This is a genomic window from Pseudofulvimonas gallinarii, from assembly GCF_004343305.1.
Classification (GTDB): domain Bacteria; phylum Pseudomonadota; class Gammaproteobacteria; order Xanthomonadales; family UBA2363; genus Pseudofulvimonas; species Pseudofulvimonas gallinarii.
Genome location: NZ_SMAF01000017.1, coordinates 1 through 57671, shown reverse-complemented (window position 1 = coordinate 57671; position 57671 = coordinate 1). Strand labels below are relative to the sequence as shown.

The window sequence follows — 57671 nt, the reverse complement described above, 5'->3', positions numbered from 1 at the left end:
ATGCCCGAGAGGGCCACGCCTGCCGGCACAACCTCACCTACTGGCGCTTCGGCGACTATCTGGGCATCGGCGCTGGCGCGCACGGCAAGCTGACCATTGACGGCGTCGCACGACGGCGCTGGAAACACCGCCATCCTCGGCACTGGCTGCAGCACGCTGGCAGTGCGGCCGGGATCGGTGGCGACGATGCGGTCGCGGCGGTCGACCTGCCCTTCGAGTTCGCGATGAATGCGCTGCGGCTGCATGAGGGTTTCACGCTGGCGCAGTTCACGGCCACCACGGGCCTCCCGGCGGCTGCCATCGGGGAAACGCTGCGGCGCGCGGATGCACGCGGGCTGCTAGAGCGCGAGGGCGAACGCATCTTCGCCAGCGAGCGCGGCCGCCGGTTCCTCAACGACCTGCTGACGCTGTTCCTGCCCTGAACCGGCTGTGTGCCCCACGCAGCGGTTGCCGGCGACTGCAACGGCCTGCCGATGCTGCCGATCCGGCACTGCCGGATTCCGCCGCCCGACCCGACCGATCTGCCACGGTGGCCGACACCCGGTTAGGCAATCGCCCATCACAGCACGTTCGCGGCGGTGGCGCCCATGCCATCAGTCCGGCTTGCCTGCAGGGCATTCCGGCTCTACAGTGCCGCCCGACGTCCACAGCCCGGCCCAGACAGCTCGCCATCCGGACGTCAGTCCCCGCGCTGTTGCGCCCGGCCCATTACGAGACCGACAACGCCCGTGCCGATCACGGGGACGCCCACCTTGCCCAACTTCCGACTGGAGAACGCCATGTCCCGCCTCAACCTCGTTCCGCGCCTTGCCCTGTTCGGCGCCGTTGCACTGCTGGCCGCCTGTGGCGGCGACAATGGCGGCGCATCGTCTTCTGCTGCAGCCACGTCGGGTGACACGCCGCACGGCGCGGTGCTCGGCTCCGCCGAACTGCTGCGCAAGGGCGATTTCGTGGCGCTCGTCAACGCCTCGGTGCCGCCGGCCCGCCTGGAGCAGGCCAAGCAGCGCTTCATGGCCGACCTGAAGTCGGAAGAGATCACCGAAGAGCGCCGCGCCGAATTCGCACAGACCATGCAGCGCCTGACCGGCCCGAACGCCGAGGCCGAGATGATGGCCGAGATCCGTCCGCAGCTGGAACAGTTGCAGGCGCCGGAAATGAAGGCGCAGCTGCCGGCCATGATCGCGATGGGCAAGGGCTTCGCGCTGCAGGCGATCAATGAAGACCAGGACATGACGGCGACGCAGAAGGCCCAGGCCTCCGGCATCCTCAATGCCATCGCCAGCTGGGCCGAAACCGGGCAGTTCGCCGAGATCAACCGCGCCGAACGCGCCGTTGCCGCCATCGTCAGCACCGCCCGCTCGCTGCCGGTGAAGACCCTGGACGAGGTCTATGCCCTCGACTTCAACGGCATGATGGGCCTGTTCTCCACCGCCTTCACCGGTGTCAAGGACATCTTCAAGGCCTATGACATCGACCTCGACCGCACGCTGTCCACCGTCCGCGCCGAAACCGTCAGCCAGGACGGCGACAACGCCAATGTCCGTGTGAAGATGGAGCTCCTGGGTGCGCCGCTGGAGTTCGACACCCAGATGGTCCGTGTCGATGGCCGCTGGTATGGCAAGGACACCCTGGACAAGCTCAACGAAAGCGGCGCAGCTGCCGCCAACTGACCGGACGAGGCACAATCCGGCCATGACTTCGTCTGGCCTGTCTTCGCTCGAACATCCCCGCGCCCACCGCCCACCGCTGTGGGCGCGGTTGCTTTCGGCCCTGCAGAAGCCCTGGCTCAAGCTGCGCATCGAGCAGCCCGAGGCCGACGGGGGCTTCGATCCGTCGCGCCCGTGGTGCTACGTGCTCGAACGCGAGGGCACCAGCTACCAGCTGATCCTCGACCGCGCCTGCCGCGAAAGCGGGCTGCCCGGTCCGTTCGAGCCGCAGCCGGCGCTGGAACGCACGCGCTCGACGCTGTACGTCTCGCGTCGACGCAGCATGCCCTTCGTGCGCCGCGACCGCGCGGTGGCCGACACGGCCGAGCTCGACACCCTGGTCCTGCGTGCCGCCGCCGATCCGGACTTCGACTGCCAGCTGGTGCCGGTGTCGATCTTCGTCGGCCGCGCCCCCGACCGCAGCACCGGCTGGTTCCGCGTGCTGTTTTCCGAACACTGGGCGGTGACCGGCTGGTTCCACCGCTTGCTCGCGCTGCTGCTCAACGGTCGCAATACCTGGGTCCGCTTCGCGCGCCCGGTGTCCGTGCGCGAACTGCTCGACGACGGCACCGTGCCGGCGAAGGCGACCCGCAAGCTGGCGCGCGTGTTGCGCATGCACTTCCGCCGCGTGCGCACCGCCATGATCGGGCCGGACCTGTCGCACCGGCGCATGCTGATCGACACGGTGCTGGCATCGCCTGCCGTGCGCGACGCCATCGTGGCCCAGGCCGCACGCGACAACACCAGCATCGAGGCGGCACAGAAACAGGCGCGAAAGTTCGCACGCGAAATCGCCGCCGACTACTCGCATCCGTTCGTGCGCTCGCTGTCGTTCATCCTGAACCGCTTCTGGAACCGCACCTACGACGGCGTGCGCATGCACCACCTGGACACGGTGAAACAGGCCGCGCATGGCGCCTCGGTGATCTACGTGCCGTGCCACCGCAGCCACATCGACTACCTGATCCTGTCGTACCTGCTCTACCACAACGGCCTGGTGCCGCCGCACATCGCCGCCGGCGTGAACCTCAACCTGCCGGTGATCGGCGGCATCCTCCGTCGCGGCGGCGCCTTCTTCCTGCGTCGCAGCTTCAAGGGCAATGCGTTGTATCCGGCAGTCTTCGCCGAATACGTGGACACGCTCTACGCGAACGGCACCGCCATCGAATATTTCATCGAAGGCGGCCGCAGCCGCACCGGCCGGCTGCTGGCGCCGAAGGCCGGCATGCTGGCGATGACGGTGAAGAGTTTCCTGCGCACGCCGCAGCAGCCGGCCGTGTTCCTGCCGGTCTATATCGGCTACGAAAAGCTGATGGAGGGTAATTCCTATCTTGGCGAACTGGCCGGACAGGCCAAGCGCAAGGAAAGCATCGGCGGCCTGCTGCGTTCCTGGCGCGTGCTGCGCAACAAGTACGGCCAGGCCGCTGTCAGCTTCGGCGAGCCGATCGAGCTGCGCGCGCACATGGACGCGCACGCGCCACAGTGGCAGGCCGAACGCCTGTCGCCGCGCGCGGAATGGCTCAACCCCGCCGTCGACAGCCTGGCGACGCGGATTCAGACCGAGGTCAACCGCACCGCCGAGGTCAACGCCGTCAACCTCATCGCGCTGTCGATCCTGGCGGCACCAAAGCACGCCCTCGGCGAAAGCGACCTGCTGGCGCAGATCCGGCTCTACCAGACCCTGTTCACGCGCGTTCCGTATTCCTCGCGTGTCCGCGTCTGCCAGGACAGCGCCGAGGACATCGTCGCCCATGGCGAGAAACTCGGCTGGCTGGTCCGGACCAGCCATCCGCTCGGCGACGTGCTCAGTGCGCAAGGCGACCAGGGCATCCTGCTCAGCTATTTCCGCAACAACGTCCTGCACCTGGCGGTCTGCGCCGGCTGGATCGGCTGCTGCCTGCTCAACAACCGCGAGATGAGCCGCGCCAGCGTCGCGCGTGCCGGCCGCATCGTCTATCCGTTCCTGAAGGCCGAGCTGTTCCTGCCCTGGAGCGCCGACGAATTCGCGCAGGAACTGGAACGCACCATCGACGTGCTGATCGCCGAAGGCACGCTGGACGCCCGCGAGGACGACCGCATCGTGCGCCGTCCCGGTGGTGGCACGCTGGGCCAGTACCAGCTGCGCCTACTCGGGCACACGCTGCTGCAGACCATCGAGCGCTACTACATCTGCGCCGCCGTGCTGGCGCGCTCCGGTTCCGGCACGCTTACCGCCGGCGAACTGGAAAACGTCTGCCACCTCACCGCACAGCGGCTGAGCCTGCTGCAGGAACTGTCGGGTCCGGAGTTCTTCGACAAGGCGCTGTTCCGCGGCTTCATCCAGCAGTTGCGCGCGCTCGGCGTGGTGACCACGAACGAACAGTCGCGGCTGGTATTCGGCGAACAGCTCACCGACGCGCTCGAGGATGCCCGCCTGATCCTGTCGCGGGAAATCCGCCATGGCATCCTCAAGCTCACGCCGGAAGCCCGCGAAGCCGCCGCCAGCGAAGACTGAGTCACGGCGCCCGAACACCGGTTCACCGGCATCCCCGCATCGGCGACGAAGCCGGCGTCGGCAATGCAACCGGCACCGTGCGTGTTCAAGCCGCCAGGGCACACGACTCAACGTCTGGACCTGCGCCGGCGCGGGGTCCTCATCCACGTCCTCGGAGTGTCGAGCCGCCGCTGCCGACGACGTGGCGGGCGGCGAATTGCGCCCGTCATCCGCCAGCCGGCGGGCGCCCGTCGCAGCGCTGCACTAAGACACTGGATGCCCGCCTTCGCGGGCATGACGGAGCAGAGACTTCGCCGTCACTGGCGCGACCGCGAGGCGCAACGTCTTCGTCGCGCCCAGGCACGACTGCGGGTAGCAGGCGCTTCGCCGCCACCTGGCGCGACTGCGAGGAGCAGACACCTTGCCGCCATTGGGCGCGACTGCATGGGGTGCAGGCACGGGCGTTGGACGCCCGCGGTTTACGCGCCGAGGTCGGGGATCAGCAGGCTTTCAAGGCGGCTGATCTCGTCCTTGAGCCGGAGCTTGCGCTTCTTCATGCGCGTCAGTGCGACCTGGTCGACGCCCGGTTCGTCATTGAGGCGGTCGATCAGCAGGTTGAGGTCGCGATGCTCGGTACGCAGCTCGATGAGCCTGCGCGCGATCGTCGCGGGATCGAACTGGTCCATGGACGCGCTCCGTCGATGGCCGCAGGATAGCGCAGCGTCGCCGCGCCCGGCGCCCCGGGGAAGCGGCGATCGCCTACAATGGGCACCTCACCATGTACTCGCGCAACGCCACCCCGTCCTGGCACCTGTACCTGCCCAAGCTGGTTACGGTGCTGCGCCATGGCTACAGCGTGCAGGACCTGCGCCGTGACCTGCTCGCCGGACTGACCGTCGCGGTGGTCGCCCTGCCACTGGCGATGGCACTGGCCATCGCGTCCGGCACCACGCCCGAGAAAGGCCTGCATACGGCGATCATCGCCGGCTTTCTCATTTCGGCATTTGGCGGTTCGCGCGTCCAGATCGGTGGTCCGACGGCGGCATTCATCCCGGTCGTCTTCAACGTCATCGAGCGTTTCGGCTACGGCGGACTGCTGCTGTGCACGCTGATCGCCGGCCTGGTCCTGATCGCCGCCGGCCTGATGCGCGTCGGCGCGCTGATGCGCTACATGCCGCAACCGGTGATCACCGGATTCACCGCCGGAATCGCCGTGACGATCTTCCTGAGCCAGGTGAAGGACGCACTGGGCCTGGAGATCGAACGCCTGCCGGGCGAGTTCTTCGAGCGCCTGCAGACCTACGGCCAACACCTGGGCACCTTCAATCCCTGGAGCATCGCGCTGACGGTCGGCTGCCTGGCGCTGATCATCGGACTGCGGCGCTGGCGCCCGGCCTGGCCGGGCTTCCTGATCGCCGTCATCGCCGGCTCACTGTTCGCCCTGGGCCTGACGCTGCCGGTGGCAACCATCGGCTCGGCCTATGGCGACATCCCCTCGACACTGCCGGCGTTCGCCCTGCCGGAGCTGCCGTTCTCGCGCATCGGCGAACTGCTGCCGAGCGCCCTCACCATCGCCTTCCTTGCCGGCGTCGAATCGCTGCTGTCGGCGGTCGTCGCCGACGGCATGATCGGCGGCCGCCACCGCAGCAACTGCGAGCTGGTCGCGCAGGGCATCGCCAACGTCGGATCGGCGTTGTTCGGTGGCCTGCCCGCGACCGGCGCGATCGCGCGCACGGCGACCAACGTGCGGGCCGGGGCGCGTTCGCCCGTGGCCGGCATGATGCATGCAGTCTTCCTGCTCGTCTTCATGCTGGTCCTCGCGCCGCTGATGCGCTGGGTGCCGCTGCCGGCGCTTGCGGCGGTGCTACTCGTCGTCGCCTGGAACATGAGCGAGATCGAGCGCTTCCGGCACCTGATGAAGGCGCCAGTCGGCGACCGCGTCGTACTGCTTGCCACCTTCGGCCTGACGGTGATGTTCGACCTGACGGTCGCGATCCAGGTCGGCGTGCTGCTGGCGGCCTTCCAGTTCATGCACCGCATGAGCGAAGTGGTGGCGCTGGACCGGGACGTGTCACTGGTCGACGAGGACCAGGACGATCTCGCCGGTGATCGCCAGCCGGACATGCGTGACGTGCTGCCCGGTGGCGTGGCGGCATTCCGGATCAGCGGGCCGCTCTTCTTCGCCGTCGCCAACCGCCTCGACAACGTGCTCGACCAGTTCGCCGATCCGCCCCGTGCCTTCATCCTGCGCCTGCGACTGGTGCCGCTGATCGATGCCTCCGGTGCGCAGGCGCTGGAGAGCTTCCTCGACCGCTGCCACCGCCTGAAGATCCGCGTGCTGCTGTCGGGCATCCAGCCGCAGCCGTCGCGGGTGCTGCGCGACATGGGCATCAGCGCGCACCCGGCGGTCGCCGGCATGGCGCGTGATTTCGAAGCGGCGCTGATCCTTGCCCGCCAGCTTGTGGCCTGACCCGAAAAATACTTCGAAACATGAGCCAGCCGTCCAGCATCGCCCGATCGCAGCCGCGCCAGGACCACAAGGTCGCCAAGCGGCTGCGTCGCCAGGTCGGCCAGGCGATCGCCGACTTCGCGATGATCGAGGAAGGCGACCGGGTCATGGTCTGCCTTTCCGGCGGCAAGGACAGCCACGCCCTGCTCGACATCCTCCTGCGCCTGCAGGCCAAGGCACCCGTGTGCTTCGAACTGCATGCCGTGCACCTTGACCAGAAGCAGCCGGGCTACGACGCCGACCTGCTGCCCACCTACCTGCGCGACAACGGCATCCCGTTCACGATCGTCGAACAGGACACCTACAGCGTCGTGCAGCGCGTGGTGCCGGAAGGCAAGACGATGTGCGGCCTGTGCTCGCGCCTGCGCCGCGGCGCGCTCTACCACCACGCGACCGCGCAGGGATTCACCAAGATCGCGCTCGGCCACCATCGTGACGACATGGTCGAGACGCTGTTCCTGAACCTGTTCTTCCACGCCCGCCTGGGCGCGATGGCGCCGAAGCTGCTGAGCGACGACGGACAGCACGTGGTGATCCGGCCACTGGCCTACTGCAACGAAACCGACCTGGCGAACTATGCCGCCATGCGCGGTTTCCCGATCCTGCCCTGCAACCTCTGCGGCAGCCAGGACCATCTGCAGCGGCAGGCAGTGAAATCCATGCTGCAGGAATGGCAGCGCCGCTTTCCCGGTCGCGTCGAGAACATCGCGCGCGCGCTCACCGACGTGCGGCCGGCGCAACTGGCCGATCGCAACCTGTTCGATTTCGTCGGACTCGGACGCGAAGCCGCCGGCCCAACGTTGACGGCCCATGACTGGCTCGCCGATCGCGGCGACGACGCGCCCGGCGACGCAGCGTAGAATCGCATCGCAAGCACACTCGCAGCGGCTCGCGCAACGCGACGCTATGGCGCTACAGTCACGCGCCATCACGATGGACAACCACGCAACGCATGTTCCGAAACCTGACCCTGTTCCAGATCCCCGCCGATGCATTGCCCGGCCACAGCGAACTGGTCGCCGCGCTTGAAGGCGCGCGCCTGCGCCCGCCCGGACCGCTGGAATTGAGCACGCAGGGCTTCGTTTCACCCTACGGACGCAACCACGAAGTCCTCGGCCACGGCCTCGGGCAGCATTCGCTGGTCACCTTCGGCAGCGAAAGCCGGATCCTGCCGGCGCAGGTGGTGAACGACGCCGTCGCAGAAAAGCTCGACCGCATCGAAGCCGAACGCGGACGTCGTCCGGGTGGCAAGGAGCGCGCGCGCATCAAGGACGAAGTCCTCACCGAACTGATGCCGCGCGCGTTCATCAAGCCGTCGCGCACCGATGCCTGGCTCGACCACGGCACCGGCTGGCTGACCATCGACAGCGCCAGCAAGAAGGTCTGCGAATCCTTCGTCCAGGGATTGCGCGAAGCGCTCGGCAGTTTCCCGGCCACGCCGGTGTCGGCACAGACCTCGGCGCGCCTGGTGCTCACCGCGTGGCTGACCGGCGACGCGCTGCCGGAGGACTTCGCGCTCGGCGACGAATGCGAACTGCGCGACCCGGCCGACGATGGCGCAATCGTGCGCTGCCGCCGCCAGGACCTGGAAGCCGAGGAAGTGCGCGAGCACATCAACGCCGGCAAGCAGGTCGCACAGCTGGCGGTGAGCTACGACGAGCGCATGCAGTTCGTCATCGGCGAAGACCTCTGCCTGCGCAAACTGCGCTTCAGCGACGTCGTCAACGAACAGCTCGGCGATATCGGCGGCGATGACGCCATCGCCGAGCTGGACGCCCGCTTCGCGCTGCTTACCGGCGAGATCACGCGCCTGCAGGCGCGTCTCGGAGAACTGTTCGACCTGTCATGAGCCGCCTGGTCAAGGAACGCTGGCTGGAGCTGGCCGGCAGCAACGGACAGCCGCTGTTGATCCGCATCATCGATGTCGCGCGCACGCGCCACCTGCGCCTGAGCCTTGGACGCGACGGACCGCGCCTCACCAAGCCGCGCTGGGTGCCGCTGTACGAAGCGGCCGCGTTCGCCGAGCACAAGCGCGAATGGCTGGAGGCGGTGATCTCCGAGCAGGCGCAGCGGCGCCCGCCCATCGACTGGCCGCAGGGCCTGCCCGCAGGCGCGCCCGCGAACCTGCCGCTGCGCGGTGAACTGATCCCCTTGCACCTGGCCGATGCGCCACGGCCGTCGGTCGTGCTGCGCGGCGACGGCCTGCACCTGGCCTTGCCACCGCGCCTGCCGGCGCAGCGCCAGCGCATCGCGGCTGGCCAGCTGCGCACGTTCCTGGAAGCGCAGATGCGCGCCGATGTCGCCGCGATGATGCCGGCCTATGTCGAACGGCTCGGCCGGGCACCGACGCACCTGCGCATCCGGCCACTGCGTTCGTTGTGGGGTTCGCTGTCGGCGCGAGACCATCTGTCGCTGGATCTCGCGCTGGTCATGGCGGCGCCGGCGGCGCTGGAATACGTGCTCGTGCACGAACTGGCGCACCTGTTCGAACGCAACCACGGCCCCGATTTCTGGGCACTGGTGGCCCGGCTGCTGCCCGATTTCCGCGACCGCCAGCAGCTGCTGCGCAGCGAAGGCGAGCGCGTGAAGTCGGCGCTCGCGCTGGCGCTGGCACGCTGACTACGCCTTCCCTTTGTTGCGTGCGCGGTCGGCTATCACCACCGCGATTCGCCGCCCCAGGCGGATTCGCACGGCTGGCTGAAGCGGTGCAATCCGCCGGTTGCCGACGGTCGAGCGCACGCGGACAAGGCGGTTCGCTGTTCCGGGTTGAGTGGCGCGGCGCCTGTTCAAGACCGTCGCGGCGGATCGGACGCGTGGCGGTCAGACCATTGACACCGCCACCTCCGGCTACCCGAGGAACGCGCGGATCGCTTCCGCCAGCGGCGCCGGCGTTTCCATGTGCAGGTGATGGTGGCCGGGGAAATCGCGGCGTTCCGCCTTCGCCAGCGCGGCCAGCCGCGCCGCCCGCTGCGCGGCGTCCATGAACGGCAGCGGTGGATCGGCGAGCAGCATCAGCGTCGGGCATTCGATCTGGCGAAGGATGGCATCCACATGCGCCGCGTCGACGCGGAACGGGCTGGCCAGGCGCAGCCGTGGATCGCTGGACCAGCGCCAGCCGCCGGCGACAGCTTCGACGCCCCGGTCGACCAGGGAGCGCGACGCCCGTTCCGACAGCCCGCCGGCCTGCCGGCGCGCCTGTACGGCGGCGTCGAGATCTTCGAATACGCGCAGGCGTTTGCCCGCGGCGAAGGCCATGCGCTCGTCCAGTGCATCGCGCAGGCGTCCGGGCGCGTCTGTCGCTTCGCCCGACAACGGACCCGCCGACTCGATCAACAGCAGGTGTTCGACGCGCGCCGGACATGCCGACGCCAGCAGCGACAGCAGCGCGCCGCCCAGCGAGTGGCCGAGCCAGGTACTCCGGGTCCACTGCAACTGGTCCAGCACCTGAAGCAGTTCGTCGAGGTAATCGACATAGTGGTACCAGGCGCCGGGCGGTCGATGATCGGAGCGACCATGCCCGGCCAGGTCCAGCGCGACGATCTCGCAATCCGGCAGCAGCGACGCGATGGCGTCGAAGCTCGCGGCATTGTCGAGCCAGCCGTGCACCGCCAGCACGCGGCGAGGCGCCCCGGGATGGTGGACGCGCGCCGCCAGCGCCAGGCCGGAGGCCAGCGTGAAGCGGCGTTCCTCGACCGGCGTCACGCCGTGCGATCCGCGAACGGCGGCCAGTCGGCACATTGCGCGCGCACCAGTTCCGCCAGCGCATCGGCGTGTCCGGCATCGTCATTGAGGGCCGGCACGTAGTCGAAGCGCTCGCCGCCGGAGCCGAGGAACAGGTCGCGATACTGCATGGCGACTTCTTCCAGCGTTTCCAGGCAGTCGGCCGCGAATCCGGGACAGGCGACGTCGAGGCGGCGCACGCCGGCGGCGGCCAGTTCGGGAATGCGCGCGTCGGTGTAGGGCTGCAACCAGGGCTCGCGGCCGACCCGCGACTGGAACGATATCGACCACTGGTCCGCGGCCAGCCCGAGCCGCGCCGCGATGGCGGCGGCGCTGGCCCGGCACTGCCCGTAATACGGATCACCGGCGTCGACGTAGCGTTGCGGGATGCCGTGGAAGGAGAACAGCAGGTGGTCACCCCGCCCCTGCGCCTGCCAGTGGCGTTGCAGGCTGCCGGCCACGGCGGCCTGCCAGTCCGGCAGCGAGCAGTACTCGTCGACGAAACGCACCGCAGGAATCCGCCGCCATGTCGCCAGCTCGGCCATAACGGCATCGAAGACGCTGGCGGTGGTGGTCGCCGAATACTGCGGATACAGCGGCAGTACGAGCAGGCGCTGCAGACAGCCGTCATGGTCCAGCCGGCGCAACACGTCCGCGATGGACGGCTGACCGTAACGCATCGCCATCTCCACTTCCACGCTGGCGGGCAAGCGATCGCGCACCGCATCGGTGAGCGCGCGGGTGTGGAAGGCCAGCGGCGAGCCCCTGTCGCTCCACACCGTCGAATAGGCATGGGCGCTGCGGCGCGAACGCAGCGGCAGGATGATGCCGTGCAGGATCGGCAGCCAGAGCCAGCGCGGCTGCTCGACCACCCGCGGATCAGACAGGAACTGCCGCAGGTAACGGCGCACATCGGCGGTCTTCGGCGCATCCGGCGTGCCCAGGTTGACCAGCACCACGGCACTGCGGCCGGCGCCGGCGGGGTCTGCAACCGGGATGGATCGGTACATCGGATACTCCTGAGCGGGCGTGATGCGCCCCGGGTGCCTGGAACAGCCCGGCCAGCCACCCCGGATGGTCGCCGTCCCGACTGCGCTGGACCGGGCAGTTTACGGGCCGCTCCCGACCAATTACAGCCGGACCGGGCGCCGCCACGGCCCGGCGGGCCTGGGCGTTCATGCGGCGCTTGATTTTCGTTTGCGCCCTGTTAGGCTGTCAGCACTACTAAAAGCAATGCCTTGCGATGTATTGGGTGACAGTTAAACGCCGGCTGGTGGCCGGTTGTCTTGCCTGCGCGTTCCTCGGAGCGGTCGCAGCGCCTGCTGTCGCCCAGAGCGGCTACATCGTCAATGCCGCCGATCCCACCAGCGATGGCACGCACGACAACCTCTGGCGGGTCAACCTGTCGGACGGCAGCGCGACCCGGATCGGGCCCCTGGACATCCGCGTCAACAGTTCCGTCATCAATTCCGACGTCGAAGGGCTGGCGCTGGAATCCGCCAATGCGCTGTATGGCATCGACGACGCCATCGACGCGCTGCTGTCGATCAGTCCGCACAACGGCCTTGCGGTTCCCTTCGACCGGGGCAGCGACAACCTGCGCCTCGGCCTGTCCGGCTCTCCGCTGGACCCGGGGCTGACCTTCGACTGCGACGGCAACCTGCTGATGTCCTCGGCCACCCGGCGCACCCTGTACCGGCTTTCCAGGACAACCGGCCAGGCCACCGTGATCGGTCGCGAAGGCGGTCTCAATGCGAAGATCGCCGACATCGCCGTGCGTGGCGGCGATGTCTATGGCATCGGCATCGACGGCGACGAAGGCCTGTACCGCATCGATGCGCAGGCCGGCACGGCGCAGCGCATCAGCAGCTTCGGCAGCACCATCCGGCTGGCCAATGCCGGCATGGACTTCGACAGTTCCGGGCGGCTGTGGGCGATCGGCCACGTCATCGACAACAGCGGCCAGCCGCAGCCCAGCCGGATTCTCCGCATCGACCGCGATACCGGTGCCGTGGAACTGGGCGCGACCACGAAAACCGGCGTGAAGAGCCTGGCGATCACGCCGCCGCGCTGCAACGTGCCCAACCCCGGCAGTCCGGGCGGCACGCCCGACCCGGCAGGGGTGCCCTTCGCATCGACCTGGATGCTGCTGTTGCTGGCGCTTGGCCTGGGCGGCCTGGCCTCGCGGCGACTGCCACCGGTCCGCACGGACTGAGCCCGTTCCGCTTCCCTGCATCCACCCGCCGTCGTCACGAGGCAATCCGCTTGCAGGCGCGTGCCGCCGTTCCGCCATTAACCCTGCATCCACGCTGTCCCAGCGATAGTGTCGTTCATCTGCCACGGAGTGCCTCCATGTTCCGACACACCCTGCTCGCCCTCTGCCTGACCCTGCTTGCCGCGACCACCGCGCAGGCCAATCCCAAGCTGCACGAACGCAGCCAGGATGCCGTGCGGGTCCTCAACGAGGTGATGCAGATGCCGGAAAGCGCACTGCCCTCGCACATGCTCCGCGACGCCCATGCGATCGCGGTGATTCCCGACGTCGTGAAGGCCGGCCTGGTCATCGGCGGCCGCCATGGCAAGGGCCTGATCTCGGTGAAGACGCCCGAAGGCGTGTGGAGCAATCCGGTGTTCATCAAGATCACCGGCGGCAGCGTCGGCTGGCAGGCGGGCGTGCAGGCCACCGACGTGATCCTGGTGTTCCGCACCGAACGCGGCCTGGACACGCTGGTCAACGGCAAGTTCACCATGGGCGCCGACGCCTCCGTCGCCGCCGGTCCGGTGGGCCGCAACGCCTCCGCCGCCACTGACGGCAACCTCAAGGCGGAAATCTATTCCTATTCGCGCAGCCGCGGCCTTTTCGCCGGTGTTGCCCTCGACGGCAGCGTGATCCGCATCGACCACCGCGCCAACGAGGCGATCTACGGACGCGGCATCACGCCGAGGCGCGTGTTCGCCGGCGGCGTCAGCAATGTCCCGGCGCCTGTCGTTGATTTCCGCGACGCGCTCGAGGAATACACGCAGCGCTGACCGGCCGCGCATGCCGGACGCCGCCTCCGCGCGGCATGCGTTACCATCCCGCATCCACCCGCACTGGAGAACATCATGGGTACATTCAGCATCTGGCACTGGCTGATCGTGCTGCTGGTGGTCGTCCTGCTTTTCGGCACCAAGAAGCTGCGCAACCTCGGTGGCGACCTGGGTGAGGCCGTCCGTGGCTTCCGCAAGGGCCTGGCGGGTGACGAGACGGAAAAGCTCGAAGCCGACAGGACCGCTGCCGAAGCGGAGAAGCAGCAGGAACCCAGCAGCAAGCGGCAGGACTGACCGCCGCCTTCGCGTGCCGGTGACATGGTCGACCTGAGCCTGCCCGAACTGGCGGTCATCGCCGTGGTCGCGCTGCTGGTGCTCGGCCCCAACCGCCTGCCTGGCGCCGCGCGAACCGCCGGCGCCCTCGTGCGCCGCATGCAGCGCAGCTGGGCCGGACTGCGCGCGGACATCGAGCGCGAACTCGCCGCGGATGAACTCAAGCGCGAGCTGCGGCAGAGCGCGCAGGAACTGGATGTCGACGCCCTGCGCGACGACCTCGCCAGGACCCGGCGCCGCATCGAAAACGACCTTTCCCTGAGCAGGGACGACAGCGCGCCGCCCGCGGGCGACGCCGCGCCTTCGGACACGACAACCGACCCGGCAAGCGATGGCCGCTCCTGAGACCGATCCGGACCCGGCGCCGGAACAGACCTTCATCGAACACCTGACGGAGTTGCGCAACCGTCTTCTGCGGGCGGTGGCGGCGATCCTGATCGTCTTCCTTGCGCTGATCCCGTTCGCCACCGATCTGTACGCCTGGCTGGCCGAACCCTTGCTCAGCCGCCTGCCCGCCGGTGGCCAGCTGGTCGCGATCGAAGTGGCCGGCCCGTTCCTGACGCCACTGAAGCTGGCGTTCTTCACCGCGCTGATGGTGACGATGCCGTTTTCGCTCTACCAGGCATGGGCTTTCGTGGCCCCGGCGCTGTACCGCAACGAGAAGCAGCTGGCGATCCCGCTGCTGGTGTCGAGCACGCTGCTGTTCTACCTGGGCTGCGCCTTCGCCTATTACCTGGTGATGCCGGTGGTGTTCGGCTTCCTCGCCAGCATCACGCCCGATGGCGTGGCGATGATGACCGACATCGGCCGCTACCTGGATTTCGTGCTGATGCTGTTCTTCGCCTTCGGCATGTGCTTCGAGGTACCGGTGGCGACGGTGATCGTCGTCGCCACCGGCTGGCTCGATGTCGGCGCGCTCAAGCGCAGCCGACCCTATGTGATCGTCGGCGCCTTCGTCGTCGGCGCCATCGTCACGCCGCCCGACGTGCTCTCACAGGTGATGCTGGCGGTGCCGATGTGCCTGCTCTACGAACTGGGCATCGTCGCGGCGACGGCGCTGGTCCGCCGCCGCGAGGCCCAGGCCGGGCACTGACGGCAGCGAGGCTCAGTCGTCGCGGCGCCGGTCGCGATCGGCCGCCCACATCGACGCCGCCAGCCACGGATGGACCAGGACGGCGACCAGCGCACCGGTCAGCAGTCCGGCGCCCAGGCTCACCAGCAGCATCGAAAACAGCAGCATCACGAGGATCAGCGCGCCCGCCAGAACCAGCAGCGCCGGCAGGTTCTGCATGCTGGTCCGCCAACCATCGCGAATCGCCTTGACCGGCTCGACATCCCGCAGCGCGACGTCCGGCACGCTGAAGAACAAGGCCATCAGCACCCCGACCAGCACCGCGACCATGAGCACCGGCAGCAGCAGCGTCCCGATGCCCAGGCGCGCCAGGGCGAGGTTGCTGCCGGCGACCGCGCTGGTCTGGCCATCGCCCGCGAACAGGGCACCGACCATCAGGCTGAACAGCCAGAGCACCAGCAGCGGCGCGGACAGGACGAGCGCCCGCTGCCAGCGTCCAGATCCGATCGCAGCATCGACCGGACCGCGGATCGAATCCTGCCGCGTCTGTTCAAGCCAGTGGATCAGTCCACCATAGGACACCGGCGCCACCAATGCCGAAAGCAGGCCACCGATCCAGGGCACGAGCGCCGCCACCGCACAGGCGATCGCCACCGCCGCCATGGATTTCGGACGCGATGTCCACACCTGCGCGCCCGACCACAACCACTCCAGACCGGCCTGCGCCGGCGTCGTCCTGTCGCTCATGATTCCCCCCGGAATTTCGCTTCGTCGATGGTTAATTTCGGCCTGTCCCGCCTTGGTCGCCATGGTGACATGAACCGCGTCAACAGGCCAAACGCACAAGTCGTCAAGCTTGTCAAACTGGGCATAACATGTGCTATAAATTCACCGCACGCCGGGTCCTGAACAGTGGTGACAAGGCTGCAATGGGTAGACGAAATTTCTTAGCCAGTACACAAAAATAGAGAGTATTGAAATGAGCAATCAACCCGCCGACGACATCCGCGACGCCAGCCTGCGCGTCGCCAAGAGCTACCGCGACGCACTGAAGGCCTACGCCGCCATCCACAGCCGCCCGCTGTACGACGTGACCAACGAAGCCATCGAGGCCTACCTGAAGATGCAGGGCTACGGCGACCTCAGCAAGGCGATCCGTTCCCGCTCCGGCGGTTCCGGCACCGCCGCCCCGAAGAAGCGCGCCGCCAAGAAGGCCACGCGCCGCAGCTGAGCAGCGAATCCGGGCCGGGCGCACCTGCGTCCGGCCTGCGCCTCAAGTCGGGGCGCGCGTGGCTATATAATTGCCGGCCCTTTCCACCTGGCCTGCAGCGCGCGTGAACGCCCCCACCTTCCAGGACATCATCCAGACACTCAACGCCTACTGGGCGAAGCAGGGCTGCGTCCTGCTGCAGCCGCTGGACACCGAGGTCGGCGCCGGCACCTTCCATCCCGCCACTTTCCTGCGTGCCCTCGGCCCCGAGCCCTGGAACGCCGCCTACGTCCAGCCCTCGCGCCGCCCCACCGACGGCCGCTACGGCGAGAATCCGAACCGCCTGCAGCATTACTACCAGTACCAGGTGGTGATGAAGCCGAACCCGGACAACATCGTCGAGCTGTATTTCGATTCCCTGCGCGCCCTCGGCGTCGATCCTTTGGTGCATGACCTGCGCCTGGTCGAGGACAACTGGGAGTCTCCGACCCTGGGCGCCTGGGGCCTGGGCTGGGAAGTCTGGCTCAACGGCATGGAAGTCACGCAGTTCACCTATTTCCAGCAGGCTGGCGGCATCGAATGCCGGCCGGTGACGGGCGAGATCACCTACGGCCTGGAACGCCTGGCCATGTACCTGCAGAACGTCGAGAACGTCTATGACCTGGTGTGGACCGTCGGTCCGCAGGGTCCGGTGACCTACGGCGACGTCTTCCACCAGAACGAAGTCGAGCAGAGCACCTACAACTTCGAGCACGCCAACGTCCCCGAGCTGCTGCACTGGTTCGACGTCTGCGAGGCCGAGGCGCTGAAGCTGGTCGAAGCCGGCCTGCCGCTGCCGGCCTACGACCAGGTCTGCAAGGCCAGCCACAGCTTCAACCTGCTTGATGCCCGCCGTGCCATTTCGGTGACCGAGCGCCAGCGCTACATCCTGCGCGTACGCACGATCGCCAAGGCGGTGGCCGAAGCCTATTACGCACAGCGTGAAAAGCTCGGCTTCCCCGGCGTGAAGCGCCAGGCCGCCTGATCCCGAATTTCCGGTCCACCCTGCGCCCCCGCGAACTGCGGGACGCCCCAAGCGAATCCGCCCATGAGCCAGCATCTGCCCCTGTTGATCGAACTCGGCTGTGAGGAACTGCCGGTCAAGGCCCTGCCCGGCCTGGCCCAGGCCCTGTTCGACGGTGTCCGCGACGGGCTCGACAGGCGCGGCGTGTCCTTCGACCGCGAACAGGCACGCCTGCTGTATACGCCGCGCCGCCTTGCCGTCCAGATCGACGCCGTCGCCATCCGCCAACCCGACCAGGCCAGCGAAGTGCTCGGCCCGTACCTCAACATCGCCCTCGACGCCGACGGCCAACCGACCAAGGCACTGCAAGGCTTCGCCGCCAAGGCCGGCATCGACTGGCAGACACTGGAACGCACCACCGACGGCAAGGGCGAGCGTTTCGTCCATCGCAGCGTGAAGCCGGGTGCCGCCACCTCCGAACTGCTGCCACAGCTCGTCGAGGAAGCGATCAACGGCCTGCCGATTCCGAAACCGATGCGCTGGGGCGATCACGACTACGCCTTCGTGCGACCCGTGCACTGGCTGGTGCTGCTGTTCGGCAACGAGGTCATCGACTGCGACGTGCTGGGCGTGCGCAGCGGACGCCTCAGCCGCGGCCACCGTTTCCATGCGCCGGCCGCCATCGAGCTGGCCGCACCGTCCGACTACGAGGCCCGCCTGCACCAGGCGCGCGTCATCGTCGATCCGGTCGTGCGCCGCAGCGCCATTGCCGCCATGGTCGAACAGGCCGCGTCGGAAGCCGGTGGCACCGCCCGCATCGACGAAGGCATCCTCGACGAGGTGAACTGCCTGGTCGAATGGCCGGTGCCCATCCTCTGCTCCTTCGAGAGCGACTTCCTGCGCGTGCCGCAGGAGGCGCTGATCCTCACCATGGAAACGAACCAGAAGTTCTTCCCGGTGCTGGATGACGAAGGCCGGCTGACCGAACGGTTCATCGGCATCGCCAACATCGAGTCCCGGGACCCGGCGGAAATCCGCAAGGGCTACGAGCGCGTCATCCGGCCACGCTTTGCCGACGCGCGCTTCTTCTACGACGAGGACCGCAAGCAGGGCCTGGCGTCGATGAATGCCGGCCTGGCCCAGGTCACCTACCATGCGAAGCTCGGCAGCATCGCCGACAAGATCGAACGCGTCGCCAAGCTGGCGTACGCCATCGCGTCCCAGGGTGCTGATGTCGACCCGGCATTGGCGGAGCGCGCGGCCAGGCTGTCGAAGGCCGACCTGCAGTCGCGCATGGTCAACGAGTTCCCGGAACTGCAGGGCATCGCCGGCCGCTACTACGCCTACGAAGATACCGCGTTGAACGACCTCGACGACACCAGCCGCGCGAAACTCGCGCTGGCCCTGGACGAGGTCTACATGCCGCGCAATGCCGGCGACGACATCGCCACCTCGAAGCTGGGCCAGGTCCTGGCGATCGCCGAGCGCCTGGACACGCTGGCCGGCGGTTTCGCGGCCGGCCTCAAGCCGACCGGCAACAAGGATCCCTTCGCCCTGCGCCGCAATGCGCTCGGACTGGCCCGCACAATTATTGAAAGCGGATTCGAGCTGGACGAACGCGCATTGCTTGCCATGGCAACGCTCAAGCCACTGGCAGCTGTCGAGCGCCAACGCATCGCGAGCGAAGCCGGCCATGCTGATGGTCCATCCGTCTTGGTCGTCATAGAGAACAATCTGATTCCAGCAGCGGAACGGATAGCCGATGACCTTTTCAACTTCATCACTGAACGCCTGCGCGGCTATTACGAGCAGCGCGGTGACTACGACGCCAACCGTTTCGAGGCGGTGGCCGCCGTCAAACCCGTCTCGCTGGTCGATTTCGACAGGCGCCTGCGCGACCTGAAGGCGTTCGCAGGCAGCGAGGACGGCCAGGCGCTGGCCGCCGCCAACAAACGCTGTGGCAACCTGCTGCGCAAGGCCGGCGAATCGGGGGAAACCATTCCCGCCACCGTCGACAGCAGCCTGTTCGAAGGCGATGCCGAGCGCGCGCTGGGCGACGCGCTCGCCGCTGCCGAAGCCGCGACCGCCCCGTTGTTCGAAGGTCGCGACTACGTCGCCGCGCTGGCCCGGCTGGCGCAGCTGCGTCCGGCCGTCGACGCCTTCTTCGATGGCGTGATGGTGATGGCCGACGATCCCGCCGTGCGCGGCAACCGCCTCGCACTGCTGGCCCGATTGCAGCAGCAGTTCCTGCGCATCGCCGACATCGGACGCCTCGCGACGGGCTGAGTCCGGCCCGGCGCCCCCGGATCGGGCGCCACGGCCAGCATGCGCGCGCCTGCAGCGGCGTCGCGCACCTGCGGGTGCGTCCGCGGCCCGCATGCCGGCCGGAGGTGTTCTCCTGCCGATCCGGATGCCGGGGACCATCAGGCCGGCGCAATCGCCGACGATCCTCATGGCCTTTGCAGAGCTGGCGGGAATGCGCCCGCTTTTGCGCTCTGGAGATTATTGCCAACCCGGGGAGGGCCACCTATGCCTGCGAGCCACACCTTGCTGCGCCTGTCTGCCGCGCTCGGCGCGACATTCGCTTTTTCCGCCGACGCCGCGGTCTTCACGGTCACGAATACGGATGACAGCGGCCTGGGCTCCTTGCGGCAGGCGATCCTCAACGCCAATGCATTGACTGGCATGGACACGATCCGGTTCAACATCCCCGGGACCGGCCCCCACACGATCCGCGTCGACACGCCCCTGCCTGGCATCTCCAGCCCGGTGTACATCGATGGCTACTCCCAACCCGGCAGTGGCATGAACACCGCCGCACTGGGCACCAATGCCGACCTGATGATCGAGCTGCGTCCCAGCCCGACCTATTCCGGAACCGGATCCGGCCTGATGCTGCTGGTCGGCAGCAATGGCAGCACCATCCGCGGGCTGGTGGTGAACCGCTTCAACGGCGTGCAGATTTCCGCCACTGCCGGCCACGATTGCCTCATCACCGGCAACTTCATCGGCACCGATCCCACTGGAACCATCGGCTATCCGGGCAGTCCCGGCACCCGCATCGGCATCACGGCCGCCAGCAACGGCTGCCGCATCGGTGGCCCGACGCGCGCTGAGCGCAACCTCGTCTCCGGGCTCAGCCATACCGGCATTGCGGTGACCGGCAGCAATGTGACGGTCCAGGGCAACCTGGTCGGCACGAATGCGAATGGCACGGCAGCGCTGGGAAACCGGAGGGGAATCGTCGTCGGCGCCTCGAACACGATGGTGGTCACACAGAACGCCCTGATCGGCGGCGAGAATGTCGGCGTGCAGACGCCGCGCAATGTCGTCTCCGGCAACACCGTGCTCGGTATCGAGGTGATCTCCGGCAACGGCCACCGCATCGAAGGCAACATCATCGGCCTGGCCTCGCTGCCGTTGGCCGCCGTCCCCAACGAGGGCCCTGGAATCCATGTCAGCCGCGGCAGCGACACGGTGATCGGCTCCGTGCAGGCCGGACAAATCAGCAACATCATCGCCGGAAACAGCGGCGCGGGCGTGCTGATCTCCGGGCCTGCAGACAATGCGACGGCGCCCCAGGGTGTCATGGTGGTCGGCAACGGGATCTTCGGCAACGGCGGCCTGGCGATAGACCTGGCGGTCAGCGCTGAAGGCGTGACACCGAACGATCCACTCGATGCCGATGAAGGGCCGAACCAGCTGACCAATTTTCCGGTGCTGACCGGCCTGACGTATACGGCAACGCAGACCCGGCTTGCCGGCAGGCTGTCCGCCGAGCCAAGCCGCCTGTACTACGTCGACATCTATCGCGCCGCCAGCTGTCACGACAGCGGTCATGGCGGCTCATCGAGCTACCTGGGTTTCGTTTCGCTGAGCACGGACGGCAGCGGCGAAGGCCAGTTCGAGTTCGTGATCGATGAGATTGTCGACACCGGTTTCGCCACGGCGACCGCCACGGCCGGACCGGCGATCATCGGCCCCACATCGGAGTTCTCGCCCTGCTTCCCGCTGGGCGACCTGCTGTTCGCGGACGGCTTCGAGCCCTGAGGCCCACCCGCGCAGCAGCGGCGTGCCTCATCGGCGGCGCGCCGCCGCGGCGTTTCAGCGCAATGCGGTATTGATCTTCGCCAGCGCTGTCGTGCCCGGGCACAGTTCACGTTCGGACAGTGTGTTGAGCGGCTGTTGCACGGTGCCCAGGTGGCCGTGCAGGTCGCGCGCCTGCGGATCGACGAAGAGCAGGCCGGTCACCAGTTCGCCACGCGCCTGGCGCTGCTGCACCAGGTTCAATGCAGCGATGCGGTCGCGCGGATCCCAGGCCGCGTCCAGCTTGTGCAGGCGCAGGACGCCGCCGTCGTGCTGCTCCACGTCGATGGTGTCGCCCGGCGCGTAGTCGGCGACGATCTGCGCGCGTGCCGGCATGACGTCCAGACGATTGACCGCGGCGTTGTGTTCACGCACCCAGTCGTAGCTGCGCGTACTGCCGGCGTGGTTGTTGAAGGCGACACAGGGACTGATGACGTCGAGGAACGCGGCACCGCGATGGTTCAGTGCACCCTTGATCAACGGAACGAGTTGCTTCTTGTCGCCGGAGAATCCCCGGCCGACATAGGTGGCGCCGAGCTGCAGCGCCATGGTCACCATGTCCAGCGGACTGTCGGCATTGACCACGCCCTTCTTCGACACCGAACCCTGGTCAGCGGTGGCGGAGAACTGGCCCTTGGTCAGTCCGTAGACGCCATTGTTCTCGACGATGTAGGTCATGTTCACGCCGCGACGGATCGCGTGCACGAACTGGCCGATGCCGATCGATGCGGAATCGCCATCGCCGGAGACGCCCAGATAGATCAGCTCGCGGTTGGCGAGATTGGCGCCGGTGAGCACGCTGGGCATGCGCCCATGCACGGTATTGAATCCATGCGCCTGGCCGAGGAAATAGTCCGGCGTCTTCGAGCTGCAGCCGATGCCGGAGAGCTTGGCCACGCGATGCGGCTCGATGTCCAGTTCCCAGCACGCCTGGATGATGGCGGCCGAGATCGAATCGTGGCCGCAGCCGGCGCAGAGCGTGCTGATCTTGCCTTCGTAGTCGCGACGCGTGAAACCGATGGCGTTGCAGGCCAACGTCGGGTGGTGCAGGCGCGGCTTGGCAAGGTAGGTCATGGTCGAACCTCCACGAAGGACGGATGCGGGAAGGCGTTCAATCGCCGCGCCCGCGTCACGCCACGTTCTCCATCTGCGCCGTCTTCGCTGCCGCTGCCGACTGCGCCAACGCATCGGCAATGGCGCCGGCGATGAATCGTGCGGTGATCGGCGTGCCGTCGTAGTGCAGCACCGCCACCAGGCGCGCCGGGTCCATATCGAACTCGTTGACCAGCAGCGTGCGCAGCTGGCCGTCGCGGTTCTGCTCGACGACGAAGACGCGCGCGTGCGCCTCGATGAAGTCGCGCACCGTGTCCGGGAACGGATAGGCACGCACGCGCAACGTATCCAGCGCGATGCCCTGTCCGGCCAGCAGTTCGATGGCCTCGGCCATGGCCGGACTGGTCGAACCGTAGAAGATCACGCCATGGCGCGCAGGCGGACCGGATTGCACGATCACCGGCTGCGGGACCAGCGACTTCGCGTTGTCGAACTTCTTCAGCAGCCGCTCCATGTTGTAGACGTAGTCAGGGCCGCGCTCGGAATACTGCGCCTGCGGGTTGCGCGACGTGCCGCGCGTGAAATACGCGCCCTTGTCGGGATGCGTGCCCGGCCAGGTGCGCCAGGGAATGCCGTCGCCATCGACGTCCTTGTAGCGCGCGAACTCGCGTCCGGATTCCAGGTCACCTGCCGTCATGACCTTGCCGCGGTCGTATCGCCGCGACTCGCCCCACTCGAACGGCGCGCACAGGCGCTGGTTCATGCCGATGTCCAGGTCGGTCATCACGAACACCGGCGTCTGCAGGCGATCCGCCAGGTCCAGTGCCGCCGCCGAGAAGGCGAAGCACTCGTGCGGATCCTCCGGGAACAGCAGCACGTGGCGGGTGTCGCCGTGCGAGGCATAGGCGCAGGCCAGCACGTCAGACTGCTGCGTGCGCGTCGGCATGCCGGTCGACGGCCCACCCCGCTGCACGTTGATGATGGTGGCCGGAATCTCGGCGAAATAGGCCAGGCCGATGAATTCGTTCATCAGCGAGATGCCCGGACCCGAGGTCGCCGTAAAGGCACGCGCGCCGTTCCAGCCGGCGCCGACGACCATGCCGATGGAGGCGATCTCGTCCTCGGCCTGCAGGATCGCGAAGCGTGCGTTCCCCGCCTCGTCGACGCGGTATTTCTGGCAATACTTCTGGAACGCTTCCGCCAGCGACGAAGACGGCGTGATGGGATACCAGGCGCAGACGGTCGCGCCGCCATAGACGCAGCCCAGCGCGGCGGCGGCGTTGCCCTCGACGAAGATGCGATCGCCGACCGCATCGGCCCGTCGCACGGTCAGGCCAATGGGGCAGGCCAGGTTCTGCAAGGCCCAGTCGCGGCCGAGATGCAGCGCCTTGAGGTTGGGCGGCAGCAGCTTTTCCTTGCCACGGTACTGCTCGGCGACCAGCGCCTCGAGGGTCGCGACATCCATGTCGAGCAGTGCGCTCAACGCACCGACATACATGATGTTCTTGAACAGCTGGCGTTGCCGCGGATCTTCCCAGGCGGCGTTGCACAGCTCCGTCAACGGCACCGCGATCACGGTGATGTCGTCACGGAACTTCGATTTCGGCAGCGGCTTGCTGCCGTCATGGAACAGATAGCCGCCCGGCTCGATCTCGGCGATGTCGGCGTCCCACGTCTGCGGATTCATCGCCACCATCAGGTCGACGCCACCGCGACGGCCGAGCCAGCCGCGTTCGGTCACGCGCACCTCGTACCAGGTCGGCAGCCCCTGGATGTTCGACGGGAAGATGTTGCGCGGGCTGACCGGCACGCCCATGCGCAGGATCGCCTTCGCGAACAGCTCGTTCGCCGATGCCGAACCGGAGCCGTTGACGTTGGCGAACTTGACGACGAAATCGTTGACGGCCCGCAGGGGCGATACGGCCGGGGTCATGCCGCCTCCTTGCGTTTCGATCGGCAACCGCCTGCATGGGCTTCCTGGAGCAGGAACTTCTGCATGTCCCAGGCCCCGGTCGGGCAGCGTTCCGCGCACAGGCCGCAATGCAGGCAGACGTCCTCGTCCTTGACCATCACGCGCTGCGTCTTCAGCGGGCCGGAGACATAAAGCGGCTGCGCGGTGTTCAGCGCCGGCGCGGTGAGGCGCTGCCGCACATCCTCTTCCTCGCCATTCGCGGTGAAAGTGATGCAGTCGGTGGGACAGATGTCGACGCAGGCATCGCATTCGATACACTTGCTGTCGGTGAACACGGTCTGCACGTCGCAGTTCAGGCAGCGCTGCGTCTCCGCCCAGGCGGTCGCCGGATCGAAACCCAGCTCGACCTCGACATGCATGCTGTCGAGCTTCCTGGCCGCTTCCGACCAGGGCACGGCGTAACGCTCGTCCGGCGACACCGCGTTGTCGTAGCGCCACTCGTGGATGCCCATTTTCTGCGAGGCCAGCAGCGTCTCCGGCGGCGGCCGCTGCGCCGGATCCCGGCCCTGCAGCAGCAGGTCGATGCTGATGGCGGCGGCGTGGCCGTGCGCGACGGCCCAGATGATGTTCTTCGGCCCGAACGCGGCGTCGCCACCGAACAGCACATGCGGCAGCGTGGACTGGTGGGTGACGGCATCGACGACGGGAAGACCCCACGGGTCGAACTCGATGCCGATGTCGCGCTCGATCCAGGGGAAGGCGTTTTCCTGGCCCACCGCGATCAGCACTTCGTCGCAGGCATGGAACTCGTCCGGCTCGCCGGTCGGCACCAGCTGGCGGCGCCCGTTGTCGTCGTACTCCACGCGCACCTTCCCGAAGGTCATGCCGGTGAGCCGTCCGCTGGCGTGGACGAAGCTCTTCGGCACGCGGCAGTCGAGGATGGGAATGCCTTCGTGCATGGCATCCTCCTTTTCCCACGGGCTGGCCTTCATCTCATCGAAACCCGAACGCACCAGCACCTTGACGTCGCTGCCACCGAGGCGACGCGCGCTGCGGCAGCAGTCCATGGCGGTATTGCCGCCGCCGAGGACGAGCACGCGCTTGCCGACCTGCGTGACGTGTCCGAAGTAAACGTTCGCCAGCCAGTCCAGGCCGACGTGGATCTGGCCAGCGGCCTCCTGGCGTCCCGGCAGGTCGAGGTCGCGACCGCGCGGCGCCCCGCTGCCGACGAAGATGGCGTCGTAGCCTTCCGCCAGCAGCGCGCGCATCGACCCGATGCGCCGGCCGGCGACGAAATCGACACCGAGATCGAGGATGTATCCGGTTTCCTCGTCGATGACTTCCTCGGGCAGCCGGAAGCGTGGCACCTGCGTGCGCATGAAACCGCCCGCCTTGGCTTCCGCCTCGAAGATCGTGACGCGGTAGCCCAGCGGCGCCAGGTCGCGCGCGACGGTCAGTGCCGAAGGCCCAGCGCCGACGCAGGCAATGCGTCGGCCGTTCCACTGCGCCGCCGGTCGTGGCATGCGCGAACGCACCTCGCCCTTGTTGTCGGCGGCGACGCGCTTGAGCCGGCAGATCGCCACCGGTTCCGGATGCCCGCCGTTGTTTTCCTCGACGCGACCGCGCCGGCAGGCCGGTTCGCAGGGACGGTCGCAGGTGCGCCCGAGAATGCCCGGGAACACATTCGACCACCAGTTCAGCATATAGGCGTCGTCGTAGCGGCCGGCGGCGATCAGGCGGATGTATTCGGGAACCGGCGTATGCGCCGGACAGGCCCACTGGCAATCGACGACACGATGGAACGTGTCCGGATGACGGATGTCGGTCGGCTGCACTGCGACCCTCCCGTTGCTGGCTGGCCGGTCGCGCCGGCCGCGCTTGCCGGGTCGAGTCTAGACCGACAACGGTGGATCCGGTTGTTGCGCTGCAATGCCGCCCTCAGGCGGCCGGACACCCGCTGTGCCCGCGGCCGCGCAGCAGTTGCGCCGCACCCAGCAGGCCCGGATGCGCATGCGTCACCACATGCACCGACACCTCACGCAGGTAGTCCCGCATGCGCCCCTTGTCGATCATGCGCGCCGGGAAATCGCTGGCGCGCAGGACCTCGACGAAACGCGGCACGATGCCACCGGCGATCACCAGCGTGCGTGCGCCATGGGTCAGTGCGATGTCGCCGGCGACGCTGCCGAGGATGGCGCAGAATCGCGCCAGTGCGGCGCCCGCCCATGCATCGCCACCGGCAACAGCGGCGCGCGTGACCTCGGCCGGCTGCCGGCGTTCGACGTCCGCCGCTTCGCCGCCGGCCGCGCGCGCACGCAGCATCTGGTCGATATGCGCCAGCCCGTCGCCACACAGCACGCGTTCGATGGAGACGCGTCCGTGGCGCTCGCGCAGTGAACGTTCGATGTCGCGCTCGATTTCATCGAGCGGCGCGAAGCTGGCATGTCCGCCTTCGGTTTCCACCACCTGCCAGCCCTGGCGATGGCCACCGGCGAGCAGCGCCACGCCCAGCCCGGTGCCCGGACCGATCACGCTGACCGGCCCCGACAATCCGTCGCGCTCCGGCCCGGCGATGTGCCTGCGATCGGCAGCAGCGAGCACCGGAACCGCATGCGCGACGGCGCCGAAGTCGTTCAGCAGCCGCACTTCGTCCAGGCCGGTGTGCTGCGCCAGCGTGCTGCGGCGGAACGACCAGTGCAGGTTCGTCAGCCGGATGTGATCGCGATCGACCGGGCTGGCCACCGCGATGGCGGCACGCGACGGCCGTCGCGGCAGGTCCTGGAGATAGGACGCCAGCGCCGACTCCAGGCTGTCGAAGCCGGCATTGCGCAGCGAGCGCGGTGCCAGCAGCGCCAGCGTGTCGGCATCCGGATCGCTGAGCGCGAAGCGCGAATTGGTGCCGCCGATGTCGGCAACCAGGTCCAGGCGCGACGCCCGCCGCAGCCGATCCAGATCGGCCGCAGGAAGGTCGTCGCGATGATCGTCCCGGTCCATGCCGTCTCCGCGCCCGCATGGTCGCGGAGGCGACCACTACCGTGCCACTTTAGCGGGCCGGGTCGCCGAATGCGCCCGGCCCGCCTGCTCACCCGGCGTGGAAATGCACGACCGAACGGATCGACTTGCCCTCGTGCATCAGGTCGAAGGCATCGTTGATGCGCTCCAGCGGCATGGTGTGGGTGACGAAAGGCGCCAGCTCGATCTTGCCGGCCATCGCGTCCTCGACCATGCCCGGCAGTTGCGAGCGGCCTTTCACGCCACCGAAGGCCGTGCCCTTCCAGGTGCGGCCGGTAACGAGCTGGAACGGTCGCGTCGAGATTTCCTGGCCAGCGCCGGCGACGCCGATGATCACGCTCTGGCCCCAGCCGCGGTGCGCGCATTCCAGCGCCGCGCGCATCACGTTGACGTTGCCGATGCATTCGAAGCTGTGGTCGACGCCCCAACCGGTCATCTCGACGATGACCTGCTGGATGGGCTTGTCGTGGTCGCGCGGATTCACGCAGTCGGTGGCGCCGAACTGGCGCGCCAGTTCGAACTTGGCCGGATTGGTGTCGATGGCGATGATGCGGCCGGCCTTCGCCTGGCGCGCCCCCTGGATCACCGCCAGGCCGATGCCACCGAGGCCGAACACCGCGACCGTGTCGCCTTCCTGCACCTTGGCCGTGTTGTGCACCGCGCCGATGCCGGTGGTGACGCCGCAGCCGAGCAGGCAGACGTGTTCGGGATTCGCTTGCGGATTCACCTTCGCCAGCGATACCTCCGCGACCACGGTGTATTCGCTGAAGGTCGAGCAGCCCATGTAGTGGTAGACCGGCTCGCCGTTGTAGGAGAAACGCGTGGTCCCGTCCGGCATCACGCCCTTGCCCTGGGTGGCACGCACGGCGACGCAGAGATTGGTCTTGCCACTCTTGCAGAACAGGCACTCGCCGCACTCGGCGGTGTAGAGCGGGATCACGTGGTCGCCCGGCTTGACGCTGGTGACGCCCTCGCCGACCTCGACGACGACGCCGGCGCCTTCATGGCCGAGCACGCAGGGGAACAGGCCTTCGGGATCGTCACCGGAGAGCGTGAAGGCGTCGGTGTGGCAGACACCGGTATGGGTGACGCGGATCAGCACCTCGCCCTTGCGCGGCGGCTCGACGTCGATCTCGACGATCTGCAGCGGCTGGCCGGGACCGAAGGCGACGGCGGCGCGTGATTTCATGGGACTCTCCTGCTTACCTGAGATAGGAACGGACCAGCGCGATGGCATCGTCGATGCTCGCCTGGCGATCGGCGGCGGACGCGCGCGGCGCGCCCAGTTCTTCACGGAGATGGCTTTCCAGCACGCCCGACATCAGGCCGTTGACGGCGCCGCGCAACGCGGCGATCTGCTGCAGCACCGGCGCGCAGTCGGCGCCGGCCAGCAGCGCGCGCTCGAGCGCGTCGACCTGGCCGCGGATGCGCCTGACGCGGGCAAGGACCTTGCGTTTCTCTTCCGGCGAATGCGGCACGCGCCACCCCGTTTATGATACTGGGGTGGAGTATACGCCAAGACGCAGGCGGGTGGCCCCACGGCCGGCGTCAGTGGGCTGTGCAATGGCGCCGGCGCGCCCTCAGTCCAGGCCGTCGAGCCAGGCGGCCGCGATGCGGGCGATCGGCGGGAAGATGCTTTCCTCGTCGCGCCAGGTGCCGGGGCTGTGCCCGCGTGATTCGTAGTAGGCGGCGACGACCAGCGGCGCGCGCCCCGGCGGCCAGGCCACGGCGACGTCGTTGAGCTTGTTCGCCATCGTCGGCGCAATGCCGGTGCCGGTCTTGTCGCCCGCCGGCCAGTGGGGTGGCAGGCCGGCGCGCAGGCGCCGCAGGCCGGTGTCCGTGGCGACCAGCCATTGCCGCAGCAGGTCGCGCGAGTCGGCGGACAGCAGATCGCCGGTCACCAGCGCGGCGACATGGCGCGCCATCGCGCAGGGCGTGGTGGTGTCGTGTTCCTCGCCGGGCAGGACGTGGTTCATTGCTGGCTCGAAACGGTCCAGCCGGGTGACGTCGTCGCCACGCGCGCGCCAGCTTTCCGTGACGCCAGCCGGTCCCCCGAGCTGGCGCAGCAGCAGGTTGGCGGCGACGTTGTCGCTGGTGAGCTGCGCCGCTTCAGCCAGCTCCAGCGCGGTCATCGACGTGACCCCGGCGTCGAGGCGCGCCTGGACGACTGGCGCATGTGGCACCAGATCCGCCGGCCCGAACGGAACAGGCGCGTTGCCATCCAGTTCGCCGAGCTCGACCGCGCGCAGCACCGTCGCCGCCAGCGGCAGCTTGAAGGTCGAACACAGGGCGAAGCGTTCGTCGCCGCGCCAGCGCAGTTCGGCGCCGGTCGCCGTGTCGAGGATGCAGACGCCGAGGCGGCCGCCGTGCTGCCGCTCCAGCTTGGCAAGCGCGTCGCCATGATCGCGTTGCGGACTCGTGCGTCCCGTTGCACAGGCCGGCAAAACGATGACCGGCACGGCCAGCAGCATTTTCAGGACATCTCGGCGGCTCAGGCTTCTCATGGCGGGACTCAGGCTATGGCGCCGACATCATCGCCGGCACTTGTGGCAATTCGCGGGCAGGCCACGCCCGCCGCCTAAAGGTGCCGAAACGCTCAGAGCTTGCGCAGGCGCACGCGCAGGTCGAACCACGCCGCCTGGCCGGTGACCGGATCGGCATGGGCGTAGCCGTCGGCGCGTCGTTCCGGGATCAGGTGGTTGAGCAGGAAACCGCGACGGAACTCCGGCGCGTTGCCGGCGAGTTTCCACGCACCCTTCTGCTTGCCGATGGCGTTCCAGGTCCAGACGGTGCCCGGCTCGACGCCTTCGTGCAGGCCGACCTCGGCCTCGATGGCCGCATGCGCGCTCTCGACGCGCACGCGCTCGCCGGGCTGCACGCCGTGTTCGGCCGCCGTGTCCGGATGCACGTACAAGACGTTGCGCGCGGCGATCTGGCGCAGCCAGCGGTTCTGCGAACCCCAGGCGTGGTACATGAACATCGGTCGTTGCGTAAGCGCCGACAGCGGATAGTCGTCGGCCGTGGCATCGACGTGTTCGAACGGCGCGTACCAGAACGGCAGCGGATCGAAGAAGCGTTCGACGCGTGCGCGTTCGGCGTCGGGCGGCTGCACCTCGCCGTGGCCACGCGCCGCAAGGCGGAAGCGCTGCAGGGTTTCGCCGTAGAGCTGGAACACCAGTTCCTCGCGCGATCCCCGGCCCTTGGCCGGCGGCAGGAAACCCAGTTGCTGCGCCCAGTCCAGGTAATCCCGGTTCGCCATCTTGTAGTAGAGGCCGGCCTCGGGAACGGGCGCCGAGAAGAAACAGTCGTCGGCCGCATAGGCCTCCAGCTGCGCCGGATTCGGCGCGCCCTTGCCGACCGTGTCGCCCTGCTCGCCACGATGGCCGATCAGCAGGCCGACGCCCGGCGCGCGCTCGTGGTTGGCGATGTAGTCGGCATAGCCGCCCGGATAACGCGCGCTGCCATCCTCGCGCACCATGCCCGGCAGGCCGAGGCGGGCACCGAGATCCAGCAGCACGTCCTGGAACGGCCGCACGTCGCGGTCCGGCGCGACCACGGGCTGGCGGATCGCATCGATGGCGGCGTCGGCTTCCGAGATCGGACGGTCCAGCACCGAGATGCAGTCGTAACGCTCCAGGTACGTGGTGTCGGGCAGGACCAGGTCGGCCCAGGCCACCATCTCCGAATCGTAGGCATCGACGTAGATGATGCGCGGGATGCGGTACTCGCCGGTGGCGGGATCGCGGTCGGCGAGCATCTTCTGCGTCTGCCGCGTGTTCATCGCCGAGTTCCAGCTCATGTTCGCCATGAACATGAAAAGCGTATCGACGGGATACGGATCGCCGGCCCAGGCGTTGCGGATCACGCTGTGCATCATCCCGTGCACGGCCAGCGGATGCTGCCAGGAAAACGCCTTGTCGAGGCGTCGCGGCTGGCCGTCGGCGTCGACCAGCAGGTCCTGCGGCGACTGCGGGTATCCCAATGGCGCCGCATCCAGGGTGCCGTCGGGGCGTCGCGTCTTGCCCGGGCGGTTGCCCGGCGGCGTGCCCTTCGGGTACGGCGGCTGGAAACGGTGGCCGCCGGGCGCATCGATGCTGCCCAGGAGCATCTGCAGCACATGCAGCGCGCGACAGGTGTGGAAGCCGTTGGCGTGCGCGGCGATGCCACGCATCGCGTGCATGCTCACCGGACGCGCGACGAAGCCTTCATGGCGGCGGCCATGCACATCGGTCCACGACTGCGGCAGCACGAAACTCTGCTCGAATGCGGCGTGTGCCAGTTCGGCGGCGATGCGGCGGATGGTGTCGGCCGGGATGCCGCAGCGTTCGGCGACCGCATCCGGCCCGTACTGCGGATCCAGGTAGCGCTGCGCAAGCAGCTGGAATGACGGTCGTGCGCGCCGTCCATCCGCCAGCGTGAAGTCGCCGACCACCGCCGGCTGGATGCCACAGCCCAGCGCATCGGCGAGCGTGCCGCTGCCGCGGTCGAAGCACAGCGGCCGGCCCTCGCTGTCGCGCGCGATCATGCCGTCGTCCGGCGCACCGCGATCGTCGATCACCAGCCAGTGCGCGTTGGTGTGGCGCACCAGGTAATCCAGGTCGATGCGGTCGGCACGCAGCAGCTCGTGGATCAGCGCCATCGCGAACAGGCCGTCGGTGCCGGGCCGGATGCCGATCCATTCATCGGCGACGGCGCCATAACCGCTGCGCACCGGATTGACGACGACGATCTTGGCGCCGCGCGCCTTCAGCTGTCCCAGGCCGAGCTTGATCGGATTGGAATCGTGGTCCTCGGCCACGCCCCACATCATCAGGTAGCGCGTGTGCGCCCAGTCCGGCTCGCCGAACTCCCAGAACGAACCGCCGTAGGTGTACATGCCGGCGGCGGCCATGTTCACCGAGCAGAAGCCGCCATGCGCCGCGTAGTTCACGGTACCGAACTGCTGCGCCCACCAGCCGGTCAGCGCCTGGCTCTGGTCGCGGCCGGTGAAGAAGGCCAACCGGTCCGGGTCCTCGGCACGCACGCGCGACAGCCAGCCGCTGGCGATGGCCAGCGCCTCGTCCCATTCGATTTCGCGGAAGGCACGTTCGCCGCGCTCGCCGACGCGAAGCAGCGGCTTGCGCAGCCGCGCCGGCGAATTGTGCTGCATGATGCCGGCGTTGCCTTTGGCGCAGAGCACGCCGCGGTTCACCGGATGGCGCGGATTGCCCTGGATGTAGCGGACCTTGCCGTCGCGCAGGTGGACGTCGATGCCGCATCGGCAGGCGCACATGTAGCAGGTCGTGGTCCTGACCTGGTCGCCGGTCGCGGAAGCTGGGGGAACGCGCGCCATCCAGTGTGATTCCTGCCTAAACGGCGGCAGTGTAACGCCGCCCAAGCGAAGTCTGGCGCCGCCATAACGAATACGCCTGGACGCGGCTGGCGCTATCGTTGGCAGTTCCAATCCCATCCGGAAGCCTGTTGTGAGCCGAATCCGTCCCATCGTCCTGGCCGTGGCCGTTGCCCTGGCCGCCTGTTCAAGCCCCGACTCCGCACCGACCATGACCGAGACCACGCCGACCGCGACCGGCACCGAAGCCGTCCAGGCCAACCCGCTGCTGACCGCTTCGACCCTGCCGTTCCAGGCGCCGCCGTTCAACCTGCTGCGCGACGAGCATTTCAAGCCCGCCATCGAGCAGGGCATGCGCGAGCACCTGCAGGAAGTCGCCGCGATCGCCGGCAACAGCGAAGCGCCGACCTTCGCCAACACGATCGAGGCACTGGAGCGCAGCGGCGAGACCCTGACCCGGGCCTACACCGTATTCGCCTCCCTGGTCGGCGCCGACACCAACGAGACGCGCCAGGCCATCGACGCCGAGATGTCGCCGAAACTGGCCAGCCACCAGGACGAGATCTTCCTCGACAAGGCGCTGTTCGAGCGCGTGAAGACGCTGTACGCGCAGCGCAACGAGCTCGGCCTCGACGCCGAGCAGGTCGCGCTGATCGAACACTACCAGCGCCGCTTCGAGCGCGCCGGCGCGCTGCTCGACGACGCCAGCCAGGCCCGCCTGCGCGAGATCAACCAGCGCGAATCGGCGCTGTCCACGCAGTTCAGCCAGCGCCTGCTGGCCGCCAGCAATGCCGGCGGCGTCCTGGTCGATGACGTCACCCAGCTCGACGGCCTCGACGAAGGCGACATCGCCGCGGCTGCCGAAGCCGCGAAGGCCGCCGGCCATGAAGGCAAGTGGCTGCTGCCGCTGCTCAACACCACGCAGCAGCCGGTGCTGGTGTCGCTGAAGAACCGGGAGCTGCGTGCCCGCGTGCTGGCGGCGTCGGAGCAGCGTGCCAGCCGCGGCGACGGCAACGACACCCGCGAGCTGGTGCGCGAGCTGGCCTCGCTGCGCGCCGAACGCGCCCGGCTGCTGGGCTTCGACAATTACGCCGCCTATGGCCTCGCCGACCAGATGGCCGGCACGCCGGAAGCCGCGATCCGCCTGCTCACCGACACCGTGCCGGCGGCGACCGCCAAGGCGCGCGCCGAGGCTGCGCGCATCCAGGCGCTGATCGACCAGCAGGGCGGCGGCTTCAAGCTGGCCGCGTCCGACTGGGACTTCTACGCCCAGCAGGTCCGCCAGGCCGAGTTCCAGATCGACGAGAACCAGGTCAAGCCGTATTTCGAGCTGGATCGCGTGCTGAATGACGGCGTCTTCTTCGCCGCCACGCAGCTTTACGGCATCACCTTCCGCGAGCGCAGCGACATTCCCGTCTATCATCCCGACGTGCGCGTGTTCGACGTGCTTGACGAGGACGGCAAGCAGCTGGCGCTGTTCTACGCCGACTTCTTCGCCCGCCCGAGCAAGAGCGGCGGCGCCTGGATGGGCAACTTCGTCGAGCAGAACGGCCTGACCGGCGCCATCCCGGTCGTGTACAACGTCTGCAACTACACCAAGCCGGCTGCCGGCCAGCCGGCCCTGCTGTCCTTCGACGACGTCATCACGACGTTCCACGAGTTCGGCCACGCCCTGCACGGCATGTTCTCGAACACGCGCTATCCGTCGCTGGCCGGTACCAACGTGCCGCGCGATTTCGTCGAGTTCCCGTCGCAGATCAACGAGCAGTGGGCGACGCACCCGACCGTGCTGGCGAACTACGCGCGCCACCACCAGACCGGCGAACCGCTGCCGGCCGACCTGCTCGGGAAGCTGATGGCTTCGCGCAGCTTCAACCAGGGCTACGCGACCACCGAGTACCTGGCCGCTGCGCTGCTCGACCAGGCCTGGCATGCGCTGCCGGCCGACGCCGCCGACATCGCCGATGTCGAGGCCTTCGAGGCCGATGCGCTGAAGCGTTACAACATCGACCTGGCCGAAGTCCCGCCGCGCTACCGCACGCCGTACTTCGCGCACATCTGGGGCGGCGGCTACTCGGCCGGTTACTACGCCTACTTCCAGGCCGAAGTACTGGCGCGCGACGGCTTCGCCTGGTTCACCGAGAACGGCGGCCTGTCGCGCAAGGCCGGCCAGGCCTTCCGTGACGGCATCCTGTCACGCGGCCACACCAGCGACCTGACCGAGCTGTACCGCGCTTTCCGTGGCGGCGACGCCAAGGTCGATGCGCTGCTGGAGTATCGCGGCCTCAGGGACTGAGCCCTGATGATGCGCCGTCGGGACGGCCATGCCGTCCCGACGTTCGCGTTCAGCGCACCGTTCCCGGTGGCTGCGCGAAGGTGCCGTCGAAGTCGTCCGCATCGCGATCTTCGCTGCAGCCGTAATGCTTGTTCCAGGCTGGCGAGAACGCGCGCCCGACGTTTTCACCGCCATTCAAGCGCCCACCGCAGGGCGCTTCCACCGGGGCATCCGGTCCGCCGCCGATCAGGCTGCCAAGGACCTGCACCACCTCGCCGGGCCCCATCCGCCGACGCATCCGCTGCTGCGGAATCACCGGATTGGGTGGCGCTTCGCCGGCGATTCGCGGACGCGTCACCGACGGCAACGCGGGCTGCCCGCGTCGACCGAAACCCCGTTCCACCGGATCGGATGGCCGCGCGAACGGATCCTCCGACGGCGCCACGCGCCATTGCGCCGGCGCCGGTTCTTCCGGACCGGCGATCACCGCCTCCATGCCTGCCGACGCTGGTGCGCGCTGCGCACGCGCCGGCGCAGGCACCGCCGGCGCGGCGAGAGGCTCAGGTCCAGTCGACGTATCGGTGGCCGAGGGCGACGCCTCTTCCGGCGCCGCAACGACTGCCGGTTCGGGTTCGGGCTCTGGCTGCGGCCACAGCGACAGATCGATCACCACCATCGCCTCGCCATCCGACACCGGCCGCGGCGCCGGGCGCATCGCATGCGCGAACAGCATGGCCATGAGCACATGGCCCGCCACCACCGTCGATGCGATCAGCAGACGCCCGCGATCCACCACCCCGCTCCGCTCCACTCGAAAAGGTGGCGAAGCCTAGCCGGCCCACCGTTAACGATTCGTCACGCCGGAAACCCGCGACCCCGCCCTGTCCACAATCAGCAAACGGCACACAAAGCAACGGCCGCTGCGATGATGCAGCCGCCGTCGTCGACCCGCGCCATCAGGCGACGGATGCGGTCGGACGGCGACCGCGGCGCGAACCGCGCAGCAGCCACCAGCCACCGAAGAGGATGAGCAGCAGCGGCAGCAGCGACGAGACGATGCCGACCACCACCGACAGGACCGCGCCGGCAACGGCACCGACGACACGGAACAGCAGTCCGACGACACCGAGCGCACCCGCCACGAAGGCGGCCGGGACCAGGGCGGCGGTGCGTCCGCCGAACAGGCCGGCCACGCCGACACCGATGCCGGCGAGGACGAGCAGCGGCCAGGCCAGCGCCGACAGCACGATGCCGCCCAGAATCAGGCCGATCACGATCGCCACGTCTCTCATCGCTCGTTCTCCTGTGCAGTCACGGCACCAGCCTGCAGGGCCGGGTCCGGGCGCGCACGTGCCGAAGGTCACCGCCCCGGGCTGCCGCTCGCGACCATTCAGTCCCCACGCTGCCCCTGGATGCAGGAAGCGTCACCGAAGGTCTGGACGACACGCGCGCACCCGGGATGAAACTGAATGGACAATGCGGAATTGCTGGCGCCAGGCGGGCGGCTGCCCTATGCTGCGTCGCGTCAGTAGCGTCGTCTTCCGACTTTCCTTGTCGACGCGGTCCTTCGACCGCCGTCCCGCCGATCGGTTACCGCCGCCACGCCAGCCCGGACAATACGTGTCCCGGCTGCTACCGATCATTGCGTCCGCAGCGCGGCTTCATCCAGGAACGCTCCGGACCGACACGCCAGCAGCCACTGCCGGTGTGCACTGGAGTTACCGACATGACATTCGATTCCCTCGGGCTCGCGCCCGAACTTTCGCGCGCGCTCAACGAACTGGGCTACGCGACGCCGACGCCGATCCAGTCCGAAGCCATCCCGCTGGTGCTGGAAGGCCGCGACCTGATGGCCGGCGCCCAGACCGGCACCGGCAAGACGGCCGCGTTCTCGCTGCCGGTGCTGCAGCGCCTGCTCACGGGCAGCGGCCGCCCGGCCGTCGCCGGCAAGAAGCCGCGTGCGCTGGTGCTGACGCCGACGCGCGAGCTGGCTGCCCAGGTCAATGAAAGCCTGCGCGCCTACGGCCGCCACCTGCGCGTGCGCACCGGCGTGATCTTCGGCGGCGTCGGCATGCAGCCGCAGATCGACACGCTGCGTCGCGGCGTCGACATCCTCGTCGCCACGCCGGGTCGCCTCATCGACCACATGGAACGTCGCACGGTGGACCTGTCCGGCATCGAGATCCTCGTGCTCGACGAAGCCGACCGCATGCTCGACATGGGCTTCCTGCCGGCGATGAAGCGCATCCTCGGCGTGCTGCCGCGCCAGAACCGCCAGACGCTGCTTTTCTCGGCGACCTTCGCCGACGAGATCAAGGCGCTGGCGCAGCAGTTCATGCGCAACCCGGCGCAGGTGCAGATCGCCGCGCGCAACAGCGTCGCCGCGACCGTCACCCACCGCGTCCATCCGGTCGATGCCGCGCGCAAGCGCGACGTGCTGCTGGAGCTGCTCAGCCGCGACAGCCGCCGGCAGACGCTGGTGTTCGCACGCACGAAGCACGGCTCCGACAAGCTGGCGCGGCACCTTGAAGCGCATGGCGTGCGCTGCGCGGTGATCCACGGCAACAAGAGCCAGGGTGCGCGCACGCGCGCGCTGAAGGACTTCAAGGACGGCCGCGCCACGGTCATGGTCGCCACCGATATCGCCGCGCGCGGCATCGACATCGACCAGCTGCCCGCGGTCATCAATTACGAGCTGCCGATGGTCGCGGAGGATTACGTGCACCGCATTGGCCGCACCGGCCGTGCCGGTGCCGACGGCCAGGCGATCTCGCTGGTCTGCGCCGCCGAGGCCGGCCAGTTGCGTGACATCCAGCGCCTTCTCGGTCGCGAAATCGACAGCGAAGTCGTCGAAGGCTTCGAACCGCTTGAAGCGCTGCGCATGGGTCATGGCGGTGGCGGCAACGCGCAGCGTCGCCCGGCCGGCAACCAGCCGTCGCGTCGCAACCAGCAGCGCCCGCGCCCCAACGGCCAGGCGCCGCGTGGCCGCGGTCGTGACGGGGGTGGCAACGGTCGCCCGCATGGCCACGGCCACGCCGCCGCCAAGCCGGCCGACGGCAGCCGCCGTTCGCATCCGGCCCGCGCCGCACGCGGTTCCTGACAACCCTGCCGGCGCCCGCCGGCAAGCGTTCGCCGACGATGGCCTGCCCTGTGCAGGCCATCGTCGTCTGGGCGGCAGCGAAGGCCCATCCGTGCATCGCACGGTTTCGTCCACTGGCCGCCGGGGTCCGGTGGCGGGCCGTGACCTGCGTTTATGCTCCCGACAGCGGTCGCCGGCCGGATGCCGGCACCGCCATCCGTCCGGCCGTTGGCGCCGGACGGTTCCGCACACTGTCCAGGGAGTCCACGCCGTGCTGCGACGCCATGTCCTCGCGCTGCTCTGTTGCCTGCCGCTGAGCGCGGTTGGCCAGGAGCGGCCCATTGCCTTCACGGGCGCCACCATCCTGCCGGTCAGCGGCGACGCCATCGAGAACGGGACGCTGCTGGTGCAGCGCGGCCGTATCGTCGCCGTCGGCACCGATGTCCGCATTCCTTCCGGTGCCGAACACCGCGATGTCTCCGGCAAGGTCATCATGCCGGGGCTGGTCGATACCCATTCGCACATCGGCCAGGCCGCCGGCGGCGACCGCAGCGCGCCGATCCAGCCGGACGTGCGCGTGCTGGATTCGATCAACGTGCGCCATGCCGGCATCGCCAAGGCCCGCGCCGGCGGCATCACCACGGTCAACGTCATGCCCGGTTCGGGGCATCTGCTCAGCGGCCAGACGCTGTACCTGAAGCTGCGTCGCGGCACGACGGTCGATGACCTCTCGATCCGCCTCGACGATGGCAGCCTCGCCGGCGGCATCAAGATGGCCAACGGCACCAATCCCATCCGCCCCGCCGCCCCGTTCCCCGGCACGCGCGCGAAGTCGGCGGCGCTGATGCGCGCACAGCTGGTCGCGGCGCAGGAGTACTGCGCGAAGATGGCCGACCGCAACCTGGCCGCCGAACGCAAGCCGGCGCGGGATCTCGGCAAGGAAGCGCTGTGCGAGGCACTGGACGGCCGGCGCATCGTGCACCACCACACGCACCGCCACGACGACATCCTCACCGTGCTGCGCCTGGCCGAGGAATTCAAGCTGCGCGTCGTCCTGCAGCACGCCGTCGATGCCTGGCTGGTGGTGGACGAGATCGCCGCCAGCGGCGCGCCGGTCTCGACGCTGCTGCTCGACAGCCCGGGCGGCAAGCTGGAGACGCTCAACGTCAACAGCGCGGCGCCGGCGATCCTCGAACGGGCCGGCGTGCCCACCGGCTTCCATACCGACGATCCGATCATCGACTCGCGCCTGCTGCTGCGCCAGGCGGCAATGGCCGTCCGTGCCGGCATGTCGCGCGAAGGCGCGCTGAAGGCGCTGACGATCAACGGTGCGCGCATGCTCGACCTCGACCGCCGCACCGGTTCGCTGGAGGCGGGCAAGGATGCCGACTTCATCATCCTCAGCGGCGATCCGCTGAGCGTGTACACGCAGGTGCTGGAAACCTGGGTCGAAGGCGCGCAGACCTTCAACCGTGCCGACCCCGACGACGCCCTGCGCGCGACCGGCGGTTACGGCGGCAGCCGCGATGCCATGGAAACGGATGTGCTGGAAATGGAGGGCGGAGTATGAAGCGCGCACTGGTCACCACCGGCCTGGGCCTGCTGCTGGCCGCCCAGGCCACCGTCGCGCAGGATCTCGCCGTCCGCGCCGAACGCCTCTATCCGGTGGCGGGTCCGGCCATCGACAACGGCGTCGTCCTGATCCGCAATGGCAGGATCGAGCGCGTCGGCCCGGCCGATCGCGTGCGCATTCCCGATGGCGTGCAGACGCTGGAAGCGCGCGTCGTCACGCCCGGACTGATCGACGCCCGCAGCGTCGTCGGGCTGGCCGGTTATCTCAACCAGCCACACGACCAGGACCAGCTGGAATCGTCGGCGCCGATCCAGCCGCAGCTGCGGGCCATCGATGCCTACAACCCGCGCGAGACGCTGGTCGGCTGGCTGCGCGAGCACGGCATCACCACCGTGCACACCGGCCATGGCACCGGTGCGCTGGTCTCCGGCCAGACGCTGATCGCCAAGACCTGGGGCAATTCCGCCGAGGCGGCGACGCTGCAGTCGCCGGCGATGATCGCCGCGCAGCTGGGCAGCGGCGCCTTCGGCGCCGAGGGCAAGAGCCCGGGCAACCGCAGCAAGCAGGTGGCGATGCTGCGCGCGCAACTGGTCAAGGCCGGCGAGTACCGCGACAAGCTCGCCCGCGCCAAGGCCGACTCGGCGCCCCCGCGCGACCTGGAGTTGGAAGTGCTGGTCGAGGTGCTCGACCGCAAGCGCCCGCTGCTGGTGACGGCATGGCGCGAACAGGACATCCTGTCGGCGCTGCGCCTGGCACAGGAGTTCAACTTCCGCCTCGTCCTTGATGGCGCCGCCGAAGCCTATCTCGTCGTCGACCAGATCAAGGCCGCAGGCGTGCCGGTGCTGCTGCATCCGACCATGGCGCGCCAGTACGGCGAGCTGGAGAACGCCAGCTTCACCACGGCGGCGGCGCTGCATCAGGCCGGCATTCCCTTCGCGCTGCAGAGCGGCTATGAGGGCTATGTGCCGAAGACCCGCGTGGTGCTGTGGGAAGCGGCGATCGCCGCCGCGAATGGCCTTGGCTTCGACGCCGCGCTGGCCAGCATCAGCCTCGACGCCGCGCGCATCCTCGGCATCGAGGACCGCGTCGGTTCACTGGAAGCCGGCAAGGACGGCGACCTCGTGCTGTTCGACGGCGATCCATTCGAGTACACCAGCCACGTCACCGCCGTGGTGATCAACGGCCAGGTGGTCAGCACCGTCCCGCGCTGATCGCGCGGACGCTTCGCCGGCGTGGCACGTCCCGTGCCGCGCCGGGGGCGATGTCCGCCGGGTTGTCCGCAGCGGTCGCGCCGCACCAACTACAGGCCCGGCAAGCGGGCTAGCCGGGCTTCGATGCGCCCGAACGGCGAGCGGTCGCGCCGCCTATGCGCTCCGTATCGGCCGCAGGTGGTCGTCGCCGGCGACCGGATGGTCGCCAGCAGCAGGCGATCAGGCATCGTCGGCGGGCGGGTCGGTGACGAGCCGGGGCTTCGATGCACCCGGACGGCCAGCGGTCGCGCTGCCTATCCCCGCCTTATCGCCCGCAGGCGATCGTCGCCGGCGACCGGATGGTCGCCAGCAGCAGGCGATCAGGCATCGTCCGCGGGCGGGTCGGTGACGAAACTCCAGAACGGCACGGCGGCGTCGCGCCAGCTGTCGGCGGTGTCGGCCAGCACGTCCAGCAGCATCCGCCACGACGCCGGATCGGCCTCCCGGAAGGCACCACTGTTGCCGATCACCAGCACGTAACCGCGCGCCAGCCACCACGACAGGTCGGCCAGGCAGTCGGCCAGCGCGTCCCAGTTGTCGCCGAACCACTCGGGGAAACGGAACACCGCAGCCATGCGTGCGAACAGGTCATCGCTGCGTCGGCAATCGGCCAGGTCCAGGCGCACGGTCGCGAAGTCCAGGCCGCGCGCCGCCGCGAACAGGTCCGGCCGCTCGCCCGGTTCGATGAAGAACACGCCGGCCTCGCCATGCTGCCGCAGCCAGGCCGTCCATTCGCCAAAGGTCATCGCGGCACCTCGAAGGATCGGAACGTGCGGTAGTGGTCCGCGGTGTACCAGAACTCGGTCGGGGGGTCGCCGCCAGTGACGATGCGGCGCGCGCCGCGGTCGCGCGAACCTGGCGTCGGCACGGTGTATTCGCGGTAATGGCCGCGCGCCCGCGAAGGCAGACGGCGCTCGCGGTTCTGGAACACGGCGCCATCCTGGCGATGCGGATGCGGCCCCCCGCGCAGGATGCGTTCGACGACCGCCGGCGCCTCCGGCGGCAGGAAAGACGGATAAGACCGCGCCGGCGTCGACGATGTCGCGGGCGCGGGATTCGACGGCGCAGGATTCGATTGCGCGGACTTCGATCCCCCGGGGTGCGAGGGCGCGGGATTCGACGACGTGGACTTCGACCGCCCGGCATTCGATGGCGCAGGACCCGGTGGCGCGGGACTGGATCGCCCGGGTTCCGATGGCGCCGGCAACGATGGCGCCGGTGCTGAAACGTCCGGCCGCCCGGCCGTTCCGGCAATCGACGGCGCGTCGTAGTGCTTCCAGACCTGCACCAGCACCAGCAGCGCCAGCACGGCGATGGCCAGCCAGCGTGGAAGCGGGAAATTGAAATCGCGTCGCATGCGGTTCGTCAGGCAGTCCCGGCCAGAGCATCCGTTCGCCGGCGCAACCAGTCGGGCGCCGACGGAACCATCATAGCGGCGCGGCCTCGGCACAGACCGGCGACGGGCAATGGTCGCGCGGACGGACAGAACGTGTAGCGGGCTGACGCCAAAGCCGGGCGCCGGAAAGCATCGCGCGGCGGTTGAGGCGACGAGCGACGGGGCACAGCCCGGCGCGCCCGGAGGCGCGCCGGCTGGCATTCGATGGATTGGAGCCGGCCTGTAAGCCGGGTTCTGTCGAGGACGGTCATTCCTCTGGGACGCGTGTCACCACGCGCCTCGTGCGGCCAACCCGGATCCGACGCGGGCCACGTCATGGGATCCCTATTCGGCCTTGCTCCAGGTGGGGTTTGCCGTGCCGGTCTGTTGCCAGACTCGCGGTGCGCTCTTACCGCACCGTTTCACCCTTGCCACGCATTCCCGGAGGAACCGTTCGGCGGTCTGCTCTCTGTTGCACTTTCCGTCGGCTCGCGCCGCCCAGGCGTTACCTGGCACCCTGCCCTGCGGAGCCCGGACTTTCCTCTGCCGCTTGCGCGACAGCGACCGCCCGGCCGACTCCAGCGGCAAGGATACAGGCAATCCCCGGCGAGCACCGGGACGCCCGTCATGCCCGCGCAGGCGCGGCATCCGCAAGCCCGAAGGTCGTCACGCCCGTGAAGGCGCGGCGTCCGCGGTCCCGAAGCCCGCCTTTCCCGCGCAGGCGCGGCGTCCGCAAGCCCGAAGGTCGTCATGCCCGCGCAGGTGTGGCGTCCGCGGTCCCAATGGCCGTCATGCCCGCGCAGGCGGGCATCCAGCGAACTCAGCCTCAGCGCAAGACCGGCTGGATACCCGCCTTCGCGGGTATGACGGAATCAGGGGCTCGTGTTGGCAGAGACGAAATCGGAAAGGTGACCGCAGCGACTGGTCAGAGATGAAATCAGGGAGGGGACGGCAGCGACTGACCTCCGCAGCGTGGAAAACGCAAACGTCCGCCGGATGCGATGAGCCGCCCTCCGCAGAGCCTGCAAGGGCATTCCCACCCGGAATCCAGGCATGCCGCCAAGTCGCGGTCTCCGCAATCCCGAAACCCGTCATGCCCGTGAAGGCGCGGCGCCCGCAAGCCCCGATGCCCGTCATGCCCGTGAAGGCGCGGCGCCCGCAAGCCCCGAAGCCCGTCACGCCCGTGAAGGCGCGGCGTCCGCGGTCCCGAAGCCCGCCTTTCCCGCGCAGGCGCGGCGTCCGCAAGCCCGAAGGTCGTCATGCCTGCGCAGGTGTGGCGTCCGCGGTCCCAATGGTCGTCATGCCCGCGCAGGCGGGCATCCAGCGAACTCAGCCTCAGCGCAAGACCGGCTGGATACCCGCCTTCGCGGGTATGACGGAATCAGGGGCTCGTGTTCGCAGAGACGAAATCGGAAAGGTGACCGCAGCGACTTGTCAGAGATGAAATCAGGGGGGACGCCAGCGACTGACCTGGTCAGCTTGGAAAACGCAAACGTCCGCCGGGTTCGAAGACCCGCCCTCCGCAGAGCCTGCAAGGGCATTCCCACCCGGAATCCAGGCATGCCGCCAAGTCGCGGTCTCCGCAATCCCGAAACCCGTCATGCCCGTGAAGGCGGGCATCCAGCGAATTCAGCCTCAGCGCAAGTTTCGGGTCCGGCAGTGCCGGTTCAGCCGGCTCCGCAGCGGCGTGGCCGAGCCGACTCCTGCTCAATCCGACCGCGGTGCCCCGGTCTCGAACCCGCAGATTTCGCCCCAAAGATCGGTCCAATCCGGATTGAGTTCCTCGATCAATCGCAGCTTCCATGACCGGCGCCACTTCTTGACCTGCTTTTCCCGGGAAATCGCTGACACCATATCCCCGTGCAGCTCGTACCAGACCAGCCGCGTAACGCCGTATCTCGCCGTAAAACCTTCGACGGCATGTTGCCGGTGTTGCCAGATCCGCTTGACCAGATCGCTGGTCACGCCGACATACAACGTCCCGTTCCTGTCACTGGCGAGGATGTAAACCGCTGGCTGCTTTTCCATTGCCATATCAACGGACATGTTGGGCCGCGTTGAGTAGGCACGGCTGGCAGTCCAAAGTCCACTCCGATGACTGTTCCGGCAGCCAAAACGCCACAACGGATCGTCATGCCCGCGAAGTCGTGACCTCCGCAATCCCTACACACGTCATGCCCGCCAAGGCGGCATGCCGTGAGTTCAGGCTCAACGCATGTTCCGCTGGATACCCGCCTTCGCGGGTATGACGGAATCAGCGGCTGGCTCGGTCGGAGACGAAATCGCCCGCGGTCCCGAAGGCCGGTCATGCCCGCCAAGGCGGCATGCAGTGAGTCAGGCTCAACGCAAGTTCCTCTGGATACCCGCCTTCGCGGGTATGACGGAATCAGCGGCTGGCTCGGTCGGAGACGAAATCGCCCGCGGTCCCGAAGCCGGTCATGCCCGCGAAGTCGTGACCTCCGCAATCCCTACACACGTCATGCCCACCAAGGCATGCAGTGAGTCAGGCTCAACGCGAGTTCCGCTGGATGCCCGCCTTCGCGGGTATGACGGAATCAGCGGCTGGCTCGGTCGGAGACGAAATCGCCCGCGGTCCCGAAGCCGGTCATGCCCGCGAAGTCGTGACCTCNNNNATGCCCGCCTTCGCGGGTATGACGGAATCAGCGGCTGGCTCGGTCGGAGACGAAATCGCCCGCGGTCCCGAAGCCGGTCATGCCCGCGAAGTCGTGACCTCCGCAATCCCTACACACGTCATGCCCACCAAGGCATGCAGTGAGTCAGGCTCAACGCAAGTTCCGCTGGATACCCGCCTTCGCGGGTATGACGGAATCAGCGGCTGGCCGGGTCAGGGAGGAACCCGATGAGGTGATGGCGGTGGCGGGCCGGACAGAGGCGGAATCGGAGATGTGATGGCAGCGGCTGGTCGGGTCAAAGTCAAAAACCGGAGAGGGGCCGGCGGCGGCTGGCGGGTCGGAGGCGAACCGGAAACTATCCGTCGTTGACCTGCGCCGACCTGATGACGCTGCCGATGACGCTGGCGGCCGGTTCGCCGCGGAGAGGTGCCGAGGACGTGAAAGGCTGCGCACTCCAGGCTTGGCGCGCGTGACGAAGCTGGAGCGCGGCGGCGCCAGGGTCGTCGAGAAGCCAACATCGGTGGGACGGCGACGGTCCACGAGGTCTTCCGGCTTATTGGACGGCGTTCGGCTCAGGTATCCGACGAATACAGCGCGCGGCGGGGTGCGCCGCTGAGTTCGGCGGCGATCTTGGCGGCGCGCGCCGGTGGCAGTTCGCGCGACAACGCGGCGTAGAGGCGACGGCCTTCGACCAGCGCGGCGGCATCGGCATCGGGATTGCCGGCGACCACGAGCACGAATTCGCCGCGACGCTGGTCGGCATCCGCGGCGAGGGCGGCGGCGATATCGACCAGGCGCTCGCCGAGCGTGGTTTCGAATCGCTTGGTCAGCTCGCGCGCGAGCACGGCCTGGCGATCGCCCCCGAAGACCGCGACGAGATCGTCCACGCATTCGACGATGCGGTGCGAGGACTCGTAGAACACCAGCGTGCGCGGTTCGGCCGCCAGTTCGGCCAGCCGCGACCGGCGCGCCGCGCCCTTCGCGGGCAGGAACCCCTCGAAGCAGAAGCGGTCCGGCGCGATGCCGGCGATGGACAGCGCGGCGATGCCCGCGCAGGGGCCCGGCACGGTGCGGACAGGAATGCCGGCCTCGCGCGCCGCCGCCACCAGGCGGAAACCGGGATCGCTGATCAGCGGCGTGCCGGCATCGGAGACCAGCGCGATCGACGCGCCGCCACGCATGCGCTGCACCAGCTGCACGCTTTGCGCCGACTCGTTGTGCTCATGGACGGCGAGCATCGGCGTGCCGATGCCGTAGCGGTCCAGCAGCACGCGGGTACCCCGCGTGTCCTCGGCGGCGATCAGGCTCACCTCGCCGAGGATGCGCAACGCGCGCGCGGAGATGTCCTCGAGATTGCCGATCGGCGTGGCGACGACGTAAAGCGTCCCCGCCGGGTCGGGCTGCTCCGCTATCATGCCCGTTGCCGGAGGAGACGTTGCGGTCATGAATTTCCAACCTGTTCACGCCGCACGCTGCGGCCTGCTGATTGTCGCTGTTTTCATCGCGGCCTGCGCCACGGCGCCGGGTTCGACGCCGGGCGGCAGCACGGTGAAACGCGCCGAGCAGGCCTGGGCGGCCGGCGACTATGCGACCGCCGCCGCCGAATACCTCGCCGCCGCCAGCCGCGGCAGCGCCCCGGATCGCGCCTACCTGCGCCTGCGCGCCGCGGAAAGCCATCGCCAGGCCGGCAACGTGCAGGGCGTTCGTGAGGTCGCCGGCAGCATCGCCCATCGCGACCTGCAGGGCGACGAGCCACTGCGCCTGGACCTGCTGCTCGCCGAAGTCGCGCTGTCCGACGGCGATGCCGAGCGCGCACTGACGCTGCTCACCGTGCCCACCGACCAGGTACCCGATCGCCTGCGCCCGCGCGTGCTGCGTGCCCGCGCCGATGCGCTCGCCGCACGCGGCGACAGCCTGGCTTCCGCGCGCGAACGCGCGGCGCTGCTTCCGCTGGTGGACGAGGCCGAGCGCGCCGATGCCATGCAGCGCATCAGCGCCGTGCTGGCCGACGTGCCGCCCCGCGAGCTGTATCGCGAGAGCGCCCGGCTCGGTCCGGAGGATCCGCTCAAGGCGCTGGCGGACCAGGCGCTGCGCGCGCACGGCATCACGCCGCCGCGACTGGTCACCGGCGGCCGTGATCCGATGGCGCCGCGCGAGCCGCCGCCGACCGATGCCGATGGCCGCGCGCTGTATGGCAAGGTCGCGCTGCTGGTGCCGCTGTCCGGGCAGATGGGCGTGCCCGGCCAGGCCGTGCGCGACGGCTTCATGGCCGCCTATTTCGCCGGCGCCGAACCGCGCCCGCAGGTCGAAGTGATCGACGCCGGCAGCACGCCGGAAAGCGCGCTGGCGGCCTACGAGCGCGCGCTGGAAAACGGCGCCGAGCGCGTCGTCGGCCCGCTGTCGCGCGAAGCCGTCAGCGCCGTGTTCAACCACCCGATCCTGCCGGTGCCGGTGCTGGCCCTGAACCACGCCGACGGCGTCAGCCCGCCGCAAGGCAGCGCGCAGTTCGGCCTGCTGCCCGACGAGGAAGCCCTGGCCGCCGCCGACCGCTTCCTGCAGCTGGGCGTGTTGCGTGTCGCGATGGTGTCGATGAACGAGGACTGGAGCGAGCGCAGCGCACTGGCGTTCCGCACCCGCCTCGAACTGGGCGGTGGCGAAGTCGTCGCCGACGTACGCGTGCAGCGCAACGACTACGACCTGCGCCGCCGTGCCGAGTCGATCAGCAACAGCCAGCCCGAAGGCGTGTTCCTGGCGCTGAGCGCGCAGTCGGCGCGCCTGCTGGTGCCGCAGATGAAGGCGCTGGGCGTCACCGGCACCTGGCTGGCGATGTCGCGCGTGTACGGCGGCACGCCGCTGCCGGCCGTCGATCGCGACCTCGACGGCGTCGAGTTCTGCGACGCGCCCTGGGTGATCGGCAGCGCCGTCGGCGTGCCCAGCCGCAACGAACTGGCGCAATCGGTGAACAACATCCAGGGCCCGGCGCTGCGCCTGTTCGCCTTCGGCATGGATGCGTACCGCCTGCTCGGCTACGTGGACTGGCTGTCGCAGCGCCCGTATTCCTTCATCCACGGCGCCACCGGCGAACTCAGCGTCGACCAGGCCGCGCAGGTCCGCCGCCAGCTGGCCTGGGCGCGATTCCAGGACGGCGTGCCGGTGCCCACCGATGGCGCCCTCAACTACACCGACTACTGAGGGCGCACGCGCGCCGCGCCGGTGAACGACCTCGGCGATCGCTACGAGGCACTGGCGCTGGCGCACCTGCAGGCGGCGGGACTTCGGCTGCTGGCGCGCAATTTCCAGACCCGCTTCGGTGAACTCGACCTGGTGATGCGCGACGGCGATGTCGTCGCGTTCGTCGAAGTGCGCTATCGCGCCCGCGCGGATTACGGTGGTGGCGCGGAGAGCGTCACCGCGAGCAAGCAGCGCAAGCTGGCCACCGCCGCCGCGCAGTTCCTGCAGGCGCATCCGCACCTGGCCAGCCTGCCCTGCCGCTTCGATGTCGTGGCGCTGTCCGGCGCCCCGGAACGCCCGGCCATCAACTGGCTGCGCAACGCCTTCGACGCCTGAGCCATGTCGCACGCTTTTCTCCACCAGCTTCGCTCGCACCTGCACGGTGACGCCCTGCAGGTCGACGACGAGGCGCTGCAGCGCTACGGGCGCGACGATTCCAAGCGCCAGGGCGAACCGCTGGCCGTCGCATTGCCGCGCACGCGCGAAGAGGTCGTCGCCATCGTGCAGGCCTGCGTCGAACACGGTGTCGCCCTGACCACGCGCGGCGCCGGCACCGGCACGACCGGCGCGGCCGTACCCGACCGCGGCGCGCTGGTGCTGTCGCTGGAGCGCATGGACCGCATCCTCGCCATCGATCCCGGCCAGCGCCTGGCCGTGGTCGAGCCCGGCGTCCTCAACCTCGCGCTGCAGCGCGCGGCCGGTGGACACGGCTTCTTCTGGCCACCCGATCCGGCCAGCGCCGACCGCTGCACCATCGGCGGCAACCTGGCCTGCAATGCCGGCGGTCCACGCACCGTGAAATACGGCGCCTCGCGCGACAACGTGCTGTCGATGGTCGCGGTCGATGGCCGCGGCCGGCTGTTCCACAGCGCGCGCCCGCTTGGCAAGCTGGCGACCGGCTACAACCTCACCCAGCTGCTGGTCGGCAGCGAAGGCACCCTGGCGGTCATCGTCGAGGCGACGCTGCGGTTGCAGCCGCAGCCGCAGGCCAGCCGTGCGCTGTCGGCGAGCTTCCGCGACGTCGAATCCGCCGCGCTTGCGGTCACGCGCATCATGGCGCAGCCGGCAACGCCCTCGGCACTGGAATTCCTCGACGGGAAATCGCTGCGCCTGGCACGCGCGCACGCTGGCGACGACGTGCCGGAAGCCGGCGCGTTGCTGCTGATCGAAGTCGATGGCGCTGGCGACAGCATCGACGGCCAGGCCGCGGCCGTGCGCGATGCGGTGCAGGTCGAGGGCCTGCTGGCCTTCGAAGCCGCCGGCGACCGCGCCCGGCGCGAGCGCGTCTGGGCGGCGCGCCGCGCGCTGTCGCCGGCGTTGCGCACGCTGGCCCCGAAAAAGATCAACGAGGACGTCGTCGTTCCGGTGCCGCGACTGCCGGAGCTGGTCGCCTTCCTCGACCGCCTCGAACGCGACAGCGGCATCCTCATCGTCTGCTTCGGCCATGCCGGCAACGGCAACCTGCACGTCAACCTGATGCTCGACCCCGACAACCCGGCACAGGCGGCCGCGGCGCCGGTCGCGCTGGCCAGGCTGTTCGAAGAAGTCGCGCGTCTTGGCGGCGCACTGTCAGGCGAACACGGCATCGGCCTGTCCAAGCGCGACTTCATGCCGCTGGCCGTGGACCCCGTCGCCCTCGACCTGATGCGCGGCCTCAAGCGCGTCTTCGACCCCGACAACCTGCTCAATCCAGGCAAGGTGCTGCCCTTCGCGGCCATCGCCGGACGCCTCTGACCGGGCGCCCCTGACCCGGCGCGCCTGGCCGGGCGCCGCAATCCAGCGAGCGCGCGCACGCCCCTGTCTTCATCACGCCTGCGCAGCGCGTCAGCAACACCGCGTCCTCCAATCTCGTCATTCCCGCGAAGGCGGGAATCCAGTGGCGCTTGCGGGGAGGCCATGTTCGCTGGATGCCCGCCTTCGCGGACATGACGGGCCATGGCAGCGCGGCGGCATCGGGAATGCCCCCATTCCCCTCATTCGCCTTACCCGCGAATAACCTGACGACCGCCTCACCGCAAGTCGTCAGACTCGCGCCGCCGACTCGGCAAAGTGCATGAGCGCACCGCACCCCCAACTCCGTCGCACCCACGCAGACGCATCGGCAACACCGCACCCCTTAAGTCGTCATACCCGACAACACCGCACCCCTAAGCCGTCATATCCGCGAAGGCGGGTATCCAGTGGCGCTTGCGCCGAAGCCATGTTCGCTGGATGCCCGCCTTCGCGGGCATGACGGGTCATGGCAGCGCGGCGGCATCGGGAATGCCCCCGTTCCCCTCATTCGCCCTACCCGCGAATGACCTGACGTCAGCCTCGCCGCAAGTCGTCAGACTCGCGCCGCCGACTCGGCTAAGTGCAGTCAGCACACCGCACCGACAACTCCGTCGCACCCACGCAGACGCATCGGCAACACCGCACCCCCTAAGCCGTCATACCCGACAACACCGCACCCCTAAGCCGTCATACCCGACAACACCGCACCCCCAAGTCGTCATACCCGCGAAGGCGGGTATCCAGTGGCGCTTGCGCCGAGGCTACGTTCCCTGGATGCCCGCCTTCGCGGGCATGACGGGCCATGGCAGCGCGGCGGCATCGGGAATGCCGCCGTTCTCCTGATTCGCCCTACCCGCGAATACGCATAAGCAACACCGCACTCCACTTCGGTCCCACCCGCGCAGACCCTCAGCAACATCGCACCCCCAAGTCGTCATACCCGCGAAGGCGGGTATCCAGTGGCGCTTGCGCCGAGGCCATGTTCGCTGGATGCCCGCCTTCGCGGGCATGACGGGTCATGGCAGCGCGGCGGCATCGGGAATGCCCCCGTTCCCCTCATTCGCCCTACCCTCGAATACGCATAAGCAACACCGCACTCCACTTCGGTCCCACCCGCGCAGACCCTCAGCAACACCGCACCCCCAAGTCGTCATACCCGCGAAGGCGGGTATCCAGTGGCGCTTGCGCCGAGGCTACGTTCCCTGGATGCCCGCCTTCGCGGGCATGACGGGCCATGGCAGCGCGGCGGCGTCGGGAATGCCCCCGTTCTCCTCATTCGCCCTACCCTCGAATACGCATAAGCAACACCGCGCTCCACTTCGGTCCCACCCGCGCAGACCCTCAGCAACATCGCACCCCCAAGTCGTCATACCCGCGAAGGCGGGTATCCAGTGGCGCTTGCGCCGAGGCTACGTTCCCTGGATGCCCGCCTTCGCGGGCATGACGGGCCATGGCAGCGCGGCGGCATCGGGAATGCCGCCGTTCTCCTCATTCGCCCTACCCTCGAATACGCATAAGCAACACCGCACTCCACTTCGGTCCCACCCGCGCAGACCCTCAGCAACACCGCACCCCCAAGTCGTCATACCCGCGAAGGCGGGTATCCAGTGGCGCTTGCGCCGAAGCCATGTTCGCTGGATGCCCGCCTTCGCGGGCATGACGGGCCATGGCAGCGCGGCGGCATCGGGAATGCCGCCGTTCTCCTCATTCGCCCTACCCGCGAATGACCTGACACCCGCCTCACCGCAAGTCGTCAGACTCGCGCCGCCGACTCGGCAAAGTGCATGAGCGCACCGCACCCCCAACTCCGTCGCACCCACGCAGACGCATCGGCAACACCGCACCCCCAAGTCGTCATACCCGCGAAGGCGGGTATCCAGTGGCGCTTGCGCCGAGGCTACGTTCCCTGGATGCCCGCCTTCGCGGGCATGACGGATCGGGTTTGGCGGGATGCGCCAGCCGCCCTGTGTTTGGCGGCGTGCCAGGGCGCGGATGCAGGCAGGTGGCGCCGAGGTCCGGCGGCGATGCAGTCAAGCGGCGGCGTCGGGGCGGGGATGCGGGCAAGCAGCGCCGTGGTCGGGCGGCGGTGCGGCTACGCGGCGGCATGCTCAGGCGGCGATGCGGTGCTGGTAGTAGGGGCGATGGCGGTCGTCGAGGATGGCCAGGCTGCGCGCCGGGTCGACTGCGTCGGGTGTCAGCCAGGCATCGACGTTGGCCTCGCGCAACGGAATGATGCAGCGGTCGTGCCCGGCCGCGGCCACTTCCGGCGGTGGCTCGTCGGTGATGGCGGCAAAGGAATACAGGTCCGGCAGCTTCCCGGCCGGGTCGGTCCAGTGCGACCACAGGCAGGCCACCAGCATGGGCTCGCCGTCGTCGGGGCTGAACTCCAGCACGCGGTTGCGGCCGTCCGGCCCCTCGACGTTCTCGTAGAAGCGATGCGCGATCACCAGCGCGTGCTGGTGGCCGAACTGGTGCTTCCAGAACCCCTGCAGGTTGTCGCGGCGCGCGTTGTAGGTGCCGGGGTACTTCGTGTCGTACCAGGCCGGCTTGCCCGCCGGGCGGCACTGGTAGCGCATCGGCAGGACAACAGGCCGGCCTTCGCGATGGATGAGCACCGGTGCCCAGATGCCGGGAAAGATGCGCGCATCGCGTGGCAGCGGTTCGCTGCGCCGCAAGTCTTCCAGGCGCGCCAACCCGCGCGCGACCTTGTCGCGGCCGATGCGGACGTCTTCGAGCGCCTTCTTCGTTTCGCGCACGAGCAGTCGGCGCTCGGCATCGGCGACACGCCGACGCTGCACGAACAACTCCTGCTGCAGGCGCGCGGCCTCGGCCGCATCATTCTCGACAAGCAATGACCGGGCCGGCGCCCAGGCCGGATCCGGGTCGGCGAGGATGGCCAGATCCAGACCGCGTGCCGTCTTGAAGCGCTCGCCCTCGGCACGCGCCCCATAGCGACGCACGAACTCCTGGATGTCGATGTCGGCACCGAAGCGCCGCACATAGGCCTGGAACCGCTGCTCGACCTGGGCGGAGTAGCACATGCGCGGAATCTAGCACGCACGGTCTTCAGTGCCTAAAAAGGCAGGGATCCAGTCCGCGCCAAGTGTTTTTCAACCGCCCCCAGATACCTCCCGACTAGGAGCTTGTTGCGCCGTTGCGTGTGGGATACTTTGGCCAGCGACCGACGCCTGACATTTCCGTATGAACTCTATGCTGCTTCGTTCAACGCTGGGACTGTTGGCACTACTCACCGTGGTGCTCGTCATCTACCTTCCAGTCCGGGATGCGGGCTATGTATGGGATGACTTTGCCGTTTTCGAGCAACGTGGCTGGCTATATAAAGGAGACGAATGGAAGCAATATCTGTTCACCGGATTCAATGATTGGCAGTATTACTTCAGGCCTTTGGTTGTAGGGCTTTTTGTTCTCCAGGCGCGACTGTTTGAGGGAGCGCCCGAGCCAATGCATCTCGTAACTCTTGGGATGCAGTTGATCAATGTGGCCCTAGTCTTCCTGCTTGCACGCCGTGTCGCTGTCCATCATAGACAGCACAACTTGTGGCTGCCTTTGTTCGCGGGTGTCTTTTTCGGCCTCCATCCAATGCTGGTGGAGACCGTTGTATGGATTGGATGCCAATTCGACCAGGTGCAGGTGATGTTCGCCCTGCTTGGATTGGTCGCCTCACTAGGCATCGAGCGCCGCTGGCTGCGTGCCGCCGTAGTTTCGCTCTGCTTCTTTGTAAGTGCCTGCGCGAAGGAGTCCGCGGCGCTGTATCCCGTCATCATTGTGGTTCTGGATTGGCTGATGCGCAGCGATCGAAACGACGCGCTGATTCAAAGAGCCAGGAACCTCTGGGTACGGAATTGGCCCGTCTATGTTTGCCTTGCTTTGACGGGCGTGACGTACCTGCTACTCCGACACGTGACCATGGGTTCATTGCTAGGCGGAATCCCGGTTAGCGAGTTTGTCCCGAGCCTCGCGCGAATCGATGAGATCGCCTACGTCTATCTCAAGTACTGGATGGTTGTCGCAGGAATCCCGTTTGAACTGAGTCCTATACATCCGGTCGAAGGCGTTGTCTTCGGGCAGGATTTAACCGCGATGCCGCTCCGAATTCTGGGCGCCCTCGCTGTCCTTGCAATCGGCCTCCTGGTTTTTTCAAGGCGCTTCGCGTTTACAGGCGCGGTCGTAGCTGTCGCAAGCGCGTATCTCTTTCCTGTGCTCGGATTTTTCCCAGGTCACTTCGATGGCAGCCTTTATCACGAACGATACGCGATAGGAGCAATCGCGGTGACCGCCGTGCTGCTTCCAGGCGTAATCAATGAATGGCGCCCCGCGTTTGCGCGCCTTCCGCTACTCAGGAAATTCTTCGGGCTTCTGGCCATTCTGTGGGTGGCCTGGGCGGCGCTCAACGTCCGGGTGACCATTCCCCTTTGGTCGAGTGACGTCGCGTTGTGGCGGTGGGCGTCTGAACGGCATCCGGACAACGCGATGGTCAAGGGAAATCTGATCAGCAACCTCACTGCACTTGGCAGGGTTTCGGAAGTACGCCACATACTCAATGATGCGCTTACACGGAACCTTGACTGCGACATCTGCTACCTCAATGGCTTCTCCTTTTCAGTGAGCCTGGGTGACCGCCCAATGGCTGAGATCTTGCGGGATCGGCTGAGCCGCTCCAGCGCTTTGGGAAGCGACCGGATAGTGACCTATTCGTACTATCTCTTCGATGGGTTCCTGGAGCTGCGCAACGGAAACCTGGCACTGGCGGAATCCCTGCTTCGACGCTCCCTCTCGACCGAAGCGGAATCATCATTCACTCATGTCCTTCTGACTGAAACTCTAGTCGCGCTGGAGCGCGCGGAGGAGGCACAGCACGCAGCAAAACGGGCCGTCGAAACGGCTTATCCTCCAGACGCTGCGGGAATTGACGCCATCACTGCCCGGATATTGCTAGGTGAGCAGATTTACAGCGCGCCGATGGTGTCCGGGCCAATCAGGGTGAGAGTTCCTGAGTAGCATCCGATTCTGTCTATCCAAATACGAATAGCGGACGCCACGAAGCCGCCGAATTCGGACGTCATCAGCGCCGTGAATTCGGCACCGGCGGAGTAGCCTGTGCGCCGATTCCCGCTGAAACACCGCCCCAGGGAAGGCGGGTATCCAGTGACTCTTGCGTCGAGGTTTCATTCGCCTGGATGCCAGCCTGCGCGGGCATGACGACCTCAGGGACAAGGACGGTGGCGGCGGTGTTCGCGTGAACGAGGGGCGGGGACAGAACCTGCAGCGGTCGAATGGGGGCGCCACAAACAGGAACGGCAGGCCCAAGTCCTGCCGTCTGTGTGTGGATCGCGGCATCGCCGCGTTGGCGGCGGCGCCGCGATCCGCGTGCGATCAGCCGATGGTTGCGGCCAGCTTGAAGATCGGCAGGTACATGGCGACGACGATGGTACCGACGATGCCACCGATGACCGCCATGATCAGCGGTTCCAGTGCGGTACTGAGCGTGTCGACGGCGTTGTTGACCTCTTCCTCGTAGAACTCGGCCACCTTCACCATCATGGCGTCCAGCGCACCGGCCTCTTCGCCGATGGCCGCCATCTGCACGACCATGTGCGGGAACAGACCGGACTGGCGAAGGGCCAGGTTCAGGGGATGGCCGACCGAGACATCGCTCACGATCTGCTTGGTGGCGTCCGAGTAGACGATGTTGCCGGTGGCACCGGCCACCGATTCCAGCGCCTCGACCAGCGGCACGCCGGCCTTGAAGGTGATCGCCAGCGTACGGGCAAAGCGCGCCAGCGCTGCCTTGTGCATGATCGGGCCGACAATCGGAATCTTGAGCATCAGCCGGTCGATGGTCCGAGCGACATTGCGCGATCGCTTTCGCGCATAGATCACGCCCATGATCACCGCAATAAACCCCAGCAAGAGCCAGTTGCCATGGGACTGCGTCCATTCGGAGGCATTGATCACCATCTGGGTGAAACCCGGAAGATCGGCACCGAAGGACTGGAACGCATCCTGGAACTGCGGGATGACGTAGATCAGCAGCATCGCCGTGATCAGCATCGAGATGAAGATCACGATGGCCGGATACATCAGGGCCTTCTTGATCTTGCCCTTGATGGATTCCATGCGTTCCTTGCAGTCGGCAATGGTGCCCAATACCGTGTCGAGCACACCGGCGCCTTCGCCGGCCTTGACCAGGCTGACATAGAGTTCGTCGAACTGGACCGCCTGCTTCACCACGCCGTCACGTTGAACATCCGTGGCAACTCGTACCGGCTCAAGGACAAGCTCAAGGCCGGACTCATCCGGTCCCACGACAACCCGACTTCACAACCGGGTGGGGAAATTTAGGTTGCCATAGTGGGAATATTCGAAATGCCATTGACACCAGGCCGGATCCGGGTCGGCGAGGATGGCCAGATCCAGACCGCGTGCCGTCTTGAAGCGCTCGCCCTCGGCACACGCGCCGTAGCGACGCACGAACTCGTGGATGTCGATGTCGGCACCAAAGCGCCGCACATAGGCCTGGAACCGCTGCTCGACCTGGGCGGAGTAGCACATGCGCGGAATCTAGCACGGTGTGAGCTTGGCTCTGAACCATATTCGCAAACGCACTTGTCCCCTAGGGAACCTCTGATTTATCCGCCCCGACAGCTACCATAACCCACCGCCCGCAGAATGTTCATCCGATGAAGCAGACCACCTTCGACTCCCCGGCCTACACGGCGAAGAAGAAGCAAACCCGTCGCGAGAAGTTTCTTGCTGAGATGGACCGGGTGGTGCCGTGGAAGGCGCTGTTGACGTTGATCGAAGAACACTACCCCAAGCGCGGGAAGGCCGGACGTCCGCCGATGTCGCCGGAAGTGATGCTGCGTATCCATTTCCTGCAGCAGTGGTACGCACTGAGCGACCCGGCGATGGAGGATGCCCTGTACGAGATCGAATCGATGCGGCGCTTTGTCGGGCTGGAACTCAACGTTGACGCGATTCCGGACGAGACCACGATCCTGAAGTTTCGTCGGTTCCTGGAGAAGCACGCGCTGGCGCCGAAGATCCTGGAGACGGTCAACACCGATCTGGCAGCGCGCGGCATGCAGATGCGCGCCGGCACGCTGGTCGACGCAACGATCATCCACGCGCCGAGTTCGACCAAGAACAGCAGCGGCGAGCGCGATCCAGGGATGCACCAAACCAAGAAGGGCAACCAGTGGTTCTTCGGCATGAAGGCGCACATCGGCGTTGATTCCCACTCGGGCCTGGTGCGCGTGGTGACCGGCACGGCCGCGAACGTGGCCGACGTCACGCAAATCGACACGCTGCTGACAGGTGAAGAAAAGACCGTACACGCGGACGCGGGCTACACCGGTGCGCACAAGTACGTGAAGGGCGAACAGGAGCTGCACATCGCCGAGAAACGCGGAAAGGTCAAAGCGATGGTGGAAGGTGCCTTGAAGGACGCGACGGTCGCGCTGGAGCGTCTGAAAGCGCAAATGCGAGCGCGGGTCGAGCACCCGTTCCGGGTGCTGAAGTGCCAGTTCGGTTTCACCAAGGTGCGCTATCGCGGCTTGGCGAAGAACACGGCGCAACTGCAGACGCTGTTTGCGCTGGTGAACTTGAGTCTGGCGCGCCGTCGTTTGGCAGCGGCCGCATGAGTGCGTCCGCGGACCGGCGAAACACCCGATCCGCGGCGAAAAGCGGCTCGAAAGAGCCTCAAAAGAGGGTCGGGCGAATCGATGGACCACAACAGAAGCGCGAATTCACGTCAAACATCCAAAAAATCGACTCGTGGGATGCCCAGGGATCAAGCAATCGCGTTGTTCAGAGCTTCCCTAGCCGATGCACAACCAATCTGCCCTACTGTAACCTCCAATACTCGGATGCCATGCAATTTGCATGGCAGCTCGCCGTTGACTCAAGCAAGAACGAACGTAAGCGTCCGGCAAGGACACCCCCAGCCCCGGATTCAATCTCGCCGCAGCGGCAGTAAGCTGTCGATGTCGCGATTGAGGGTGGTCGGCAGGT

General features: G+C 67.9%; 44 protein-coding genes, 1 other RNA gene and 3 pseudogenes (1 of these 48 running past the window's edge). 26 read left to right on the top strand and 22 right to left on the bottom strand.

The window, feature by feature from the left end; genetic code table 11:
* From hemW to plsB, 3 genes are all read left to right on the top strand, one after another.
* Positions 1-422, top strand: partial view of a radical SAM family heme chaperone HemW gene (gene hemW / locus EDC25_RS10995; protein ID WP_132577510.1) — the 3' portion only. 730 nt of this gene lie to the left of the window's left edge; the window shows 422 of its 1152 coding nt (coding positions 731-1152); its start codon lies beyond the left edge, outside the window; its stop codon occupies positions 420-422.
* A gap of 357 nt (positions 423-779) precedes the next feature.
* Positions 780-1670, top strand: coding sequence for a hypothetical protein (locus EDC25_RS10990; protein ID WP_132577509.1), 891 nt, complete (start codon positions 780-782; stop codon positions 1668-1670).
* Between the two features lie 22 nt (positions 1671-1692).
* Positions 1693-4200: a glycerol-3-phosphate 1-O-acyltransferase PlsB gene (plsB, locus tag EDC25_RS10985; protein ID WP_164484140.1), complete on the top strand. Its 2508-nt coding sequence runs from the start codon at positions 1693-1695 to the stop codon at positions 4198-4200.
* Between the two features lie 458 nt (positions 4201-4658).
* On the opposite strand, the gene EDC25_RS10980 is transcribed toward plsB, so the two are convergent.
* Entirely contained in the window at positions 4659-4865 is a 207-nt protein-coding gene (locus EDC25_RS10980; RefSeq protein ID WP_123522855.1) for a YdcH family protein, read from the bottom strand.
* A gap of 92 nt (positions 4866-4957) precedes the next feature.
* On the opposite strand from EDC25_RS10980, the gene EDC25_RS10975 reads away from it, so the two are divergent.
* The 4 genes from EDC25_RS10975 to EDC25_RS10960 all read left to right on the top strand — a co-directional run bounded on the left by EDC25_RS10975 (position 4958) and on the right by EDC25_RS10960 (position 9307).
* Positions 4958-6649: a SulP family inorganic anion transporter gene (locus EDC25_RS10975; RefSeq protein WP_123522854.1), complete on the top strand. Its 1692-nt coding sequence runs from the start codon at positions 4958-4960 to the stop codon at positions 6647-6649.
* Between the two features lie 20 nt (positions 6650-6669).
* A complete protein-coding gene (gene ttcA / locus EDC25_RS10970; RefSeq protein WP_123522853.1) occupies positions 6670-7548 on the top strand; it encodes a tRNA 2-thiocytidine(32) synthetase TtcA in 879 nt (292 codons plus the stop codon).
* A 92-nt stretch (positions 7549-7640) separates the two neighbouring features.
* Positions 7641-8537: a recombination-associated protein RdgC gene (locus EDC25_RS10965; RefSeq protein ID WP_123522852.1), complete on the top strand. Its 897-nt coding sequence runs from the start codon at positions 7641-7643 to the stop codon at positions 8535-8537.
* A complete protein-coding gene (locus EDC25_RS10960; RefSeq protein ID WP_123522851.1) occupies positions 8534-9307 on the top strand; it encodes a M48 family metallopeptidase in 774 nt (257 codons plus the stop codon). Before EDC25_RS10965 ends, EDC25_RS10960 begins: the two co-directional genes overlap by 4 nt.
* A 228-nt stretch (positions 9308-9535) precedes the next feature.
* On the opposite strand, the gene EDC25_RS10955 is transcribed toward EDC25_RS10960, so the two are convergent.
* The gene (locus tag EDC25_RS10955; RefSeq protein WP_164484138.1) at positions 9536-10390 is read right to left on the bottom strand and encodes an alpha/beta fold hydrolase; all 855 of its coding nucleotides are present in this window, start codon (positions 10388-10390) and stop codon (positions 9536-9538) included.
* Positions 10387-11418: a ferrochelatase gene (hemH, locus tag EDC25_RS10950; protein ID WP_123522849.1), complete on the bottom strand. Its 1032-nt coding sequence runs from the start codon at positions 11416-11418 to the stop codon at positions 10387-10389. Before hemH ends, EDC25_RS10955 begins: the two co-directional genes overlap by 4 nt.
* Before the next feature lie 242 nt (positions 11419-11660).
* Here hemH and EDC25_RS10945 point away from each other — a divergent pair, with 242 nt between their 5' ends.
* The 5 genes and pseudogenes from EDC25_RS10945 to tatC all read left to right on the top strand — a co-directional run bounded on the left by EDC25_RS10945 (position 11661) and on the right by tatC (position 14864).
* Positions 11661-12623 carry a hypothetical protein gene (locus EDC25_RS10945; protein WP_132577508.1) on the top strand — a complete coding sequence of 321 codons (963 nt, stop codon included), beginning with the start codon at positions 11661-11663 and terminating at the stop codon, positions 12621-12623.
* Positions 12624-12760: 137 nt separating this feature from the next.
* Positions 12761-13429: pseudogene (locus EDC25_RS10940) on the top strand (lipid-binding SYLF domain-containing protein); the annotation flags it as partial.
* 84 nt (positions 13430-13513) lie between these two features.
* Entirely contained in the window at positions 13514-13732 is a 219-nt protein-coding gene (gene tatA / locus EDC25_RS10935; RefSeq protein WP_123522845.1) for a Sec-independent protein translocase subunit TatA, read from the top strand.
* Between the two features lie 24 nt (positions 13733-13756).
* Positions 13757-14116, top strand: a complete 360-nt coding sequence (gene tatB / locus EDC25_RS10930; RefSeq protein ID WP_123522844.1) for a Sec-independent protein translocase protein TatB — start codon at positions 13757-13759, stop codon at positions 14114-14116.
* Positions 14103-14864, top strand: coding sequence for a twin-arginine translocase subunit TatC (gene tatC, locus EDC25_RS10925; protein WP_123522843.1), 762 nt, complete (start codon positions 14103-14105; stop codon positions 14862-14864). Before tatB ends, tatC begins: the two co-directional genes overlap by 14 nt.
* A 12-nt stretch (positions 14865-14876) precedes the next feature.
* Here tatC and EDC25_RS10920 read toward each other — a convergent pair whose 3' ends face one another.
* Positions 14877-15590, bottom strand: a complete 714-nt coding sequence (locus tag EDC25_RS10920) for a hypothetical protein (RefSeq protein WP_123522842.1) — start codon at positions 15588-15590, stop codon at positions 14877-14879.
* A gap of 232 nt (positions 15591-15822) precedes the next feature.
* Between EDC25_RS10920 and EDC25_RS10915 the strand changes: the two genes are divergently transcribed.
* From EDC25_RS10915 to EDC25_RS10900, 4 genes are all read left to right on the top strand, one after another.
* Positions 15823-16074 carry a hypothetical protein gene (locus EDC25_RS10915; RefSeq protein ID WP_123522841.1) on the top strand — a complete coding sequence of 84 codons (252 nt, stop codon included), beginning with the start codon at positions 15823-15825 and terminating at the stop codon, positions 16072-16074.
* Positions 16075-16177: 103 nt separating this feature from the next.
* Positions 16178-17077, top strand: coding sequence for a glycine--tRNA ligase subunit alpha (gene glyQ / locus EDC25_RS10910; RefSeq protein ID WP_123522840.1), 900 nt, complete (start codon positions 16178-16180; stop codon positions 17075-17077).
* 63 nt (positions 17078-17140) lie between these two features.
* Positions 17141-19342 carry a glycine--tRNA ligase subunit beta gene (gene glyS / locus EDC25_RS10905; protein WP_132577507.1) on the top strand — a complete coding sequence of 734 codons (2202 nt, stop codon included), beginning with the start codon at positions 17141-17143 and terminating at the stop codon, positions 19340-19342.
* A gap of 243 nt (positions 19343-19585) precedes the next feature.
* Positions 19586-21106 (top strand): hypothetical protein, encoded by a 1521-nt coding sequence (locus EDC25_RS10900; RefSeq protein ID WP_123522839.1) that lies wholly within the window; start codon positions 19586-19588, stop codon positions 21104-21106.
* 54 nt (positions 21107-21160) lie between these two features.
* On the opposite strand, the gene EDC25_RS10895 is transcribed toward EDC25_RS10900, so the two are convergent.
* The 8 genes from EDC25_RS10895 to EDC25_RS10860 all read right to left on the bottom strand — a co-directional run bounded on the left by EDC25_RS10895 (position 21161) and on the right by EDC25_RS10860 (position 32451).
* Positions 21161-22216 carry a 2-oxoacid:ferredoxin oxidoreductase subunit beta gene (locus tag EDC25_RS10895; protein WP_123522838.1) on the bottom strand — a complete coding sequence of 352 codons (1056 nt, stop codon included), beginning with the start codon at positions 22214-22216 and terminating at the stop codon, positions 21161-21163.
* A 55-nt stretch (positions 22217-22271) separates the two neighbouring features.
* The gene (locus tag EDC25_RS10890) at positions 22272-24128 is read right to left on the bottom strand and encodes a 2-oxoacid:acceptor oxidoreductase subunit alpha (protein ID WP_123522837.1); all 1857 of its coding nucleotides are present in this window, start codon (positions 24126-24128) and stop codon (positions 22272-22274) included.
* The gene (locus EDC25_RS10885) at positions 24125-25942 is read right to left on the bottom strand and encodes an FAD-dependent oxidoreductase (RefSeq protein WP_123522836.1); all 1818 of its coding nucleotides are present in this window, start codon (positions 25940-25942) and stop codon (positions 24125-24127) included. Before EDC25_RS10885 ends, EDC25_RS10890 begins: the two co-directional genes overlap by 4 nt.
* 103 nt (positions 25943-26045) lie before the next feature.
* A complete protein-coding gene (gene glk, locus EDC25_RS10880; RefSeq protein ID WP_123522835.1) occupies positions 26046-27101 on the bottom strand; it encodes a glucokinase in 1056 nt (351 codons plus the stop codon).
* Positions 27102-27189: 88 nt separating this feature from the next.
* Positions 27190-28308 (bottom strand): S-(hydroxymethyl)glutathione dehydrogenase/class III alcohol dehydrogenase, encoded by a 1119-nt coding sequence (locus EDC25_RS10875; RefSeq protein ID WP_123522834.1) that lies wholly within the window; start codon positions 28306-28308, stop codon positions 27190-27192.
* Positions 28309-28321: 13 nt separating this feature from the next.
* The gene (gene frmR, locus EDC25_RS10870) at positions 28322-28597 is read right to left on the bottom strand and encodes a formaldehyde-responsive transcriptional repressor FrmR (RefSeq protein ID WP_123522833.1); all 276 of its coding nucleotides are present in this window, start codon (positions 28595-28597) and stop codon (positions 28322-28324) included.
* A 102-nt stretch (positions 28598-28699) separates the two neighbouring features.
* The gene (gene bla / locus EDC25_RS10865; RefSeq protein WP_123522832.1) at positions 28700-29623 is read right to left on the bottom strand and encodes a class A beta-lactamase; all 924 of its coding nucleotides are present in this window, start codon (positions 29621-29623) and stop codon (positions 28700-28702) included.
* A 92-nt stretch (positions 29624-29715) separates the two neighbouring features.
* Positions 29716-32451 (bottom strand): molybdopterin-dependent oxidoreductase, encoded by a 2736-nt coding sequence (locus EDC25_RS10860; protein ID WP_123522831.1) that lies wholly within the window; start codon positions 32449-32451, stop codon positions 29716-29718.
* 130 nt (positions 32452-32581) lie between these two features.
* Between EDC25_RS10860 and EDC25_RS10855 the strand changes: the two genes are divergently transcribed.
* On the top strand, positions 32582-34744 hold the full coding sequence (locus EDC25_RS10855) for a M3 family metallopeptidase (protein ID WP_377599640.1): 2163 nt from the start codon (positions 32582-32584) through the stop codon (positions 34742-34744).
* A 49-nt stretch (positions 34745-34793) separates the two neighbouring features.
* Here the strand turns inward: EDC25_RS10855 and EDC25_RS10850 are convergent, their stop codons facing one another.
* Positions 34794-35516: a hypothetical protein gene (locus EDC25_RS10850; protein ID WP_132577506.1), complete on the bottom strand. Its 723-nt coding sequence runs from the start codon at positions 35514-35516 to the stop codon at positions 34794-34796.
* A gap of 163 nt (positions 35517-35679) precedes the next feature.
* Positions 35680-36015, bottom strand: coding sequence for a hypothetical protein (locus EDC25_RS10845; protein WP_132577505.1), 336 nt, complete (start codon positions 36013-36015; stop codon positions 35680-35682).
* Between the two features lie 434 nt (positions 36016-36449).
* On the opposite strand from EDC25_RS10845, the gene EDC25_RS10840 reads away from it, so the two are divergent.
* The 3 genes from EDC25_RS10840 to EDC25_RS10830 all read left to right on the top strand — a co-directional run bounded on the left by EDC25_RS10840 (position 36450) and on the right by EDC25_RS10830 (position 40586).
* The gene (locus EDC25_RS10840) at positions 36450-37823 is read left to right on the top strand and encodes a DEAD/DEAH box helicase (protein WP_132577504.1); all 1374 of its coding nucleotides are present in this window, start codon (positions 36450-36452) and stop codon (positions 37821-37823) included.
* Positions 37824-38073: 250 nt separating this feature from the next.
* Entirely contained in the window at positions 38074-39372 is a 1299-nt protein-coding gene (locus tag EDC25_RS10835; RefSeq protein WP_205985025.1) for an amidohydrolase family protein, read from the top strand.
* A complete protein-coding gene (locus tag EDC25_RS10830) occupies positions 39369-40586 on the top strand; it encodes an amidohydrolase family protein (protein WP_123522827.1) in 1218 nt (405 codons plus the stop codon). The genes EDC25_RS10835 and EDC25_RS10830 overlap by 4 nt, the downstream gene beginning before the upstream one ends.
* 359 nt (positions 40587-40945) lie before the next feature.
* On the opposite strand, the gene EDC25_RS10825 is transcribed toward EDC25_RS10830, so the two are convergent.
* The 5 genes and pseudogenes from EDC25_RS10825 to rsmI form a co-directional block, all read right to left on the bottom strand.
* Positions 40946-41371: a barstar family protein gene (locus tag EDC25_RS10825; RefSeq protein ID WP_123522826.1), complete on the bottom strand. Its 426-nt coding sequence runs from the start codon at positions 41369-41371 to the stop codon at positions 40946-40948.
* Positions 41368-41691: pseudogene (locus EDC25_RS15045) on the bottom strand (guanyl-specific ribonuclease); the annotation flags it as partial. The gene EDC25_RS10825 and the pseudogene EDC25_RS15045, both read right to left, overlap by 4 nt.
* A gap of 537 nt (positions 41692-42228) precedes the next feature.
* Positions 42229-42580, bottom strand: an RNA gene (rnpB, locus tag EDC25_RS10815) — RNase P RNA component class A.
* 1127 nt (positions 42581-43707) lie between these two features.
* Complete coding sequence (locus EDC25_RS10810) at positions 43708-44046, bottom strand: GIY-YIG nuclease family protein (protein WP_240639718.1); 339 nt, start codon at positions 44044-44046, stop codon at positions 43708-43710.
* A gap of 1159 nt (positions 44047-45205) precedes the next feature.
* Positions 45206-46048, bottom strand: a complete 843-nt coding sequence (gene rsmI / locus EDC25_RS10805) for a 16S rRNA (cytidine(1402)-2'-O)-methyltransferase (RefSeq protein WP_123522824.1) — start codon at positions 46046-46048, stop codon at positions 45206-45208.
* A gap of 28 nt (positions 46049-46076) precedes the next feature.
* On the opposite strand from rsmI, the gene EDC25_RS10800 reads away from it, so the two are divergent.
* From EDC25_RS10800 to EDC25_RS10790, 3 genes are read left to right on the top strand one after another with little or no spacing between them, the layout of a single operon-like run.
* Positions 46077-47825 carry a penicillin-binding protein activator gene (locus EDC25_RS10800; protein WP_164484135.1) on the top strand — a complete coding sequence of 583 codons (1749 nt, stop codon included), beginning with the start codon at positions 46077-46079 and terminating at the stop codon, positions 47823-47825.
* Between the two features lie 21 nt (positions 47826-47846).
* Positions 47847-48200, top strand: a complete 354-nt coding sequence (locus EDC25_RS10795) for a YraN family protein (RefSeq protein ID WP_123522822.1) — start codon at positions 47847-47849, stop codon at positions 48198-48200.
* 3 nt (positions 48201-48203) lie between these two features.
* Positions 48204-49598 (top strand): FAD-binding oxidoreductase, encoded by a 1395-nt coding sequence (locus EDC25_RS10790; protein ID WP_132577503.1) that lies wholly within the window; start codon positions 48204-48206, stop codon positions 49596-49598.
* Between the two features lie 2147 nt (positions 49599-51745).
* Here EDC25_RS10790 and EDC25_RS10780 read toward each other — a convergent pair.
* Positions 51746-52678, bottom strand: coding sequence for an SOS response-associated peptidase family protein (locus EDC25_RS10780; protein WP_132577501.1), 933 nt, complete (start codon positions 52676-52678; stop codon positions 51746-51748).
* A 160-nt stretch (positions 52679-52838) separates the two neighbouring features.
* Here EDC25_RS10780 and EDC25_RS10775 point away from each other — a divergent pair, with 160 nt between their 5' ends.
* Positions 52839-54656 (top strand): hypothetical protein, encoded by a 1818-nt coding sequence (locus tag EDC25_RS10775; protein WP_165910899.1) that lies wholly within the window; start codon positions 52839-52841, stop codon positions 54654-54656.
* Between the two features lie 375 nt (positions 54657-55031).
* Here the strand turns inward: EDC25_RS10775 and EDC25_RS10770 are convergent, their stop codons facing one another.
* Entirely contained in the window at positions 55032-55820 is a 789-nt protein-coding gene (locus tag EDC25_RS10770; protein ID WP_425480397.1) for a type II secretion system F family protein, read from the bottom strand.
* 48 nt (positions 55821-55868) lie between these two features.
* On the opposite strand from EDC25_RS10770, the pseudogene EDC25_RS15040 reads away from it, so the two are divergent.
* Positions 55869-56000: pseudogene (locus EDC25_RS15040) on the top strand (ATP-binding protein); the annotation flags it as partial.
* On the opposite strand, the gene EDC25_RS10765 reads toward EDC25_RS15040, so the two are convergent.
* Positions 55977-56210 carry a hypothetical protein gene (locus EDC25_RS10765; RefSeq protein ID WP_123521163.1) on the bottom strand — a complete coding sequence of 78 codons (234 nt, stop codon included), beginning with the start codon at positions 56208-56210 and terminating at the stop codon, positions 55977-55979. The pseudogene EDC25_RS15040 and the gene EDC25_RS10765 sit on opposite strands and share 24 nt — an antisense overlap.
* Positions 56211-56338: 128 nt before the next feature.
* Here EDC25_RS10765 and EDC25_RS10760 point away from each other — a divergent pair, with 128 nt between their 5' ends.
* On the top strand, positions 56339-57301 hold the full coding sequence (locus EDC25_RS10760) for an IS5 family transposase (RefSeq protein ID WP_123521162.1): 963 nt from the start codon (positions 56339-56341) through the stop codon (positions 57299-57301).
* Positions 57302-57671 lie beyond the last annotated feature (370 nt).

What these genes read in the sequence shown, in the direction of transcription:
- EDC25_RS10990 (WP_132577509.1), top strand. Translation starts at nt 780, where the DNA reads ATGTCCCGCCTCAACCTCGTTCCGCGCCTTGCCCTGTTCGGCGCCGTT.
- plsB (WP_164484140.1), top strand. Translation starts at nt 1,693, where the DNA reads ATGACTTCGTCTGGCCTGTCTTCGCTCGAACATCCCCGCGCCCACCGC.
- EDC25_RS10980 (WP_123522855.1), bottom strand. Translation starts at nt 4,865, where the DNA reads ATGGACCAGTTCGATCCCGCGACGATCGCGCGCAGGCTCATCGAGCTG.
- EDC25_RS10975 (WP_123522854.1), top strand. Translation starts at nt 4,958, where the DNA reads ATGTACTCGCGCAACGCCACCCCGTCCTGGCACCTGTACCTGCCCAAG.
- ttcA (WP_123522853.1), top strand. Translation starts at nt 6,670, where the DNA reads ATGAGCCAGCCGTCCAGCATCGCCCGATCGCAGCCGCGCCAGGACCAC.
- EDC25_RS10965 (WP_123522852.1), top strand. Translation starts at nt 7,641, where the DNA reads ATGTTCCGAAACCTGACCCTGTTCCAGATCCCCGCCGATGCATTGCCC.
- EDC25_RS10960 (WP_123522851.1), top strand. Translation starts at nt 8,534, where the DNA reads ATGAGCCGCCTGGTCAAGGAACGCTGGCTGGAGCTGGCCGGCAGCAAC.
- hemH (WP_123522849.1), bottom strand. Translation starts at nt 11,418, where the DNA reads ATGTACCGATCCATCCCGGTTGCAGACCCCGCCGGCGCCGGCCGCAGT.
- tatA (WP_123522845.1), top strand. Translation starts at nt 13,514, where the DNA reads ATGGGTACATTCAGCATCTGGCACTGGCTGATCGTGCTGCTGGTGGTC.
- tatB (WP_123522844.1), top strand. Translation starts at nt 13,757, where the DNA reads ATGGTCGACCTGAGCCTGCCCGAACTGGCGGTCATCGCCGTGGTCGCG.
- tatC (WP_123522843.1), top strand. Translation starts at nt 14,103, where the DNA reads ATGGCCGCTCCTGAGACCGATCCGGACCCGGCGCCGGAACAGACCTTC.
- EDC25_RS10920 (WP_123522842.1), bottom strand. Translation starts at nt 15,590, where the DNA reads ATGAGCGACAGGACGACGCCGGCGCAGGCCGGTCTGGAGTGGTTGTGG.
- EDC25_RS10915 (WP_123522841.1), top strand. Translation starts at nt 15,823, where the DNA reads ATGAGCAATCAACCCGCCGACGACATCCGCGACGCCAGCCTGCGCGTC.
- glyS (WP_132577507.1), top strand. Translation starts at nt 17,141, where the DNA reads ATGAGCCAGCATCTGCCCCTGTTGATCGAACTCGGCTGTGAGGAACTG.
- EDC25_RS10900 (WP_123522839.1), top strand. Translation starts at nt 19,586, where the DNA reads ATGCCTGCGAGCCACACCTTGCTGCGCCTGTCTGCCGCGCTCGGCGCG.
- EDC25_RS10895 (WP_123522838.1), bottom strand. Translation starts at nt 22,216, where the DNA reads ATGACCTACCTTGCCAAGCCGCGCCTGCACCACCCGACGTTGGCCTGC.
- EDC25_RS10890 (WP_123522837.1), bottom strand. Translation starts at nt 24,128, where the DNA reads ATGACCCCGGCCGTATCGCCCCTGCGGGCCGTCAACGATTTCGTCGTC.
- glk (WP_123522835.1), bottom strand. Translation starts at nt 27,101, where the DNA reads ATGGACCGGGACGATCATCGCGACGACCTTCCTGCGGCCGATCTGGAT.
- EDC25_RS10875 (WP_123522834.1), bottom strand. Translation starts at nt 28,308, where the DNA reads ATGAAATCACGCGCCGCCGTCGCCTTCGGTCCCGGCCAGCCGCTGCAG.
- bla (WP_123522832.1), bottom strand. Translation starts at nt 29,623, where the DNA reads ATGAGAAGCCTGAGCCGCCGAGATGTCCTGAAAATGCTGCTGGCCGTG.
- EDC25_RS10860 (WP_123522831.1), bottom strand. Translation starts at nt 32,451, where the DNA reads ATGGCGCGCGTTCCCCCAGCTTCCGCGACCGGCGACCAGGTCAGGACC.
- EDC25_RS10845 (WP_132577505.1), bottom strand. Translation starts at nt 36,015, where the DNA reads ATGAGAGACGTGGCGATCGTGATCGGCCTGATTCTGGGCGGCATCGTG.
- EDC25_RS10840 (WP_132577504.1), top strand. Translation starts at nt 36,450, where the DNA reads ATGACATTCGATTCCCTCGGGCTCGCGCCCGAACTTTCGCGCGCGCTC.
- EDC25_RS10830 (WP_123522827.1), top strand. Translation starts at nt 39,369, where the DNA reads ATGAAGCGCGCACTGGTCACCACCGGCCTGGGCCTGCTGCTGGCCGCC.
- EDC25_RS10825 (WP_123522826.1), bottom strand. Translation starts at nt 41,371, where the DNA reads ATGACCTTTGGCGAATGGACGGCCTGGCTGCGGCAGCATGGCGAGGCC.
- EDC25_RS10810 (WP_240639718.1), bottom strand. Translation starts at nt 44,046, where the DNA reads ATGTCCGTTGATATGGCAATGGAAAAGCAGCCAGCGGTTTACATCCTC.
- rsmI (WP_123522824.1), bottom strand. Translation starts at nt 46,048, where the DNA reads ATGATAGCGGAGCAGCCCGACCCGGCGGGGACGCTTTACGTCGTCGCC.
- EDC25_RS10800 (WP_164484135.1), top strand. Translation starts at nt 46,077, where the DNA reads ATGAATTTCCAACCTGTTCACGCCGCACGCTGCGGCCTGCTGATTGTC.
- EDC25_RS10790 (WP_132577503.1), top strand. Translation starts at nt 48,204, where the DNA reads ATGTCGCACGCTTTTCTCCACCAGCTTCGCTCGCACCTGCACGGTGAC.
- EDC25_RS10780 (WP_132577501.1), bottom strand. Translation starts at nt 52,678, where the DNA reads ATGTGCTACTCCGCCCAGGTCGAGCAGCGGTTCCAGGCCTATGTGCGG.
- EDC25_RS10775 (WP_165910899.1), top strand. Translation starts at nt 52,839, where the DNA reads ATGAACTCTATGCTGCTTCGTTCAACGCTGGGACTGTTGGCACTACTC.
- EDC25_RS10765 (WP_123521163.1), bottom strand. Translation starts at nt 56,210, where the DNA reads ATGTGCTACTCCGCCCAGGTCGAGCAGCGGTTCCAGGCCTATGTGCGG.
- EDC25_RS10760 (WP_123521162.1), top strand. Translation starts at nt 56,339, where the DNA reads ATGAAGCAGACCACCTTCGACTCCCCGGCCTACACGGCGAAGAAGAAG.